Genomic DNA, 57,185 nt, shown 5'->3' on the forward strand with positions numbered 1-57,185 from the left:
GATCTCCGCGATCTCGCCGGGGGAGTACCCCCCGACGTCCCGCAGCAGCTGGTATGCCTCGCCGATAAGCTGCATGTCGGCATATTCGATCCCGTTATGCACCATCTTGACGTAGTGGCCTGCGCCATCGGGGCCGACGTGGGTGACGCAGGGAGCGTCGTCGTCGGCCTTGGCGGAGATCTTCTCGAGCATGGGGCCGAGCGAGTCGTACGACTCCGCGGAACCGCCCGGCATGATGCTGGGGCCGTTCAGCGCACCCTCCTCCCCGCCCGAGATGCCGGCGCCGACGAAGTGGACGCCGCGTCCGCGCAGCTCCTTCTCGCGGCGCCGGGTGTCCTCGAAGTGGGCGTTGCCGCCGTCGATGATGACATCGCCCTCGTCCAGCAGCGGGGCGAACTCCTGGATGACCGCGTCCGTCGGCTCGCCCGCCTTCACCATGACGACCAGACGGCGCGGCCGTTCCAGGGCCGCGACGAACTCCTCGGGTGTGCGCGCGGCGACGAAGGCCCCTTCGTCGCCGAACTCCTCGACCAGGGCGTCCGTCTTCGCCGTCGTGCGGTTGTGCACGGCGACCGTGTAGCCGTTCCGGGCGAAGTTGCGGGCCAGGTTCCGGCCCATCACCGCGAGCCCGGTGACGCCGATCTGGGCAGTGCCGCTCATCTGTCTGCTCCTGCAATCTGTCGGGAGGCCGGGGCCGTCCGCAGGCCGGGAAGCCGGGGCGGTGCCGGGAGGCTGCGATGTCCAGTATGGATACGGGACGGGTGGACGGCCTGTTCAGCGACCGGACGGCACCTGGCCCTCTCGCGCCGGACCCGGTCCACGCGGAGGGCGGGACCTGGCGGACATGTGCCGCAACCACGGCACCGATGCCTCGGTGGCGCCGTGCCCGTCAGCCGTGAGGCCGCAGGCCCTCCGGCCGACGACCGTGTTCCTCGTGCGAGCACCGACCGGCGGCTCGGCTGCCATTGTTCGTCAACTCTTGACACCTCCTGAGTGGCGGAGCAACACTGACAGGGCGTTCGGAGAGCGCTCTCCGAACGCTCGCGGGATGTAACGCGGCCGTCGGGAAAACGCTCTCCTCGAAAACTGCCCGCGCTGTCCCACTCCCCGCTGTCAGCGCGGTGCAACAGCCCGCGGTGCTCACGGCAATCCGTGGCCACCGCGGGCCGCCGGCTTTCCCGGCCGGGTGTCCGCCTGTGTATATTCCGAAGAAAGCCGAGGGGGTCAGGCAGTGCGCCGACGGGGGTGGGGATGGTTCGCGCGGGGCTCACGACCGATCGGGTCGTGGCGGCGGCTGCCGACCTGGCCGACTCGATCGGATTCGACAAGATCACCATTTCCGCGCTGGCCCGCGGCTTCGGCGTCAAGGACGCCAGCCTGTACTCCCACGTCAAGAACCTCCAGGACCTGCGTACCCGGGTGGCGCTGCTGGCCGCGGGGGAGTTCATCGACCGGATCGAGGCAGCCGTGGCCGGCCGGGCCGGGCGGGACGCCCTGATCGCCTTCGCCGACGCCTACCGGGCCTTCGCGCTGGAGTGCCCGGGCCGGTACGAGGCGACCCGGATGCGCGTCGATCCCGCCGTCGCCGCCGCGGCGCCCGCGTACCACAGGACCATCGCGACCACCTCCTCGATGCTGCGCGCCTACGGTCTGACCGAACCCGATCTCACGGACGCGGTACGGCTGCTGCGCAGCACGTTCCACGGGTTCACCGCCCTTGAGGCGGACGGCGGATTCGGTGCGCCTCGTGCCGTGCAGACGTCGTGGGAGCGTGCCGTCGAGGCGCTGCACTTCCTGCTGGCGAACTGGCCGTCGGCGACGGGCGGCGCCGCGCGCGGGGCGTGACTGCCGGGGACGTGAACGCGCCGCCTTCGTAAGGCGGTCGAATGCCGCACGATGCCGCCTCACCCTCCGAGGAGTTTCAGCACGCGGGGCCAGCCGTCGGTCTGCGCGTGGGCGTTCCCGGCCGCTGTCCCTCCGAGATCCATGTACCTGTTCGACAGCGCGTTCATGGCGTACCGGGCCGTGGGGCTGTAGGGGTACCAGCCGACTGCGTGGCCCGCGTTCTTGTAGACCAGGGACTCGCGCCGCCGGCCCGGTCGCGACGGCTCGTCCCCGATGCCGCGGGCGGCGTCGGCCGACTGCCAGAGCCGGTCGTCGTCACCCGCGATCGCCAGAACGCTGCCGTTCACGTGGTCGAGGGGAATGGGTGTGAGGTCGAGCGGCTTGTCGTCCCGGGTCCATGCGATGCCATGGGGGTAGCCCGGCGTGGTGTTCCGGGACGGGGCGTAGAGGACGAGATCGCTGACGAGACCGGGGTGGGTCTGCGCGAGAAGCTGGGCCGCCTCCGTCCCGCGGGAGACCCCGATCACGGCAGGTCTGCGATTCCTCGTGCCGTACTGCCGGTCCAGGAACCGGGCGGCCGTGGCGAAGTACTCCGTCCTGATGTTCTCCAGGTTCTCCGGACGCCCCGGGCAGCCGAAGTAGCACAGGGCGAGGACGGGGTGTCCGTGGGAGGCGAGCACCGCGGCGGCGAGGCGGTTGCTGGTTCCGCCCTCCGAGCCGCCGATGCTCAGGACCGGCGTCCGTCGTGGCGCGTGGGGCGGCGGGAGGTAGAGGGCTCCGTACAGGCCGTTCCTCTCTCCGCGCAGGGCCTGGTAGGTCGTGCCCTCGCTCATCCACCTGCGCGTCAGCGAACGCGTCGCTATCTGCTTGCCGCCCGCCCTCACGGCGAGCGTCACCTTGTACGCCGGCTGCTGTTCCGGAGCCTTGAAGCGGAACGTGTCCTTGCCCGCGCCCTTCCGCCGGGGCGTCATGGACCAGAACAGCCCCATGCCGTCGACGCCGCGGTAGGTGCCTGAACGGGAGCGTGCATGGTTGAGGTCCACCGTTCCGTCGCCGTCCGCGGTGACGACGGCCCGGCCTGTCCACGGAGCACCCTGATAGTCCGCTGCGCCTGCGGTGAGGGTGACCTCCTCGTGCGGGTGCAGGCCCGAGACCCGGACCCGGAGCGCGTCGTCCGCCAGGGATTCCGGCCGGTCCACCTGGATGTGCGCCCGGGTGCTGTGCCCGGGCCCCGACGAACACGCGCCCACACCTGACACGGACAGGCAGCATGCCACCGCGACGGCGCGCGTCCGCCACGCCGCCGCACCGCCGTTCACGCCCTTCGTACGCACGATGCGCCCCCTCAACTCGCTCCGCGGCTGTAGTTGTACAGAGAAACCAATCACGTGGACCGGGTTCCTCGCCGGGGATCGGGCGGCCGGAATCGAACTTTTCGAACTCTTGGTGGAACGAACCGCGAGCCGCGCACCAGGAAGCGCGAACCGGGAAGCGCCCGGCCGCGCACCGGGAGCCGGACGGCGAGTGCCGTGAAACGCGGAACCTCCGGCGGCGACGGTCATCCGTCGCGGCCGGAGGCTGCTGGGGTGGCTCCTGCGCTTCCGCGGGGAGGTCAGGCGGCCTTGCGCGTGCGGCCCGCCGCCGTCTCGCGGGCCAGCTCGGCGTACCTCCGGCCGCTGCTCTTGACGGTGCGGCGCTGCGTCGCGTAATCGACGTGGACCAGACCGAACCGCTTGTCGTAGCCGTACGCCCACTCGAAGTTGTCCAGCAGGGACCAGGCGAAGTAACCGGCGAGCGGCGCGCCCTTGCGGACGGCGCGGGCGCAGGCGGCGAGGTGCTCCTCCAGGTACTGGGTCCGCTCCGGGTCGTGCACCGAACCGTCGGCGAGGACGACGTCCTGGTACGCCGCGCCGTTCTCGGTGACGTAGAGGCGCTGGACGCCGTACTCCTCGGTCAGGCGCAGCAGGAGCTGCTCCAGGCCCTGCGCGTGGACCTCCCAGTCCATGTGGGTGTGGCGGGCACCGGGCAGGTAGACCTGCTTGGCGTGCGGGACGGGGCCCGTCGCGTCGGCGGTGACGACCTGGCGGAAGTAGTAGTTCACGCCCATCCAGTCGAGCGGCGCCGAGATGAGCTCCATGTCGCCCTCCTGGACCGGGAGTTCGACGCCGTACAGGTCGACCATGTCCTGTGGGTAGCCGCGCCCCAGGATCGGGTCGAGCCACCAGCGGTTGATGTGGCCGTCGCCGCGCACCGCGGCGGCCCGGTCGGCCTCGCGGTCGGTGGCGGCCTCCACCGGGCTGAGGTTGTTGACGATGCCGACGCGGGCGTCCGGGGACGCGGACCGGATCGCCTGCACCGCGAGGCCGTGGCCCAGGTGCAGATGGTACGAGGCCCGGACGGCCGCGGTCAGGTCGGTCAGACCCGGTGCCATGGTGCCTTCGAGATGTCCGATCCAGGCCGAGCAGAGGGGCTCGTTGAGCGTCGCCCAGTCCTTGACCCGGTCCCCGAGGCGGTCCACGACGACCGAGGTGTACGCGGCGAAGTGCTCCGCGGTCTCGCGGACCGTCCAGCCGCCCCGGTCCTGGAGCGCCTGCGGCAGGTCCCAGTGGTAGAGCGTGGCGAACGGCGTGATCCCGGCGTCCAGGAGACCGTCCACCAGCCGGTCGTAGAAGTCGAGTCCGGCTTCGTTGACGGGACCGTCGCCGCCCGGGACGATCCGGGGCCAGGCGAGCGAGAAGCGGTACGCGCCCGCCCCCACCTCCTTGATCAGGGCGATGTCCTCGGGCACGCGGTGGTAGTGGTCGCAGGCCACGTCCCCGGTGTCGCCACCGGCCACCTTGCCCGGGGTGTGGGAGAAGGTGTCCCAGATCGAGGGCGCGCGGCCGTCCTCGGCCACGGCTCCCTCGATCTGGTACGCGGCGGTGGCGACGCCCCACGTGAAGTCGGCCGGGAGGGCGCTGAGGTCGTTCACGGACTTCCTTTCCGAAGTGGTCACTTGACGGCTCCCGCCGTGAGGCCGGCGACGAGGTAGCGCTGGAGGAGCAGGAACCCGCCGACGATCGGCACGCTGACGACGAGCGAGGCCGCCATGACCTGGTTCCAGTAGACGTCGTTCTGCGTCGCGTAGCCCTGGAGGCCGACGGCGAGCGTGCGGGTGGTGTCGTTGGTCATGACGGAGGCGAAGAGGACCTCGCCCCAGGCCGTCATGAACGCGTACACGGCGACGGCGACGATGCCGGGCACCGCGGCCGGCACGACGACCCGGAACAGGGCGCCGAGCGGTCCGCAGCCGTCGACGAGGGCGGCCTCGTCCAGGTCCCTGGGAATCGAGTCGAAGTAGCCGATGAGCATCCAGATGGAGAACGGCAGCGAGAACGTCAGATACGTGAGGATCAGTCCGCCGCGCGAGCCGTACAGCGCGATGCCGGTGCTGTTCCCGATGTTGACGAAGATGAGGAACAGCGGGAGCAGGAAGAGGATGCCGGGGAACATCTGGGTGGAGAGCACCGTGACGGTGAAGACCCGCTTGCCGCGGAACTTGTAGCGGCTGACGGCGTACGCGGAGAACACCGCGATGATCACCGACAGGACCGTCGCCGAGCCCGCCACCACCAGTGAGTTGACGAAGTACCGGGCGAGCGGGACGGTGTCCCAGATGTCGAGGTACGGCTGGACGGTCAGCCCGGACGGGATCCAGTGGAACTTCCCCGAGACGTCCTGGAGCGGCTTGAGGGAGCTGCTGATCATCACGTACACGGGCAGCAGGACGAAGGCCGTGAGGAAGGCCAGGATGATGCGGCGGGTCCAGAGGAAGGACCGCGGCGCGGCCATCGGGGACCGGGAGCGCGATCGTGACCGGGCCGTTCTCGTCAGTGCGGCCGGCTGGGCATGGCTAGGCATCTGCACCCTTCCTTCCGCGTGAGGTGATGAGCAGGTAGACGGCCGTCACGACCAGCAGGAACAGCAGCAGGAGCACGGACATCGCGGATCCGGTGCCGAAGTTCCAGGTGACGAACGACGACTGGTAGATGTGGATCGAGATGAGGTCCGCGTTCTCCGGGGCTGCCTTGCCGAAGAGCACGTACGGGGTGTTGAAGTCGTTGAACGTCCAGAGGAACAGGACGAGCACCAGGACCTGGTTGACCGGGCGCAGCGACGGCAGGGTGATCTTGCGGATCTGCTGCCAGATACCGGCGCCGTCGATCGCGGAGGCTTCGTACAGCTCGCGCGGGATGTTCTGCAGCCCCGCCATCACGATGAGGAAGGCGAACGGCCAGCCCTTCCAGACCGAGACGACGATCAGTGCGTAGATGCTGTTGTCACCGATCAGCCAGAAGGACGGCTGGTCGGTCAGCCCGAGCTGGTCGTGGAGCACGTGGTTGACCAGCCCGTTGTCACGCTGGAACATGAACGCCCAGGTGATGACGGCCGCGTAGACCGGCAGGGCGTACGGGACGAGGAAGACGGCCCGCAGGAAGCCACGGCCGCGGAAGTTCTCCTGGAGCATGATCGCCGCCGTGACACCGAACAGCCAGGCAAGGCCGACGGCGAAGAACGTGAAGACGCAGGTGACGAAGAACGAGTGGAGCAGCGCCTCGCCGATCGGGGCGTTGAAGTCGACGGCGATGCTGTAGTTGTCGAGGCCGGTCCAGGGCGCTGCGCCCCAGTTGCCGATGAAGAACTGAGTGAGCTGGCGGAAGCTCATCACGATCCCGATGATCATCGGGATCACATGGATGAGAAGTTCGAGCAGGACGGCCGGCAGGAGCAGGAGATAGGGCAGTCCGCCCTGGCGGATCCGGTCGGGGATGCGCGGCAGTCTCCTGCGCGCACCCCCGGTGCCCCGGCTCGTCACCCTGTCCGACTTCTCGGTACGGCTGTCGGTGGTCACGGTGGCGGTCATGGAAGGTGCCTTACTGCTGCATCGTCTGCTGGGCCTTTTCGAGGCGCGCCTTGACGGATTCGGTGGTCACGGGGCGTCCGGCTGCGGCATCGGCCCACAGCTCCTTGACCGCGGTGCCGACGGCCGTCTCGAACTGCGACTCGTTGGGCACCTGCGGCAGCGGGGCCGCGCTCTTGGCCAGCGTGTCGCGCAGGACGGCGAGGTCGGGCGCCGAGAACGCGGCGTCGGCCTGGGCGGCCTTGACCGGCGGGATGGATCCGTACGTCTTGTTGAGCAGCTTCTGCTCGGCGTCGCTCGTCATGAACTTCACGAACTTCTTGGCGCCGTCGATGTTCTTGGTGTTCTTGAACACCGCCATGTTGATGCCGGCGACCATGGAGTTGATGTTCTTGCCCTGGCCGGGGGCGCCGGATGCGACGGGCACGGGAGCCGCGCCCCAGTCCTCGGGCTTCATGCCCTGGGAGGCGAACGTCGAGGCGGCCGCCTGCCACAGCACCATCGCGGTCTTGCCCTTGGCGAAGTCCGTCAGGGACTGGTTCTGGGCGTACTCGGCGTTGCCCGGCGCGACGATCTTGTCCTTGGCCATGAAGTCGATGTACTGCTTCACGGCCGCGACGGCACCGTCGGAGGTGAACGTCGGCTTTCCGGCGGCGTCGAAGAAGTCCGCGCCGTGCTGCTGGGCGAGGACGAAGGTCTGGTGGATGTTGTTGGAGAGGTTGGAGCCCTCCGCGCCCAGGCCCCACTTGCCGTTCTTGGAGAGCTTCTTGCCGTCCTCGACCAGCTCGTCCCAGGTGGCCGGGGGCTTGTCTATGCCCGCCTCGGCGAAGCTCTTCTTGTTGTAGTAGAGGGCGTACGCGAGGGAGTACAGCGGGACGGCGGCGGGGTCCTTGCCCTCCGCGCCGGCCGAGGCGACCGCCGAGTCGACGAAGCGGTCCCGGCCGCCGATCGCGTCGAAGTTCGCCTTGTCCCAGGGCAGCAGCGCTCCCGTCGCCTGGAGCGAGGCCGACCAGGTGTTGCCGATGTTCAGGACGTCCGGGCCCTGACCGGACGTGGTGGCCGCGAGGATCCGGTTGAGCAGGTCGGCCCAGGGGACGACCTCCAGCTTGACCTTGATGCCGGTCTGCTCCTCGAACTTCTTCAGCTCGGGGGTCAGGATCTTCTTGTCGGCCTCGATGCTGGGGCCCTGGTTGGAGGCCCAGTACGTGAGGGTCTTGGGCGAATCGTTGCTGCCGCCGCTCGACGACGTGCCGCCTCCGCAGCCGGTGACTCCGGCGGCGATGGAGATCGCGAGGGTGGCTGCTGCTGCGGCTCTGATGGTGCGCATGCGGGATGGCCCCTTTCCGGGGAGGAAGTCCGCGTTCGGGAACCGAACGGCCTTCAGGACTTAATTTATGACGTGATTTAAGAGGTGAGAGAATGTCGCGTCAAGTCCTGCGGTCGCGGTATGTTGCCGGAAGGGAAGGAGCCACATGGCTGAGCGCAACAGACGGACCGTGCGTGACCTGCGACGGGGCAACCGGGCGAGGGTATTGCAACGGTTGTATTTCGACGGCCCGCTGAGCCGCCAGGAGCTCGGCCCCGCGACGGGGCTGAGTTCAGGTTCCATCAGCAACGTCGTCGCGGAACTCTCCGCCGAGGGCCTCCTGGAGGAGGCCGGCGTCGTCGACTCCGACGGCGGCCGTCCCCGCACGCTGCTGCGCGTCGCCCCCGGCGGCGGCCTCCTCATCGGCATCGACATCGGGGAGACGCGGATCAGGGTCGAGCTCCTCGACCTCGCCCTCACCGAACTCGCCCGCACCGAAAGGCTGCTGGCCCAGCACGGCTACGACGTCGACCGCATCGTCGGACACGTCCGCAGCGGGGTCGCCGACGTACTGCGCGACGCCGGCGCCGATCCGGGCCGGCTGCTCGGCATCGGCATCGGCGTCCCCGGCATCATCGAACGCCACGCGCCGGACGGCGCGGTCGGTGACGTGGGGGCCGTCGTCCACGGTCAGACCATCGACTGGAGCGCCGTCCCCTTCGAACGGATGCTCCGCGACGCCGTCCGGATCCCGCCCGAGGTGCCGTTCTTCATCGACAACGGGGCCAAGACCCTCGGCCAGGCCGAGATGTGGTTCGGCGGCGGACGCGGGGCCGGGGTCTCGGCCGTCGCGCTCATCGGCTCCGGAGTCGGTGCCTGCGTCAACCACGGTGACCTGCTCGACGAGGACCGCGGCAGCATGGCCCTCGAATGGGGCCACACCACCGTGCAGTTGCGCGGCCGCCGCTGCCGCTGCGGCTCGATCGGCTGCCTGGAGGCGTACGCGGGCGCCGAGGCGATGCGCGAGCGCTGGCACGAGGCGGGCGGCCCCCTGCCCGCCGACGCCGACGACGAGACCGCGCTCGCCGCGCTGCTCGCCGCCGCCTACCCCGGTTCGGGCGCCGAACCCGACCCCCTGGCCGTCTCCCTGCTCGACGAGACGGCCGCATGCCTGGGGGCGGCCCTGGGAGACCTCATCAACCTCTTCCTGCCCGAGCGCATCCTGCTCGGCGGGTGGGCGGGCCTGCTGATCGGGCCCCATCTGCTGCCCGACATCCGCCGCTACGCGCAGGAGTACGCGCTCCGCCACGCCGCGGCCCGCACCACGATCGAACTGGGCCGCCTCGGCCCCGACGCCGTGACGGTGGGCGCCGCGACACTCCCGCTGTCCGACTTCCTGGCCCGGGGCGGCAGCCGCCCGTCCCCCGAGCCCCGGAACGGTCCGGCGGCGCCGGGGTTCCGGACGGCCGTGGACGCGGTACGGGAGAGAGGGCGCGCACGGACGGTGTCGGACGCGACGGGGTGAGGCCTCGGGCCGGGGGAGGGGGCGAGGAGCGGCGTTTGCCTCACGGCGAGGACGATGACCGGGACGTGGGGCGCCACGCGGCCGGCCAGGTCACGTCCCGAGCGACGGCTCCCGGCACGCCGAGGCTCGCCCGGGCGAGTTCCACGTAGCGGCTGCGCGCACTGCGGAACTCCTGGAACGCCTGGTCCCAGTTCTGTTCGACCTCCGTCGGGACGCCCCGGGCCAGGGTCTCCAGTCGCCACAGGCAGTGGTCCAGCGTCTTGGACGCCGTGTTCGCCTCGGTGTCGCCGAGGAGCCCGAGCGTCTCGGAGAGGGCAGAGCGGCGGGACTCCAGCTCGCCGAGTTCCGTCAGCACTTCGGGAGTCGGGTCGAGCTTCATCGGCCCCGACACCAGCCCCCGGGCCGCGGCGATCATGTGGTAGCGGGCCGCCAGCTCCTTCACGGCGTGGGCGTACTCCGCGTAGGCGTTGAGGCGATGCTCGTCCCACCGCACCGCCTGCTGTCTGCGCCACCTCGCCCGCTCGTTCAGACTGCTCACCAGGAACGACATGAGCGCGCCGAGAGCGACGCCCACCAGCGGCAGTATCCGGTCGGTCAGACTCACCATGGACCCCGATCAAGTAGCGCGGCATCCACCTGATCATTTCCGCTGCGGCCCGGCCTCGCAACACCCTCCAGGACAGCGGGCGACGGCCGCCGGACCGGTATCTGTCTACGCCGAGTCGCGTACCACCAGGGCGGGTTCGAAGATCACGGACGACGCCGTCCGGTCCGGGCCCGACAACTGGTCGATCAGCAGGCGGGCCATCTCGGCGGCCATGGCCTCGACCGGCTGGCGGATTGTGGTCAGCGGCGGCCGGCAGGCGGATGCCGCGCTGCTGTCGTCGAAACCGATCACCGCGACGTCCTCGGGCACCCGCCGCCCCTGTTCCCTCAGTACATGGCAGGCACCCGTCGCCATCAGGTCGTTGGCCGCGAACACCCCGTCCAGATCCGGGTGTTCGGCCAGCAGCCGCTCCATCGCGGCCTCGCCGCTCTCCTGGGTGAACTGGCCTTCCGCGATCGGGATGTACGGATGCCCGCGCTGTGCCATCGTGTCGCGGAAACCGGCCAGCCGCTCCTGCCCGGCCGGCACGTCGAGCGGACCCGTGATGGTCGCGAGGCGGCTGCGGCCGCGGGCCAGCAGGTGTTCGGCGGCCAGCCGCGCACCGTCCTGGTGGGCGAGGTCGACATAACTGATCCGTACCGGCCGCGCGGGCCGCGCGTACAGCACCGCGGGCAGCCCCGCGTCCGCGAGCATGCCGGGCAGCGGGTCCTCCGCGTGCGTCGAGACGACCAGGGCACCGTCGGCGCTGCCCTGGCGCAGGAACGAGACCACGTCCTCGCGGGCCCGCGACGTCTCGGCGAACATCAGGACCGGGTGCATGCCGCGCGGCCGGAGGTAGTTGACCACGCCGGTGACCACCCGGCCGAAGAACGGGTCGGCGAAGACCTGCGCGGTGAAGGACGCCCCGCTCTCCGGATCGGCCGTGTCCGCGGCCGGAGCGCCGTCGGCCGGTTCGGGCGGCTCGACCCCGGCGCCCGACACCACCAGGGCGATCGCGTCGGTGCGCCGGGTCACCAGGGAGCGCGCCGCGCGGTTGGGTGCGTAGCCGGTGAGGGAGACCGCTCGGCGCACGGCCTCCTGAATCACCGGGTCGACATTGCGTACGCCGTTGATCACCCGGGAGACGGTGGCGCGGGAGACACCGGCCGCCCTCGCCACGTCCTCAAGGGTGGGTGTACCGGCCGATCGTGGAGCATCCGTCATGAGCGCATTTATAGCATCAGCGGAGAGCGCTCTCCAGTGTGCTCCGGACCCTCGTCCGCGTCCGTTCCCGCCAGGGGCCGTGACGCGATCGCCGTCAGCGTCGTGCCGAGCGGCAGATCACCCGCCGAACGGCCGCCCAGCAGGGCGAATTCGCCCGCCTCCGTCTCCCATCCGTGCCGCGTGGCGGACCAGTGTGCCAGTGCGCGTCCGGCGACCCGGATCACGGCGACCGTGCTCTCCCCGGGCTCCGCCCCGACCGCCGCGTACCCGATCAGGCGCCGGGCCGGCCGCCGGACCGCGGAGCCGGCCCTGGCCACATAGAGCTGGACCACCTCACGGCCGCGCCGCCGCCCCGTGTTGCGGACCCGGACGCGTACGTCGAAGGCGTCCCCGGCCCGCACGGTCGCCGGGGCCGTCAGTTCCTCGTACTCCCAGCTCGTGTACCCCAGCCCGTGGCCGAACCAGTAGGCCGGAACGGCCCCGGACCGCAGCCAGGCCGCATAGCCGATGTGCGGACCCTCCTCGTAGTGCAGCCGCCCGTCGGGCGCGGGGGTGGTGCCGAGCACCGGTACGTCGTCCTGGGCGGCGCCCCAGGTGGTCGGCAGCCTGCCGCCCGGCTCGGTCCCGCCGAACAGTACGTCGGCGAGTCCGCCGCCGGCCTCCTGCCCGGGGAACCAGCTGAGGAGAAGGGCGGGCACCCTGGCGTGCCAGGGCAGAGCGACGGGACCGCCCGCGTTGACGACGACCACCGTGCGCGGATTGGCCCGCGCCACGGCCCGTACGAGAGCGTCCTGGCCGTCGGGCAGGTCCAGACTGTCGCGGTCGTGGCCCTCCGACTCGCTCTCCTCGGTCGTGCCCACGACCACCACGGCGACGTCCGCGGCGCGCGCCGCGGACACGGCCCCGGCGAGGGCGGAGGCCGCGTCGGCTGCGGGAGGGGCGGCGGCGAGGACCGTCGCCACACCCGAACCCGGGGCGAGCGAGCGCCGCGCCACGACCTCCACCTCCTCGCCCGCGACCAGTTCGGCCTGTGCGCGGTGCAGAGGCGGGGCGACGTGGACCCGGGTCGGATCGTCGCTGTCCACCGGGAACGTGCCGGACAGCACCACCTCGCCGCCGACGGACAGCGACATCACCCCCCAGCCCCCCACCGCCCAGGTCCAAGCGCCGCCCACGTCGGGCCGGACCAGGGCCCGTATCTCCACTGCCGCGGCACCGTCGACCACGAGCGAGGGCTCCACGATCCGGCCGGACAGCCGGTGCTCGGCATGGAGTTCGCCGCCGTCCGTGTCCAGCAGCCTGACGAGGACGCCCGGTTCTCCGGTGCGAGGATCGCGTGAGCCGTCGAGGGTGAGCGGGAGGGGGCGGCCGGACGGCGGCAGGCCCCGGTGGTAGGTCACCTCGGCCGATCCGCCGAGCGCCTCCTCGATCCCGGCCAGCGGCGTCACCACCGCCTCGGGGAACACCTCCGCGCTGCCCCCGCCCTGAATGCGCACCCCCGCGGCGTGCGGGCCGATGACCGCGACCGAGCGCAGTCCGGCACGGTCCAGCGGCAGCAGGCCCCCGTCGTTGCGGAGCAGCACCGAGCCCGCTGAGACGGCCCGCCGCAGCAGGGCGCGCTGCGCGCCGGGAGCGACGACGGGCCGCCGCACGGACCGGGGCGATCCGAGCGCGCCGGCCTGCGCGGCGAGCCTGAGCAGCCGCCTCACCTTGTCGTCGACGGCCGAGACGGAGACCAGCCCCTGTTCCAGCGCGGCAAGCAGGCCGTCCGCCCATGGTCCGTCCGGCCCCGGCATGGCCAGGTCCTGCGCGGAGCGTGCGGTGTCCAGGAGCGTGCGCACACCGCCCCAGTCCGAGACCACGGGCCCCGCGAATCGCCAGCCCTCCTTGAGCGGCTGCTCCAGCAGCGGGGAGGCGGACATGGTGACGCCGTCGACCTTGTTGTACGCGGACATGACGGCCTGTACGCCGGCGGTCACCGCAGCCTCGAAGGGGGCGAGATAGAGCTCGTGGAGCGTCTGTTCGTCCATACGGATGTCGACGGCCAGCCGGTCCGTCTCGGCGTCGTTGGCGACGAAGTGCTTGGCGGTGGCGGCGACCCCGCCGGACTGGATGCCCTTGATGAGCGCGGCGCCGGTCCGTCCGGTGAGGAGCGGGTCCTCGGAGAAGCACTCGAAGTGCCGGCCGCCCAGCGGGGACCGGTGCAGGTTCAGGGTGGGGGCGAGCAGTACGTCCACGCCCTTGCGCCGCGCCTCCGAGGCGAGCAGCGCACCGAGATCCGTCAGCAGGTCCTCGTCCCAGGCGGCGGCCAGCGCCGTCGGCGAGGGCAGGACGAGCGAGGTCTCGCGCTCGTCCCAGGTCTCACCGCGTACTCCGGCAGGTCCGTCGGAGAAGGTGAGGGCACGCAGTCCCACAGCTGGTTCGGCGTGTGTCCGCCAGGTGCTCGCACCGGTCAGCAGGCGCACCTTCTGTGCCAGGTCGAGCTTGTCCAGCAGTGGATCGATCTCTTCGTCCCTCATGGCGGTCATGCTCCTCCAGTCAGCGCGCCCCTTGATGGTTCGGAGAGCGCTCTCCCGCACGGTCGCGCCCAGCGTCGCTGGCCGACGCCGACCGTGTCAATGGGGAACGGCCCTGTGGGGGCCGTGTGCCGCCCGGCCTCCGACGGTGGCCGGAACTCGCTGTGCTCTTGTCATCACGCGCTGTCTGCACATAAGTTGACCGCTTGCGACGTGTCCTACTGCCTGTGGGGGAGCCAAGTCATGGCCGCGAACGGACGGCACCGCAGATACCAGCCGAGCCGCATCAACCGTGTCTCGCTCACGGTCACGGCGGGGGGCGCGGGCATTGCCCTCCCGCTGATCACCGCGGCGTCGGCGGGCGCCGCGTCGGGTGACGTGTGGGACAAGGTCGCCGCGTGCGAATCCACCAGCAACTGGGACATCAACACGGGCAACGGGTACTTCGGCGGGCTGCAGTTCACCCGGTCGACCTGGGCGGCCTACGGCGGTACGGAGTTCGCGCCGCGCGCGGACCTGGCCACCAGGGACCAGCAGATCGCCATCGCGGAGAAGGTTCTGGAGGGGCAGGGTCCGGGTGCGTGGCCGGTCTGTTCGGCGAAGGCGGGCCTGACCCGGGGCGGCGCAGGCCCCGACATCAGCCCGCAGACCGAGCGAACGGCCGGGATCGCGACGCCGAAGAAGGCCGAACCCCGTGGCGCGTCGCAGAGCGCCGGGACGAAGAAGGCCACCCCGACCACGGTGCCGGGCAAGCGTGACTCGTACACCGTGGCACGCGGGGACTCGCTCTCCGGGATCGCGGCCGAGCGACGTCTGGACGGTGGCTGGCAGCGGCTCTATTCGGCCAACCGCAAGGTGGTCGGCGATGACCCGGACCTGATCTTTCCGGGCCAGCGTCTGAGCCTCGACCTGGCGGGAACCCCGAGGACGGTCAGGAGCGCTGCTCCGAAGGCCGATCCCGCACCGCGGCCACGGGCCAAGGACGTCGAGGACGTCAGGGAAAACGCGGCGACCGCACAGAAGAGGACGGCGCAGCCGGAGCGCAAGGCAGCGGCCGGGCCCGCGCAGCAGGCGAAGCCGAAGCCGGTGGTCCAGCCGAAGCAGACGCAGCAGGCGAAGCCGAAACCCAAGAAGACGGAGACCCGCAAGACCGAGACCCGCAAGACAGGGACACGCGAGACCGGGCGGGCGGAGAAGCACTCCGGGCTCACCGCTCCGGTGGCGGCTCGTACCGGTACCCCGTACCACCAGGAAGGTTCCTGGTCCAGCGGCTACCACACGGGCGTCGACTTCCCCGTCCCCACCGGCACGTCGGTGAAGGCGGTCGGGCCCGGCACGGTCGTCTCGGCGGGCTGGGGCGGGGCGTACGGCTACCAGATAGTCATCCGGCACAGCGACGGCAAGTACAGCCAGTACGCGCACCTGTCGTCGCTCCTGGTGCGTTCCGGCCAGCACGTGGGCGGCGGACAGCGCATCGCCCGCTCCGGCTCCACCGGCAACGTCACGGGACCGCACCTGCACTTCGAGATCCGGACGGGCCCCGACTACGGCTCCGACATCGACCCGCTGAACTATCTCAGGGCGGGCGGCGTCAAGGTCTGAAGGCCGGGCCGGTCACCGGCCGCGGCGGCAGATGCGGTGGACTCCGTGGAGGACGCGCCTCTGTGCCCGCCGCCCGGCAGCCGCGGGTCCGGTCCGAACCCGGCCTGAACCACCCGGCGCTCCAGCGGCTTCCGCACCGTCCTGGGCAGCGATGCGGGAAACGTTTCCGCGGCCGCCACCGGCGGCATCGGTGCCACGGGCTCGGGAAAGGCCACCACGGTCGGCGTCGTCGACCGGCCCGGCGGGGGCACGGTGCCCGCCGGGCCGGTCGGTGCGCCCGCCGGGTCCGGCGAGCCGGCGGGCCCGGCGAAATCCGCCGCGTCCTCGCCGGAGGCGCCGACGGGCACGGTCCCTGGCGGAGGCGTGGCGACGGTGGCACCACCGGGTGCCCGGTCCACGCCGCGGGCAGCGCCCTGCGGCCGAGGGCCGCCCTCCGTCCTCCGGTCCGCGCGGTCAACGTCCTGCGGCCGCGGGCCGGCATCGGCGACTCGGTCCTCGACGTGTTGCGGACGCGGGCCGCTCCCGGTCCTCCGGTCCTCGACGTGTTGCGGACGCGCGCCGCCCTCCGTGCTTCGGCCCTCGCGGCGCTCCGCGCTCATCCGCTCGGTGGTGAGCATGATCAGCCCGCCGGCCGCCACGGCCCCGCAGGCGAGGGCGAGCAGCGTGCCGGCGGTGCCGTGCCGGAACTGCTCACCGAACAGCGTGATGCCGACCGCGGCGGCCACCACCGGGTTCACCACCGTCACCGTGGCGAGCGGTGCCGTCAGGCCCGCGCCGCGGTACGCGGCCTGGGACAGCAGCAGGCCGGCCCCCGCGAGGGCCGCGATCACGAGCAGCGTCGGAAGGCCCGCGCCCACCTCGCCCGAGGTCCACCGCATGGCCACGGTCTTCGTGAACACGGATGCGATGCCGAAGGCGACACCCGCCGCTCCGGCCAGTACCACGCTGCGTATCACCGGCCGGCGCATGGCCTTCGCGGCCAGCATCAGCGCGGCCACCGCGCCGAACGTCACGACGGCGAGCATCAGTTGCTCGGGCCCGCCGAGGGCCTGCGCGTCGGACCCCCCGGTCAGGGCCAGCAGCCCCGCGAGGCCCACCGTCGCCATGAGGGCGCCACGCCAGGCGGTCGCCCCGGCCTTGCGGCGTACGAAGAGGGCGGCCATCGGCAGGGCGAAGACGATGGTCAGGGCGCCCAGCGGCTGCACGAGGCTGAGCGGGCCGTAGGCCAGGGCCACCACGTGCAGGACGGCGCCCACGCCGTTCAGCGCGACCGCGGCCCACCAGACCCGGTTGCGCAGAGGTGCGAGTGAGCGGCCGTCCGAGGCCGTGGCCACGCGCTCCTGGACGATCGCCCCGGCCGCGTAGGCGACCGCGGAGACCAGTGACAGCAGCACGGACAGCGCGAGGGAACTCATGTACACCACGATCTCCCTTCAAAGCCGCCGCGTCGTCGTCCCTGAGACGGCGATTCGGCCTACTGCTTTGGTAGTACGGGAGTGGTCCCGGTGTCCTCCTCCCGACGGTAGTCCTCCTCGCGGCCGACGTCAGAACGATCATCCCGCACGGATACGGTGAACCGCGAGCCGCGGCACTGCCGGTGCCCGCGGTGTCACACCTGGTGGCCGGTGGATCGGAGGGCGGCAGCGCGATGGACGGGAACGAAGAGGCAGGTCCGGGCGGGTTCTTCGCGTTGCGGACGGCCCCGGTGCCCGAGGGCGGGCATCTGGCGCTGGCGCGGTTGTACGCGGGAGAGGACGCACCGCTCGCGGGCCGTATCGACACCGTCGCGGCGCGGCTCGGGACGGCCGAACGGCGCGTCGCCGCCTCCGTCGCGCATCTGGGGCTGGCCGCGCGGCTGTGGTCCACGGCGCTCGGGCCCGCGGTCCTTGCGGGAACCGTCCCCGCCCTGTGGGCCGAGGACATCCGCTGGGACCCCCGGCTGCCCGCCCCGGACGACCTCTGGCTCGACGGAGGAACCGTGCGGCCGGGCTCGGCCGCCACGATCCGGGACGTCGTCCAGTACGGCCATCTCGTCCCGCTCGGCGAGGCGGTGCGCCGCGACACCCCCGTGCCGCTCCGGCTGCTGTGGGGCAACGCCGGATCCGCGCTGGCGGGAGCCGTTCGCCAACTGATCGTGTGGGCACGCGCCCAGGGCAGGCCGGACGTCGCCGCGCGCACCCGCGCCCTGGCCGCCGAACTGTTCGACCACCCGGATCTGCGCGGCACGGGCACACCGCACGGACCGGCGTTCCGCAGGAGCACCTGCTGTCTCTACTACCGGGTGCCGGGCGCCGGGCTGTGCGGCGACTGTGTCTTCGACGAGGCACCCCGCCGCTCGCCCGGCCGCACCGGCTGAGGGGGCGGAGGCGGAAGCACGACAGAGCCTTTCGGGTCTCTCTCGTCAGCGGCTCGGCACGTACGAGGGCGGGCGGGCCGCCGAGGGGCTACGAAGTCGGCGGAGGACGGATTCATCTCGGGGACGAGGAGCTCGGGCATGCGGCACGGCACTGCGAGGATCACCGGTGCGGGGTGGTGTGCCTGCGCCGCGGCGGCGATGGGTGCGGGGTCGTGTGCCCGCGCCGCGGCGGCGATGGGTGCGGGGTCGTGTGCCTGCGCCGCGAGGGGCGTGGGTGCGGGGGGCTCTGCCCGCGCCGCGAGGATGAGCGGGGCCACGCATGGTTCTTGATCTCGTCATCATCGGGCTGGCCATCAACGTGGGGCCCCTGCACAACAGCGCGTTCATCCTGTTGCTGTCCACACCCCGTGGTGTACGCAAGGGGCTCGCGTTCGTCCTCGCCTGGCTCGGATGCCTGGTCCTCGTGCTGGCCGCGGTGATCCTGCTGACCGGCGGCAAGCCGCCGGCCCCTCGCAGCGCCCCCTCCACGGCGGCCCTGGCGCTCAAACTGGCCCTGGGCATCGGGATGGTGGTCTACGCGGAGCGGAAGCGGAGGCGGGGCAGCCGGCCGCGCCGGTCCCCGAAGTGGCTGTCCCGGCTGGACAACGCCTCGCCGTGGACCGCGGCCGGGCTGGGTGTCGTCCTCCAGCCGTGGGGCCTTGTCGCCGCGGGAGCCGCCACGGTGGTGCAGGCCCACCTGTCCTCCGTCGGCTCGTACGTCGCGCTCTTCGTCTTCTGCCTGCTGACGACTTCCGGCCTGTTGACGATGTTGCTGTACGCGACCTTCCGGCCCACGGAGGCCCGGGCGAGGCTGGGCGCGCTGCGGGACTGGACGGAAAGTCATCAGGACCAGGCCGTCGTGACGCTCTCCCTGCTGGCGGGTCTGTGGCTGGTCGCCAAGAGCCTCTACCAACTCGTCTGATCCAGCCCTCTGTCACGGTACCTCCGGGCATGCCGAAAGCCGGCGTGCCGATCCGGTCCGCGCCGCCGTTCGCAGGGCTCTGACGTGGGCTCTTCCGGTATTCCTCCGCTCCGCACCGAGGCTTGTCATGGACCTGGACAGTGCCGCGTTCGGCATGCTCTCATGCCAACTGCCCATCCTTCCAACGTTGTACATCCTGTTGCAACGAGCCGCCACCCTTCCTCACCAAGGAGGATCCGTGCGCATCGACAAGAGACTGACTCTGTTCCTGGCAGCCGTCGTGGGAGCCGCCGGCCTGTCTGCCGTACCCGCCGCTTCGGCGGCCGGCCATGACTCCGCAGATGCCTCCGCAGTGCAGGGGCTGAAGGGGGAGTACTACACCCAGTCCGCCCCGGGGGCCTTCGACTTCGGGACGCTCAAGGCCACCGGCTTCGACCCCTCCATCGACTTCCCGACCCTGGAGTCGCGGCTGACCTCGGCCACCGGGCAGGCCGACGACGCCAGCATCCGGTGGACCGGGAAGATCGTCCCGCAGAAATCCGGAGCCCATACGTTCTCCATGATCGGGGACAACGGCTTCCGTCTCTGGATCGACGGGAAGCCGGTCATCGACCACTGGGTCGACGACTGGGAGAAGGAGCAGACCTCCGAGCCGGTCGAATTGACCGCCGGGACGGCCTACGACTTCAAGGTGGAGTTCTTCGAGCACCAGGGAGGCTCCAACCTCCATCTCAAGTGGACCGAGCCGGGCGGTACCAAGGTGCCCGTGCCGCAGTCCGCCTTCCGGCTGCCGGACGACTTCGCGTACGACGGGGCCATCGGCGCCACCGTGCTCGCCGACGGCCGCACACTCAAGCTCGACTTCGCCCAGAAGCTCGGCACCCTTCCGGCCGGTCTGGTGAACCACCTCGACGCCGTGATCGGCGGGGCCGAGTGGCCGCTCGGGGCGGTCGAGGCGGACCCGGCCGACCCGCGCAGTCTGACCGTCGCCCTCAAGGAGCCGGTCGTCGGGAACAAGGCCGGTGACGCCAAGGGGCTGGCCGACATCCGCTACGACGGGGACGGCGCTCTTGCCGCCGAGGACGGCAAGCAGGTCGGAGCCTTCTGGTCCAGCGGGCCCAACCACTCCACGTACCAGCTCCGCACCGCCTGGGCGGATGAGGTCGGGCCGCAGAACGCTCTGCCCGAGTACCCGCGTCCGCAGCTCACCCGCGACCGCTGGCAAAACCTCAACGGTTCTTGGGAGTTCGCCGCGGCGAAGGCGGGCGAGCGGCCGCCGGTCGGCAGGAAGCTCGGCGAGAAGATCCTCGTTCCGTACCCGGTCGAGTCGCAGCTCTCCGGCATCGAACGGCACGAGGACCGCATGTGGTATCGCCGGACCTTCACCGTGCCGAAGGACTGGAAGGTCGGCTCCGCGCAGCGCCTCCAGCTGAACTTCGGCGCCGTGGACTGGCAGTCCGAGGTCTACGTCAACGGCCGCAAGGTCGCCGAACACAAGGGCGGCTACGACAAGTTCAGCGCCGACGTCACCAACGCGCTGAAGCCCGGCCGCACCCAGGAGCTGATCGTCGGCGTCTACGACCCGACCGATGCCGAGGACGGCGAGAACCCGCCGATGGGCAAGCAGCGTCTGGATCCGAGCGGCATCTGGTACACCCCGTCCTCCGGTATCTGGCAGACCGTCTGGATGGAGCCGGTCGCGGCCGACCACGCGGACTCGCTGAAGCTCACCCCGGACGTGGCGGGTGAGAGCGTCGCCGTCGAGGTGCGCGGGGTGCGCGACGGTGTGCCGGTCACGGCGACCGCGTACGACGGCAGGCGCAAGGTGGGTGCGGTCACCGGGCGGACCGGGTCGGCCCTGAAGGTGCCCGTTCCCGACCCGCACCTGTGGTCCGCGGACGATCCGCACCTGTACCGGCTCGAGGTCACGGTCGGATCCGACCGGGTCGGCAGCTACTTCGGCATGCGGTCCATCGCCGTCGAGAAGGTGAACGGCACCCCGCGCACCGTACTCAACGGCAAGCCGGTCTTCATGATGGCCACCCTCGACCAGGGGTTCTGGCCGGACGGGCTGCACACCGCTCCCACCGACGAGGCGCTCGCGTACGACCTGAAGATGCACAAGGCCATGGGCTTCAACTCGGTCCGCAAGCACATCAAGGTCGAGCCCGACCGCTGGTTCTACTGGGCGGACAAGCTGGGTCTGATGGTCTGGCAGGACATGCCGGCGATGAACACCGTCAACCCGTCGGCCGCCGCCCGCGCCGAGTACGAGCACGAGATGAAGGAGATGATCGACGAACACTCCAGTCACCCGTCCATCGTCATGTGGGTGACCTTCAACGAGGGCTGGGGCCAGTACGACGAGGCCCGCATCGCCGACCAGGCCAAGGCCTGGGACCCGACCCGGCTGATCAACAGCATGTCCGGGATCAACCTGGGCGTCGACGGCGGGACCGGGGACATCATCGACGAGCACGGCTACCCGAGCCCCGCGCTGCCGAAGCCGGACGGCCGTCGGGCTCTGATGAGCGGTGAGTACGGCGGACTCGGACTCGCGGTGCCCGGGCACGCCTGGGCCGTGCAGCAGTCGTACATCGCGGTCGACCCGGCCACGTACACCGACGACTACCTGGCCAAGCTCGACGAGGTGCACGCGCTTGCCTGCAAGGGCGGCAACGGCGCCGTGTACACACAGATCTCCGATGTGGAGGGTGAGCTCAACGGTCTGCTCACCTACGACCGCAAGGTCGTCAAGCCCGATGTGAAGCGGGTCCACGACGCCCAGCGGGCGCTGATCCGTGACGCGTCGAAGGACGTCGTCGCGGGCTGCCCGCAGGGCTGACCCTTCGAGGCCGTGGCGGTCCGTCCCTGCGAGGGACGGACCGCCGTGGCCCCGTCCGACCCCTTGACGCGGATCAACGGGGAACCAAGAATGATCGCGCTCTGACAACGTTGTCCAAAGGAGTATCCCCATGCACCGGATCCCACGGCCGCGCCTGCGCGGCCCGGCGGCCGCACTTGCCGCCGCCGCGCTCCTGGGCGGTGTCCTCACCACAGGGGCCACGGCCCAGGCCGCGCCCCGGACCGACGGCCGGCTGACCGACCTGGTCAACCCGTTCATCGGCACCCAGAACGAGGGCAACACCTACCCCGGCGCCTCCGTGCCGTTCGGCATGGTCCAGCTCTCCCCGGACACCGGCCACAACACCGGGTACGACTACGGCGAGAACCACATCCGCGGTTTCTCCTCGGTCCATCTCTCCGGCGTCGGCTGCGGGTTGGGCGGCGACCTGCCGATGCTGCCCACCACCGGGGACGTCACCGAGACCGACTACGCGAAGTACGCTGCCGAGTTCAGCCACGACGACGAGAAGGCGAGCCCCGGCTTCTACAAGGTCGGGCTCAAGACCGGCATCGACGCCGAGCTGACCGCGACACAGCGCACCGGCGTGCAGCGCTACACCTTCCCGGCCACCGACAAGGCCAACGTCCTGCTCAACGCGGGCCAGTCACTGCACAGGACGCTGTCCTCCAAGGTCGAGATCCTGGACAACCGCACGGTGCGGACCGCGATCACGGGCAGTGGCTTCTGCCAGGACACCAAGCCCTACACGGTCTACACCGTGACCCACTTCGACCGGCCGTTCACCACGTCCGGCACCTGGAATGGCGACACCGTCACCGAAGGCACGAAGAAGTCCTCGGCCACCGACGCCCGCAACGGCGCCTGGCTGCGTTTCGACACCACCAAGGACCGCACTGTCGAGGCCACCACCGCCCTGAGCTACGTCGATGCCAAGGGCGCCGCGCTCAACCTCCGCGCCGAGGGCGGCCACAGCTTCGACGACGTCGAGCGCGCCGCGCAGCGCAGCTGGGAGGACCGTCTCGAAGGCGTGAAGGCCCAGGGCGGCAGCGACGAACTGCGCCGCACCTTCTACTCCTCGCTCTACCGCTCCTTCCTCGCGCCCAACGTCGGCAGTGACGTCGACGGCCGCTACACCGGCTGGGACCAGAAGACCCACCGCGCTGTCGATTCGCATGGGACTTTCACCTACTACCAGAACTGGTCGCTCTGGGACACCTACCGCACCCAGGCCCAGCTCCTCTCGCTGCTCGCCCCGCGCGAGTCGCGCGACATGGCGATATCCGTCCTGCGCATCGACGCCGAGAGCGGCTGGCTGCCCAAGTGGGGCTACGGCACGGTCGAGACGAACATCATGACCGGTGACCCGGTCACCCCCTTCCTCACCAACGCCTACCAGCAGGGACTGCTGAAGGGGTACGAGGAGGAGGCGTTCCGCGCGCTGAAGAAGAACGCCGACGGCGTGCCGGCCACCGACTCCGCACCGGTGGGCCGCGAAGCCAACGTCGAGTACCTGAAGGACGGCTTCGCCCCGTACATCAAGGACCGTCCGCACGCGAAGCCCGGCGACTCCGACTACGACCACGGCGCCTCCGCCACCCTGGAGTACGCCCTGGCGGACGGGATGCTCGCCGAGATGGCCCGCGACCTCGGCCACGAAGCCGACGCGGCCCGCTACGACGCACGCGCGCAGAACTACCGGAAGATCTTCGACGCGTCGACCGGCTTCTTCCGGGCCCGTGACGCCTCCGGCGCGTTCACCGGCCCCGCGGACCCGGCGCAGAGCGAGGGCTTCCACGAGGGCACGTCCTGGCAGTACCAGTGGATGGTGCCGCAGGACATCCCCGGCATGGTCGACCTCATCGGCGGCAAGACCGCGGCCAACGCGCGCCTCGACTCCTTCTTCGCGTACGACAAGCTGCTCGCCGATCCCGCGAAGACGGCCCGCGAGGTGTGGGTCAACGGGCCCTACGCGTACTACAACGCGGACAAGTACAACCCGCAGAACGAGCCCGACCTCATCGCCCCGTACACCTACCTGTCCACCGGTCAGCCGTGGAAGACGACCGACGTGGTCCACGCCGCGCTGACCCTCTTCACCAACGGCCCGACCGGTATGACGGGCAACGACGACCTCGGCACCATGTCCGCCTGGATGGTGCTCTCCTCGATCGGTGTCTTCCCGGTCCAGCCGGGCACCGACACCTGGGGTCTGTCCACGCCGGCCTTCGAGCGCGTGGACATCAAGCTCGACCGCCGCTACTACCCGCGCGGATCGCTCACGGTGAGCGCGCCCGGAGCCACGGACACCGACCGCTACATCCAGTCCGCGCGGCTCGACGGCGCGCGGCAGTCGCGCACCTACCTCACGACGGACGACATCCGCTCGGCCCGCTCGCTCACCTTCACGGTGGGAAGCGAGCCGTCGGCCTGGGGCACCTCGCCCGAGGACGCTCCGCCCGCGCTGGGCTGACCCGACGCACGCCGAGCGCCCTTCCCCCCGTCCGACGGGGGGAAGGGCGCTCGGCGTTCTCGCGGGCTCAGGAGGGCGGCGAGGGATCGATGGCCTCGGCGACGGTCGGGAGGACCGGAAGCGCGCTGTCGAGGCCCAGCACCCCGATGAGCCGCTCCATGAACGGCGACGGTGCGGCGAGCCTCAGCCGGGGGCCGAGCAGCGTCTGGCCCTGAAGAAGCACGTTCACCGTCGTCGAGTCCGCGAAACTCACGTCCGAGAGGTCGACGACGACGGGTCCCTCGCCGTCACGGGCCGCGCTCTCCAGCGCGGCGCCGAGCGGGGCGACGTTGTCGATGTCGAGGTCACCGGTCACGGCGAGCACCAGCGCTCCGCGGTGCTGCCGTGGGACGATTCTCATGGCTCTGCCGGCGCTGGGGGATGGGAGCACGGTCACCTCGTGATGCACTGGATGGCGGGGGAAAGCCGGCTGGTGGTGACGGTCCGGTGCAAGTCCGTCCCTGCTCGCGGCGGGTGCGGACCAACGATAGAAGTAACAGTTGTCATTTGACAACATTCTTCATTGGGTAACAATCTGTACCCTCGATGATCAACGAGCGCACCCCTCGGGGAGTGCCTCATACGCGGAAGCAGGGGCTGGATGGAACTAGGCGCTGTCCGCAATACCGTCGCCAAGCCGGCCGACCGGGCTCCGGCCACCGGTGAGCCGCTGCGACGCGGCCGAGCGGAAGGCGGCCAGCCCTTCGGCGAGCGCCGCCACCTCGGCGGGCTGCATTCGCTCGAGCACGGCGGAGAGCTCGCGGGTACGGATCTCCCGGCACTCCTCCAGCAGGGCCCGGCCCCGTCCGGTCAGCCGGAGCTCCACCTCGCGGCGGCTCGTCGGGCTCGGATCGCGCTGGATGAGGCCCATGGCCTCCATCCGGTCGCAGAGCCTGCTCACCGACGGAGCCCGCGAACCGAGCGCCTCACCGAGCGAGCGGAGGTTGCTGCCCTCCTGCTTCTCGATCACGAGCAGGGCTCGCAGCTGCGACGGCGAGACCGCTCCCGACGGTGCGGCCTCCTGGCCGCGGCCCCACAGCACCTCCAGCAGTTCGGAGGCCGCGCAGACGTCCCCGGACACCCGCTCGAGGCGGTGAGGAGGACCGGGGCGGTGGGGCATCCGTCCACTCTGTCACCCGGGACGCCTTTCTGTCAGCCCGGCCCCGTCCCTGTCACCCGACGGAGAATGAGCGGAAGACCGTGAACGCCCGTAGCGACATCGAGACAGCCGTACGCGCCGCCGCGCCGCACGCCCTGGTGGAGACGGTGCGCAACGCACTCGTCACCGCGTACGACGCCCGCTCCGTCCAGCTGCTGCTGGCGGACTACGGGATGACCGTGCTCAAGCCGGTCGGTCCCGCGGCGGGGAGCGAACGCACGCTGTCGATGAACAACAGACCGCAGGGCCGTACCTTCGGCAGCCAGCGCCCGCACGAGGAGCCGGCAGGCAACGGCGACCAGATCGACCACCACTTTCCCGTGACGGTAAGGGGTGAGCGCCTCGGGGTGCTCAGCGTCCGTCTCCCGGCCGCATCGTCCACCCCGCAGACCATGGAGGAGCTCGCGCACGTGGCCGACCTCCTGGGTCACGAGATCATCGTCGCGGAACGGGCCACCGACCACTACCAGCGGGCCCGCCGCATCACCCGGCTCACCCTCGCCGCCGAGATGCAGTGGCAACTGCTGCCCGCCCGGGCGTTCACCGCGGCGGAGTACGCCATCGGCGCTCAGCTGGAACCCGCGTACGCCATCCACGGGGACAATTTCGACTGGGCCGCGGACGGCGACCAGCTGACCGTATCCGTGACCAACGGGATGGGCGAGGGCATCCAGGCCTCCCTGCTCACCAACCTCGCCGTGAACGCGTTGCGCAACGCCAGAAGGGCGGGGATCGGCATCGCGGACCAGGCCGCCCTCGCCGACCAGGCGCTCTACGATCAGCACCGCGGCAGCGCCCACGTGTCCACCCTGCTGCTCCGCTTCGACCTCGCGACCGGAACGGTCGACGTGGTGGACGCGGGCTCCCCGCAACTGTGGAGGCTGCGCGGCAGAACGGTCTCACGCGTGGACCTGGACGCCCAGCTGCCGCTCGGCATGTTCGAGGAGTCGCAGTACATGGTCCAGAGTCTCCAGGTGCTCCCCGGCGACCGGCTCCTGCTCGTCAGCGACGGGGTGTACGACGCCGTGTCACCCCGGGGCGAGGCCTACGTGGAGCGGGGGCTGGCCAGGGTGATCCTCGCGACGCGGCTGCTCCCCGCCGCATCGGTTCCGGGCGCAGTCCTGCGCGAACTCGCCGACTATCGCGACGCGGACACCCTCGATGACGCGCTGGTCGTCTGCATCGACTGGTTCGGCAGACAGGGAAGCGGCGGCTGAGGCCTCGGCCCGGGCACTACCGGGGCGGGTCAGCCGGTGAGCGTGAACTCGGCACGTATGCGCTTGCCGACCGGCACCCGCTCGGCAGTCAGGCGGTCGCACAGGGCCACGACGATCTCCATGCCGTGGCCGCCGAGCCGGCTCGGGTCGGGGGAGTAGAAGACCGGGAGCGCGCTGCTGCTGTCGTACACCGTGACGCTGATGCGCTCGGCGGTGCCCTCCAGTTCCAGCATGTAGGGACCGTGGCTGTAGCGGTCGGCGTTGGTGACCAGCTCGCTCACGGCCAGCATCAGGTCGTTGCGCGTGTGCGGGCCGAGCACGGCCGACCACTCGGACACGAGCCGCGCGAGAAACCGGTCGGCCAGGGCGCGCGCCTGGGAGATGCACCCCGGTTCGCCGTCGAAGACCTCGGCGCTGTGCAGTGCCTCCGTGGGCGGACAGCTCCTCGGGGAGTCGTCCGGCCGGGAGATGGCCTGTTCTTTCATGTGCTCCAGCCAAAGCGCAGCGGGGAGGTGATGACCTCTCTTCCAGCTGTTCGTGTACCCGCGTCGGGAGATCCCATTCCCGGGCGATGGCAGCAGATATTACGCACGCCCGGGAAGACGCACCACTGTCACGAAGAACTCGTCGATCTGGCGGACCGCCGCGATGAACTGGTCGAGGTCGACCGGCTTCGTGACGTAGGCGTTGGCGTGCAGCTTGTAGCTGCGCAGGATGTCCTCCTCGGCGGAGGACGTCGTCAGCACGACCACGGGAATGAGCGAGAGCTCCGGGTCCTGCTTGATCTGTTCCAGCACCTGGCGCCCGTCGTACTTGGGCAGGTTCAGGTCGAGCAGGATCAGGTCGGGTCGCGGCGCGTCGCCGTACCCGCCGCGGCGGTAGAGGAAGTCCAGCGCCTCCTGTCCGTCGCGGACCACATGGAGGGTGTTGCGGATCTTGTTGTCCTCGAACGCCTCGCGCGTCATGAGCTCGTCGCCGGGGTCGTCCTCGACGAGAAGGACCTCGATGGGCTGTACGGGGTTGGTCACGAGGCATCTCCGGAGATCTCGGCGGGGTCGGCCGCTTCCTCGCCCGCGGCGGGGGAGGAGTCGGCGTCGACGGGGAGGCAGAAGTGTATGCGGGTGCCAGGGCGGGGTTCGGGGTCCAGCCAGATCCGGCCGCCGTGGAACTCGATGATCTTGCGGCAGAGGGCGAGCCCGATCCCCGTGCCGTCGTACTCGTCGCGGGCGTGCAGGCGCTGGAAGATGACGAAGACCTTCTCGGCGAACTCGGGGGCGATTCCGATGCCGTTGTCCGTCACGGTGAGGTGCCAGTAGTCGTCCTCGCGGACACAGCCGATCGTGATCACGCAGGGCTCGTCCGGGCGGCGGAACTTCACCGCGTTCCCGATCAGGTTCTGCCAGATCATCGCGAGCGTCGTCGCGTCGCCGTTCACCCCGGGAAGCGGGTCCGCACGCACGATCGTGGTTCCCGACTCCTCGATGACCAGGGCCAGATTGGCGAGGCCCCGGTCCAGTGAGTCCTCGAGTTCGACGAGGGTCCAGCTGTCGTGGACCCGGCCCACCCGGGAGAACGTGAGCAGGTCGTTGATGAGCACCTGCATGCGCTTGGCGCCGTCGACCGCGAAGTCGATGTACTGCTTGCCGCGTGCGTCCAGCTCGGTCCCGTACCGCTTGTCCAGCAGCTGGCAGAACGACGCGACCTTCCGCAGCGGCTCCTGGAGATCGTGCGAGGCGACGTAGGCGAACTGCTCCAGCTCCGAGTTGGAGCGGCGGAGCTCCTCCGTCTGCTGCGCCAGCAGGTCCTCGCGTTCCTGGGAGGCGTCGAGCTCCTCGACCAGCCGGCAGCGCATGTCCTCGACGGCGGCGGACACCGCCCGTACATCGGACGGCCCGCGCACGTCGATCCGCCGGCGGAAGGTGCCCGACCGCACCTGACGGGAGGCCTCGGCCAGGGCGCTGAGCGGCTGTCCCACCACCCGGTGCAGCAGCAGGCTGAGAGCGATCACGCACACGAGGAAGCAGGCCACCAACGCGATCAGCGCCCTGTCGCGCGTGCCGCGCGCGTCGTTGAGCTGGGCCCGCGCATGGTCGCGGGCGGTGTCGAGGTGGGCCTGCTGCGTGGTGTAGAGCTGCCGCAGCGTGTCGAAGGCGGCCTTGCTCCGGGCGGTCGTGGCGGACGACCGGCCCTCCGGGCCGTCGCGCCGGACGGAGGCGATCAGCGGTTCGGCGTGCACCTTGCGCCATTGCGCCGAGGCGGCGGCGATCCGGTCCAGATCGCGGTCGTACGGGCCGTCGGCCCCCATGGCGTCGCGGACCCGTGCCAGGCGCCGCTGCTCGTCGCGCCGGCCGCTCGCGTACGGCTGCAGGAAGGAGGGGTCGCCGGTGAGGGCGTAGCCGCGGACCCCGGTCTCCTGGTCGAGCAGCGCGTTCTGCAGCTGGAAGGAGGCAGAGCGGGCCGGCTGGATGCGGTCGACGAGTTCGGTGGTCCGGTCGGATATCTGGGCCAGGACGAGGCCGCCGACCACCAGGCAGCCGCATACGACCAGGACGAAACAGCCCAGGATCAGGTGGACCCAGTTCTGGACCGACAGCCGCGCCAGCCGTCCCGGCCGCTGCGGGGTGTCGTCCGTCGAGTCACTGCTCATGAGGTGTCCGTTTCCAGGCTAGATGCAGCACGGCGACGTCATCGGCGAGGCCGCCGTAGGGAGCCGCGCCCTCGGCGGCGCCGGCGACCAGTGCGTCGACGAACGGCCGGGCGGGCAGTGCGGACCGGTCCCGGGCCATGGCCAGCAGTCCTTCCTCGCCGAGCCGGGTGTCCTTTCCGGTGCGGCCCTCGAACAGGCCGTCGGTGAAGAGTACGAGACCGGCGCCGGGTGCCAGCGCGTGCTCGGTCGAGACCCACTGGCCGTGGCCGGGCAGCAGGCCGAGCGCGATGCCGCCCTCGGGCTCCACCCACTCGATGTCGGTTCCGTCGCGCAGCAGGAGTCCCGGGTGTCCCGCCCTGACGATGACGACGTGGTCCCTGCCGGGGGGCAGGACGAGCGAGGTGACGGTCGCGAAGACATGGGGGTCGGAACGCTCCGCTACGAGGATCTCCTCGAGCAGCGCGAGTTGTTCGAGCTGGGCGGTGCCGCACAGGACCGCGGTGCGCCAGGCCACCCGCAGGCAGACCCCGAGCGCGGCCTCCGCGGCACCGTGTCCGGACACGTCGCCGATCACCGCGTGGACGGTGCCGTCGGGTCTCTGGACCACGTCGTAGAAGTCGCCGCTGAGCAGGCCGTGGGCGCGGCCCGGCTCGTAACGGGCGACGGCCTCGAACACGTCGTCGTGCAACAGCGGGACGGGCAGTAGCCCGCGTTCGAGGCGCGCGTTCTCCTGAGCCATCAGCTGGGTGGCGCGCAGGGCCGCCGCCGCCCGCTCGACCTGCTTGCGCTGGAGGGCGTAGCGGACCGCGCGCGACAGGGCCTGCGGGTCGATCCGTCCCTTGACGAGATAGTCCTGCGCGCCGGCGGCCACCGCGTCGAGCCCCGCCTCGGCCTCCGCCAGGCCGGTCAGGACCACGATGGCGGCGTCCGGGGTGGTCTCCAGGATCCGGTTCACCGCACTCAGTCCGTGCACATCCGGAAGGTGCAGATCCAGCAGGACGCAGACGGGTGTCCGGTGGCCCTGCAGGAAGGTGAGCGCCTCGGTCAGGGTCTTGCACCAGGTGAGCGCGGAGTCCAGCTCGCCGTCGGCGAGCATCTCCTCGACGAGCAGCGCGTCGCCGGCGTCGTCCTCGACCAGGAGGATCGCGGCACTGAGGTCCCAGACGGAAGGCCGTTCGGCCGGTACGGAGCCGGCCTGCACCGGAAACGCCGCCGCAACCGGGTACCGGGAGTGGGAACTGGTGCGCATGTCAGCCACGGTCTACCCTCTCGTCGCGCCCGAGCGGGCCGTCCGTCGTCGCCCCGCAGCATATGTGAACGACGCCCGTGGCCGTGCGGTCGGGCGTCGTTCACTGCTGAGCGGGGTTCGGGCCCGGGTGGTTCAGCCCGGAGGGATGTCGCCGGTGAGCTTCTCCAGCCTGAGCAGATCGTGCGGGGTGATGCCGGCGACCCCGGACACCGCCTCGACGTCGGCGCCCGCGCGGACGGCGAGCACGGCTTCCAGTTCGACGTCCGCGCGGGACGCGTCGGCTGCCGCCTCGGCGTCCCGAAGCCGGTGCACGGCCAGTTGCAGTGGGGAGAGATCCATGGAACGGGATGCTCTCACGCGCCGGCGTCACACCTCGACGGACATACCTGCCCGCAACTGCTTGACGATGCGCGCGAGCAGCCGGGACACGTGCATCTGGGACACACCGAGCTCGGCACCGATCTGGGACTGTGTCAGCTCCTGGCCGAAGCGCATCTGCACGATCCTGCGCTCCCGGTCGCTGAGCTGTTCCAGGAGCGGAGCCAGCGTGTGGAGGTTCTCCACGGTCTCCATCCCGGGATCGTCCTCGCCGATCACGTCGGCGCACGACCGCTGGTCCTTGCCGGAGTCGGTTTCCGCCGAGGGGGTGTCCAGGGACCCCGCCGAGTAGCCGTTGGCCGCGACGAGCCCCTCTATGACCTCTTCCTCGGACAGGTCGAGGAAGGCGGCGAGCTCCTTGACCGTCGGATCGCGGTCCAGCTCCGCGGAGAGCTGCTCCTTGGCCTTGGCGAGATCCACCCGCAGCTCCTGGAGCCGCCGCGGCACGTGCACCGCCCAGGTGGTGTCCCGGAAGAAGCGCTTGATCTCCCCGACGATGTAGGGGACGGCGAAGGTCGCGAACTCGACGTCACGGGAGAGGTCGAACCGGTCGATGGCCTTGATCAGCCCGATGGTGCCCACCTGGATGATGTCCTCGGTGTCGTCGCCGCCGCGGTTGCGGAAGCGCGAGGCGGCGTACCGCACCAGCGAGAGATTCATCTCGATGAGGGTGTTGCGCGCGTACTGGTGCTCGCGCGTGCCCTCTTCCAGGACCTGGAGACGGTCGAGGAACAGCTTCGACAGAGCACGCGCGTCCTTCGGGGCCACCTTGCCGGTGTCCTCGATCCACGGCAGATCCGAAGCTCCCGCGCTGTCCTGTCCGGACAGCGTGTGAGCCGGGCTGCCCAGGATGGTGCCGGTCCGCTCCGTCGTGCTCGTCGTCATGTCGCCCCTCCACGTTGCCAAGTGCGTCGCAGGGCGTGTGCCCCGCAATGGCGAGGTCATGCCTGCCGTGTGCGATTTCTTTTCCCGGTCGTGGCGGCGCAGGGCCGGCCGCCTGGTGAAGCCCCCGTGGTACTCGAATGGAGCAGCGCCCGGAGCATGGCAAACTTGACGAGGGCGTTCGGCCCGCAGTGCGGCGGCTTTGCGCAGAAGCCCGCGGCCGGACCTCAGACCCGTGGATGCCAGTCCTCGTGAGCCCGGCACGGCGGCCACGGCCCGCCGAGAGAATCCGGCGGCACAAGCAACAGAGGAACGGCAATGACGGTGACAGAGGACAGCCCGGAGACCGAGCCCGGAATCGAGGAGTTCGGTCCCGGTATCGACCCGCAGCGGCTGGCCGTCTGCCTGAGCGTGCTCGACGAGCTCGACTCCATCGACGTCGACCACCCGGACGCCATCACGGTGCGCCGTGCCACCGCCGGCATCTACCGCACCGTGAAGCAGCGCCGCCGCCAGGAGCGCCGCGCCGCGAAGACCGCGCACGACAAGGCGGTGACCGAGGCGACCGCGACGGGTTCGGCCGAGCGCATCGACGACGAGACCCAGGGCGTGCTGCCCTCGTCCTCCGCCGCCTCCGAGATCGCCGGAGTCCTCCAGCGGCCGAGGTCCTGCTACATCTGCAAGACGCGGTACGTCGAGGTCGACGCGTTCTACCACCAGCTCTGCCAGGACTGTGCCCGCGAGAACCGCGCCCGGCGCGACGCGCGCACCGACCTCACCGGTCGCCGGGCGCTGCTCACCGGTGGCCGCGCCAAGATCGGCATGTACATCGCGCTGCGGCTGCTCCGCGACGGTGCGCACACGACGATCACCACCCGCTTCCCCAACGACGCGATCCGCCGCTTCAAGGCGATGCCGGACAGCGACGAGTGGATCCACCGGCTGAAGATCGTCGGCATCGACCTGCGCGACCCGGCCCAGGTCGTCGCGCTCGCCGACTCGGTGGCCGCCGAGGGTCCGCTGGACATCCTGATCAACAACGCCGCGCAGACGGTCCGCCGCTCCCCGCAGGCGTACAGCGAACTGCTCGGTGCCGAGTCGGCCCCGCTGCCCGCGGGCGAGCTCCCGGCGTCCGAGGTGATCGGCACCTTCGGCAGCGGCACCGTCGACCGCGTGGCCGCGCTGCCCGCCGCCCGCAAGGAGGGGCTGAGCGCACAGGACGTCACCGAGCTCGCCCTGGTGACCGGGTCGGCGTCGCCGGCGCGCATCGCCGCGGGCACGGCCATCGACGCGGGCGGGCTCGTCCCGGACCTGCACCACACCAACAGCTGGATCCAGACAGTCGACGAGGTCGAACCGATCGAGCTGCTGGAAGTCCAGCTCTGCAACTCCACCGCGCCGTTCATCCTGATCAGCAGGCTCCGCCCGGCGATGGCCGCGACCGCCGCCCAGCACTCCTACGTGGTCAACGTCTCCGCGATGGAAGGCGTGTTCGGCCGCGGCTACAAGGGTGCGGGCCACCCGCACACCAACATGGCCAAGGCCGCGCTGAACATGCTGACCCGCACCAGCGCCCAGGAGATGTTCGAGAAGGACGGCATCCTGATGACCGCCGTCGACACCGGCTGGATCACCGACGAGCGGCCGCACCCCGACAAGATGCGCCTCGCCGAGGAGGGCTTCCACGCCCCGCTGGACCTGGTCGACGGCGCCGCGCGCGTCTACGACCCGATCGTGCGCGGCGAAGCCGGCGAGGCGATGTACGGCTGCTTCCTCAAGGACTACGCCCCCGCCAACTGGTAGCACTGCGCAGCGCAGGCGCCGCGTTCGGCCGCAGACCCGGCCCGGGAACTCCTCCGGGCCGGGTCTTTTCCCTGCATGATGGCTGAAAGTGACCCAGGGCACACGTTCCATCGAGCACGGGCGCGCTCATTTGGTTACTCTGAGGGGAACGGACGCCACCAAGGGATCCACGAAGGTTCCTCGGCCGTCCTGGGACAGGCTCGTCAACCGGGCCGCCGTCCCGTCCCGTACCCGGCGCCACCGCGACCGAACAGATCCTGCCCTGCCCCGCACCACGGGCGGTCCACCACCGGTTATGCGCCGGAACGTCGGATACGCCGGGGGCTACGCGACACAAAGGAGTGCGCGGTGACGACACCAGAACTGACGAAGCACGAGCAGCGGCCTGCCGAACGGCACGGAGAGCGGGCCCGCAGGCCCGAGAAGCTCCGGAACCTCGAGGTCTGGGCCAGGTCCGCACCGATCAGGCTGGCCGGCTACGAGGACGACCTCGCCGAGCCGCATATCCTGCCCGGCATCGACTGAGTGCTTCCCGCCCGGGTTCCGGCCCGTACCCCGAACGGGGTACGGGCCGGAACCCGGGCGTGCCGTCGCGCTCGGGGCGGTCAGAAGACCGCGTTCGCCACAGCGGCCCCGGCGAACGAGAGTCCCACGCCCGCGCAGACGGTGAGGAGCAGGTATCCCGCCGCCAGACCCACCCGGCGGGCGGAGGTCAGGGTGAGCAGCTCGTAGGAGAACGTCGACCACGTCGACAGGGCTCCGCAGAACCCCGTGGCGAGGAGCAGGTTCAGCCGGGTTCCCAGTTCGCCGTCGGTCGCCGCCTCCGCGACGAAGCCCAGGATCAGCGCGGCTGAGGCGTTGGCCGCGAAGGTGCCCCACGGGAAGGCGGTGTGGAGGCGGAACTTCGCGTCCACACCGAGCAGATAGCGCAGCGGTGCGCCCACCAGCCCGCCGGCGAGCACGAGCAGCCAGTCGGTCATCGGGTGTCGCTCCCCGTGCGGTAGGAGCGCCGGAAGGCGGCATGGGTGAGGAACGCGCCCGCGGTCACGGCGGCCAGTGCGGCCACCACGGTCAGCAGCAGGCACCCGACCGCGTAGCCGGGCTGATGGTTCTCGAACAGCTCCCGCACGTTGTCCGTGTAGTGCGAGAACGAGGTGAACCCACCCAGCACGCCGGTGCCCAGCAGCGGACTGATCAGTCGGGGAGCGCCGGGGAAGCGCAGCTTCAGGGTGACCATCAGGACCCCCATCAAGAAGCATCCCACCGTGTTGACCAGCAGGATCGTCCACGGGAAGGCCGAGGTGCCGGTCGGCCAGAGGCGCTCGGCACCGTACCGGGCAGCCGCTCCCGCGGCGCCGCCGACCGCGACGGCACCCACGACCGACAACTGCACTCCGGGGTGGTGGTCGGGGTGGGTGTGGCGGTGCAACTCCATCTTGATCGACATCCCGTGAATCTACGGAGCCCGTCGCAGCCGCACGGCCGGAGCGCGCGGGCGGCAGCGGCTCCCGTACCTGACCGGACCAATCCGACGGCCACACAGCGCGACATCGTGGTGACCCTGTGTCTTGATGGTGGAGATTCGGTTCTTCCGGTCCACAGCCCGGAAGGACCTCCGCCGCCGAGTCGCAGGAGCCAGCCGTGTCCCTTGCCGAGCCGGAAATCGTCCGGCGGCTGGAGAAGCGTCAGCCGTCCGCGTATGTCCTCGCCTCCCTGCGGGGCGTCGGGCAGGTCGACCTCCAGCCCGGACTGCTGACCGGCGCTGCGATCCTCATCGCGCTGTGGGTCTCCGGCTGGGAGACCGGTCTCTTCGCCACCCTCGGCACGCTGATCGCCACCGCGACCGCCTACGCCCTCGCGGTCGACCGGGCCGGGATCGCGCTCGGACTCCAGGGATACGCGGGCTGCCTCACGGGCATCGCCCTCGTCTCCTCGCTGGGCAACCATCCGGCCACCTACGTGCTGACCGTCGTCGGCGCCATCATGTGCACGATTCTGATGGCCGCGCTGGGCACCTTCCTCACTCCTTACGGGCTCACGCCCCTGACCGCGCCGTTCTGCCTGGTCTCCGGAGTGATGGTGGTGGGCGCCCCGTCGTTCGAGCGGGTCTGGCACGGCGCCCCGTCCTCCGTCTCCAGCACCACGAGCGGCGACACCGCGATGTCGTGGGACGCCCTGTGGCACGCGTTCTTCAACAACGTCTCGCAGATCTTCCTGGTCGAGAGCTGGTACGTCGGTCTGATCATGCTCGTCGGACTGGCCTTCGCCGGCCTGCGCGTCGTCCTCTACGCGGCGGCCGGCAGCGTGATCGGGATCATCGCGGCGTGGCTGCTGGGCGCACCCACGGAACTGATCGCCAACGGCATCTACGGATACAACGCGGTGCTCGTCGCCATCGCCGTCGGCGCTGTCTTCATGGCCGACACGGTCTGGACCGGCGCCTACGCCCTGTTCGGCGCTGCGGCCACCACCGGGCTCACCGCGTCACTGACGTCCTTCTTCAAACCGTTCGGCGGCCACACCTTCACGTGGCCCTTCATCCTCACCACCTGGGTGCTGATGGCGGCCGTACCCCTGCTGCCACGCCTGCGCCGGAGCGAGTGACCGCTCCGTCCGCCCCCACCGGACCTCCCGCCCTCATCCCGTACATCACCGAGGAAGGCACTGACGATGAACCTCGCACCCCGCGAGATCGACAAACTGCTGGTCTACGTGGTGGCCGATCTGGCCCGCAAGCGCCAGGACCGCGGCCTCAAGCTCAATTACAGCGAGTCGGTCGCGCTGATCACCGAGGCGATCCTCGAAGCGGCCCGCGACGGCAAGAGCGTCGCGGACTGCATGGAGCTGGGCCGCCATGTCGTGGGTGAGGCCGACACCATGGACGGAGTACGGGAGATGCTCGGCCTGCTGCAGGTCGAGGCGTCCTTCGTGGACGGGACCAAGCTCGTGTCCTGCCACGACCCCATCGGCGGCTGACCCGTGGCCGAGCCCGTTGCCGTCATCGCCGTGTGCGGTCACGAAGCCGCCTACGGGCGGGCACTGGACGGCGTCGTGGACGCCGGGATCAGCGTCGTGTCGAGCGGGCGCGAACTCTTCCGGAGCATCGCCGCGCACGGGCGCCGGAACACGGAGACCGTCGTCGTTCCCATGACGCTGGGCCGTAACCCCGAACTCGTCGCGGACACCGCCCGGACGCTGCGCGCCGTACCCGCCGGCGAGCGCGGCACCACGATGCTCGCCGAGCCGTTCGGTACCGCCCAGCACCTGGTCGCGTGGCTGCGGGCGGCGGCGGGCCGGGTCCCCGAGACCTCCGCGCTGCTGGTCACCGCACCGTCCGGCGACCCGTTCGAGGACGCCGAGCTCTACCGGATCGCCGCGCTCGTACGGCGCTACGGCCGCAGCGGCCTCGTGGAGGTGGCGTTCACCGGGGGAGACCCGGACCCCGCCGACGGTGTCCGGCGGTGCGGGCTGCTCGGTGCGCAGCGGGTGGCGCTGCTCCCGGCGGCGTTCGCGCTGCCGGATCTGCCCGAGGCGCAGACGGTTCCCGTCGACGGGGCGGGTCCGCTCATCCCGGCGTCGGCGCTGCGACGCGTCCTCGGCGAGCGGGTCGCCGACGCCCGACGGCGTTGGCGCGAGCACGGCGACGACGGTGTCGCGGCCGGCCTGACCGCGGCGGCGAACCACGGCCACTCCCACACGCACCCGCCCGGCGAGGGACACGACCACTCCCACGACCCGGGCCATCGGCACGAGCACGGCCACTCCCACGACCCGGGACGCGACCGCCGGCACGGCCACCCCCACGATCCGGACCATCGGCAGGAGCACGGTCCCGGACCCCTGCACACGCACCACCACCCGTCCGCCCCTGGCGCGGACCGAGTCATCGGGAGCATCGCATGACGTTCCGTCAGAAGTATTTGTACGGCAAGGGCCCCATCGAACTCAACGCGGGCCGACGCACGGTGAAGCTCACCGTGAGCAATACCGGTGACCGTGCCGTTCAGGTCGGTTCCCATTACCACTTCTTCGAGGTCAACTCGGCCTTGTCGTTCGACCGTCAGAAAGCGCTCGGGATGCACCTCAACATCCCCGCCGGCACCTCCGTGCGGATCGAGCCCGGCGGCTCGCGCGAGGTGGAGCTGTGCGCGTACGGCGGCACCGGGCGTCTGGTCGGCTTCAGCGGACTGCTCAACGGCAGCCTCGCCTCCCACCCCGCCCGCGTCGAGGCCGTCCGCAGGGCCATCGAGCAGGGATTCGAAGGAGCGCAGGGCGCCCCGGACGCCAAACCCCAGCGCGCCACCAAGGAATCCAAGGGCTCCAAGGCCACCGACGAAAAGAAGAAGGGTTCGCGCTGATGCCCATCCTGCCCCGCAAGCAGTACACCGACATGTTCGGCCCGACGGTCGGCGACCGGTTCCACCTCGCCGACACCAACCTCGTCGTCGAGGTCGAGAAGGACTACAGCGAGGGCCAGTACGGCGACGAGGTCCTCTACGGCGGCGGCAAGACCATGCGCGACGGCATGGCCTCCGACCCGCAGGCCACCGCCGCCCAGGGCGCACTCGACACCGTCATCACCAACGTGGTCGTCATCGACCCGATGGTCGGCGTCGTCAAGTGCGACATCGGCATCAAGGACGGCTTCATCGTCGGCATCGGCAAGTCCGGCAACCCGCAGACGCAGAACAGCGTCGACCCGGACCTGGTCATCGGGCCGGGCACGGAGGCCATCGCGGGCGAGCACCTCATCGCCACGGCCGGCGCCATCGACACCCACGTCCACCTGATCGCCCCGCAACAGGCCGAGCAGGCCCTGACCAACGGCATCACCACGCTGATCGGCGGCGGCACCGGCCCTTCGGACGGGTCCAACGGCACCACCTGCACCCCCGGCCCGTACAACATCGGCAAGCTGCTCCAGGCCGCCGAGACCATGCCGGTCAACCTCGGCATCATGGGCAAGGGCAACGGCAGCCTCCCGGAGGCGCTCAACGAGCAGGTCGTCGCCGGGGCCTGCGGGCTCAAGGTGCACGAGGACTGGGGCGCGACCCCGGCGGTCATCGACAACGCGCTGAACGTCGCCGACCGGTACGACGTCCAGGTCTCCATCCACACCGACAGCCTGAACGAGGGCGGTTTCTTCGAGGACACCCGCTCCGCGATCGACGGCCGCGCCATCCACACCTTCCACAGCGAGGGCGCGGGCGGCGGTCACGCGCCCGACATCCTGCGCATCGCCGGCGAGCCGAACGTCCTGCCGTCCTCCACCAACCCGACGCTGCCGTACACCGTGAACTCGGTGGACGAGCTCCTCGACATGGTCATGGTCTGTCACCACCTCAGCCACGACATCCCCGAGGACGTGTCCTTTGCCGACAGCCGGGTCCGGGCCGAGACGATCGCCGCCGAGTCGGTGCTGCACGACCTCGGCGTGATCAGCATCTTCTCCTCCGACTCCCAGGCCATGGGCCGTATCGGCGAGTCCGTCACCCGCGCGTTCCAGACCGCGCACCACTGCAAGGACAAGCTCGGCACGCTGGAGGGCGACTCGTCCCGCAACGACAACCAGCGGGTGCTGCGCTACCTCGCCAAGGTCACCATCAACCCGGCGATCGCCTCCGGTATCTCCGAGCACGTGGGATCGATCGAGAAGGGCAAGCTCGCCGACATCGTGCTCTGGCCCATCCACTCCTTCGGCGCCAAGCCGAAGATGGTGATCAAGGGCGGCATCATCTCGTGGGCACAGATGGGCGACCCCAACGCCTCGCTCCCGACGCCGCAGCCCGTCATCTACCGGCCGATGTTCGGCCAGTACGGCAGGGCGATGCAGGCGACCCACGCCACCTTCATGTCCCAGGCGGCCATCGCCGCCGGGGTCCCGGCCGAACTCGGGCTGAACCGCACGGTCCTGCCGGTGCGCCGCACCCGCACCATCGGCAAGCACAACATGGTCCGCAACGACGCCCTGCCCGACATCAAGGTCGACCCGGAGACGTTCAAGGTCACGCTCAACGGCAAGGTCGCCACCATCGACCCGGCCGAGAAGCTGCCCCTCAACCACCTCTACTTCCTGGTCTAGGGCCGATGTACCGCGATGAGGGCGACACCGTCAAGGACACCGTGGCCGCGGTGAACGGGACCGGCACGGCAACGGGGCTGGAACCGCTGCTGGTCAGCCTCCAGCTGACGGACTCCGCGTTCCCCAGCGGCTTCTACACGCTGTCGCACAGCCTGGAGGGCTTCGCGCAGGCCGGGGCCGTCGACCCCGGCAGCCTGCCGCTCCTGCTGGAGGACCTGCTGCTGCACGGTGTCGGCCCGGCCGACGCCACCGCGCTCGCCCTCGCCCACCGTGCGACGGCCGCCGGTGATCCGGCGGCCGTCGTCCGGATCGACGAGCATCTCCTGGCCACCAAACTGGGCCGGGAGATGCGCCAGGCCGCCACCCGGACCGGACGTCAGCTGCTGGACCTGGGCCAGGAGGTCTTCGGCCGGCCGGAGATCGGCGACTACTTCGACCGGGTCGTACGGCGTGAGGCCCCCGGAACGCAGGCGGTGGCCGCAGGAGTCATCTACGCGGCGACGGGCGTTCCGGTCCGGCAGGCCGTCGCCGCGGACCTGTTCGCCTTCTGCGTCAGCTTCGCGGGCGCCGCCCTGCGGCTGCGGCTGACCGATCACCGTACGACGCAGACCCTGATCAGGGGCGCCGCACCCGTCATCGAGAAGACCGTCGAGGCCGCGCTGCGGCGCGAGCTCGACGACGTCGGCGCCACCGTCTTCGCCTCGGACATCATGTCGGGCCGTCATGAGCGTGCCGAGGCACGGCTCTTCGCCAGCTGAAACCCACCCGAACCACACAGGGAGCACCATGGACGACAACGTACTGCGGGTCGGCATCGGCGGACCGGTCGGATCCGGCAAGACCGCGCTCATCGAGGCGCTGGTCCCGATGCTGATCGAACGCGGTCACCGCCCCGCCGTCATCACCAACGACATCTACACGCAGGAGGACGCCCAGCACGTCCGCCGCACACTGGCCGGGGTCCTGGAGCCCGAGCGGGTCGTCGGTGTCGAGACGGGGGCCTGCCCGCACACCGCCGTGCGCGACGACCCCACGATGAACCTGGCGGCCGGCGCGGAGATGCTGGAGCGCTTCCCGGACACCGACACGCTGCTCTACGAGTCCGGCGGCGACAACCTGACCCTGACCTTCAGCCCCGCGCTCGTGGACCTCTTCATCTTCGTCCTGGACACGGCGGAGGGCGAGAAGATGCCCCGTAAGCGCGGCCCCGGCATCACCGACTCCGACCTCCTGGTCATCAACAAGATCGACATCGCGAAGTACGTGCGCACGGACATCAACGTGATGGAGTCCGACGCGCACCGGGTACGCGACAACCGCCCCGTCGTCCTCACCGACTGCCTCACCGGCCAGGGCATCGACGCCATCGCGGTGTACCTCGAATCGCGCCGCAAGGTGCTGATCTGACATGCAGCTCGCCCCGTACCGGCCCCGTGCCGACCGGCTCGCCGAGAAGTACTACACCGCGGTCCGCGTCCCGCCGGACGTGGCGGCCCTGGCCTCCGTGCCGGACACGCTCGCCCCGGGCTCCCCGGCCAAGGTCGGCATTCTCGACCTGGCCTTCGCGGTACGGGGCGAGCGCACCGAACTCGTCGAGCGCTACCAGAAGACCCCCCTGCAGATCATGCGGCCGCTGTGGATCGACCCCGGACTGCCGGGCATGAGCTACGTCTACATGATGGCGACCGGCGGCGGAATCGCCCAGGCCGACCGCTACCGCATGGACTTCCGCTGCGGCCCGGACACCCAGGTCCACCTGACCACCCAGGCCGCCACCAAGGTCTTCCGGATGGAACACGACTACGCCAGCCAGCGGGTGCATCTGACGGCGGAGACCGGGAGCTACGTCGAGTACCTGCCCGACCCGCTGATCCCGTTCAAGGACGCCCGCTTCTACCAGCGGACCGAGGTCGTCGTCGCCCCGGGCGCCACTGTCGTCGTCGGTGACACGCTCACCGCGGGACGGCTCGCCCGCGGTGAACGGCACGCCTACCGGGTGCTCGCCACCGACCTCCGCATCAGCCGGCCCGACGGCACGCTGCTCGCCCTGGACACCTTGCGCCTGGCTCCCGGACGAAGCGGCGAGGGAGTTCTGGGGCCGGGCGTGTTCGCCGGTCACGACCACGTGGCCTCACTGTTCGCCGTGACCGACCGGGTCCCCGCCACCGAACTCGCCGACGCCCTGCACGACGCGCTCACGGGGCTCGGCGTCCTGTACGGGGTCAGTGTCCTGCCCCGGGACTGCGGGGCGTGGGTGCGGGTGCTCGACGACAGCCCGATCCGGACCGCCGCCGCCCACGAGGCCGTCCGTCAGGCAGTCCGCCGCCTGCTCACCGGCGGTCCGGCCCCCGACCTGCGCAAGCCCTGACCCCCCACCGACCCACACGAGGATCCGCCGATGAACACCGCTCCCGCGCCGATGCCGGCCGCGTACGACTCCGGGGACACCGCCTGGCTCCTCGCCGCCACCGCCATGGTGCTGTTGATGACGCCGGGCCTCGCCTTCTTCTACGGCGGCATGGTGCGCACCCGCCATGTGCTCATGATGATCAAGATGAGCTTCGCCGCGCTGGCGTTCGGCACCCTCGTCTGGTGGGTCATCGGATACACACTGGCGTTCGGCCCCGATGTCGGCGGCGCCGGAATCATCGGGAACCTCGACCACGTGTTCATGCACGACATCGAGCTGAACACGCTGACCGGGGCCATCCCCACCTACATCTACAGCACCTTCCAGATGGGCTTCGCCATCATCACGGTGGCGCTGGTCAGCGGATCGATCGCGGACCGCGCCACGATGAAGGGGTGGCTCGTCTTCGTCGTGCTGTGGCTGCTCATCGTCTACATCCCCATCGCGCACTGGGTGTTCGACACCGACGGCTGGATCGTGAAGCATCTCGGCGCCCTCGACTTCGCCGGCGGTCTGCCGGTGGAACTCAACTCCGGCGTCGCCGGTCTGGCCGTCGCACTCGTCCTGCGCGCACCGCGCGACTTCGCCCGCCGCGAGGAGCGCCCCAACAACATTCCGCTCGTGGTCATCGGCGTCGGCCTCCTCTGGTTCGGCTGGTTCGGCTTCAACTCCGGTTCCGCGCTGACCGACCAGGGCACCGCCGCCGCGGCCTTCATCAACACCCAGCTCGGGGCCGCCGGAGCCATGGTCACCTGGCCGCTGGTGGAGAAGTGGCGCACCGGCAAGGTCACCACCATGGGCGTCGTCTCGTCCGCCGTCGCGGGCATGGTCGCCATCACCCCGGCCTGCGGTGAGATCGACACGCTCGGCGCGGTCATCACCGGACTCGTCGTCGGCGCGGTCTGCGCGTTCGCGGTCACGCTCAAGTTCCGCTTCAACGTGGACGACACGCTCGACGTGGTGGGCGTGCACGGCGTCGGCGGGCTGATCGGCCTGATCATGGTCGGCCTCTTCGCCACCGCACGCATCAGCGGCAAGGAGGGGCTCTTCTACGGAGGCGGCTGGGGGCTGCTCGGCAAGCAGCTCGTCGCCATCGTCTCCGTGATCGCCTTCTCGTTCATCCTCACCTGGCTCATCGCCAAGGCCGTGGACCTGACCGTCGGGTTCCGCGCCAAGGAGGAGTACGCCACCGTCCCGGGCGAGGAGGAGGAGCGGGCGTACGACTTCCAGACCGCCGAGCGGCTCGGCGCCCTGGTCTCCGGCAAGCCGGCCTCCGAGGACGACGAACTCGTCCAGCGGATCAGCTCGTTGCTGCGGTCCCGCGAGAGCGGCCGGTAGCGGGCCCCGGCGGGGTCGGGCGCAGGAACTCCCGTACGTAGGTGCGGTGCCACCAGCACCCGGTGGCCCGCAGTTCGCGCCAGGTCGTGTACCGGTAGCGGTACACCCTGGCGCGGACGTGCGCCGGCGGCTCATCCGGGAACGGGTTGGACCGCAGCAGTCGCAGCGTGTCCCGGTCGTTCTCCAGCAGCCGCTCCACGAAAGGACCGAACCAGGGACGGGCGTACGCGGGCGAGAGCGCCGCGAACCACATCATCCAGTCGAGCCGCAGATGGTACGGGGCGAACTGGCGCGGCAGCCGCCGTGGATCGCCCGGCTTGCCCCGGAAGCCGTACTCCCGCCACACCGTGCCCGGCCGGACCACCGGTTCGTCGGTGCCCTCGACCACCACCTCCGTCCGGACGCGGCTGATGCTTCCGAAGGCGCCGTACGTGTTGACCAGGTGCAGCGGGTCGAAGGAACGGTTCATGACCTGCCGGCGCGAGAGGAGGTTGCGGGCCGGACGATAACTGAGGACCACGACCAGGCCCGTGACGGCGATGACCACGACCGCGTACCAGAGCGGCGCACCGGACTGCGGGGGCGGCTCGGCGACCGGGGACCAGTCCACGGCCGATAGGGCCAGCGTGATCGTCAGCCAGTTGAGCCAGGCGAAGTTGCCCGACAGCACCAGCCACAGCTGCGTGACGATCATCAGACCCGCCGCCGCGCTCGCCACCGGCTGCGGGGTGAACAGCAGCACCGGCACAAGGAGCTGGGTCACATGGTTGGCCGCCACCTCGGCCCGGTGCAGGGGCCGGGGGAGCCGGTGGAAGAACCAGCTCAGCGGCCCCGGCATCGGCTGGGTCTCGTGGTGGAAGTACAGGCACGTCAGCTTGCGCCAGCACGCGTCACCGCGGATCTTGATCAGCCCGGCACCGAACTCCACCCGGAACAGCACCCAGCGCAGCAGCCACAGCACGAGAACCGGCGGTGCCGTGTGCGCGTTGCCGAGGAAGACGGCGAGGAACCCGGTCTCCAGGAGCAGCGACTCCCAGCCGAAGCCGTACCACGTACCGCCGACCTGCACGATCGACAGGTACAGCGCCCAGGGCAGGGCCCACAGGACCATGGCTCCCCACAGGGGGACGAATCGGTCCGCGCCCGCGAGCAGCGCGACGGCGAGCACACAGCCGGACCAGGCGACCACGGCGAAGAACCGGTCGGAGTAGTGCAGGCGGAAAAGGCCCGGGGCGGTGCGCCAGTCCGTACGGCGCAGGAGCTCGGGGGCGGGCAGCATGCCGCGCTCGCCGATCAGCGCACGGAACTGGAGCGCGGCGGTGAGGAAGGCGGTCAGATAGATGACGGCCAGGGCCTTCTGGAAGAGGAGCCGGCCGAGCCAGTACCCGTCTGCGGTGAACCAGTCCATCGCTTCCAGTATCGGCCCGCCGCTCCCCGGTGTCCCGGTCGCCGGCCCCTGTCCACGTGTCCCCGTCCGCGTCGCCTGTTCACCGGGCGAACCGCGCCCCGGCGTCACCCGAACGGAGTACCGGATTCGGTGCGGAAGCCCGGCGCACGCCCTGCGGCTCCGGCTTGCGCGAACGGGGGAACTGCGGCAGACATGAGGGACCACCCGGGACCGGTGACCAGGCAGGAGACCCTTCGTGCACGCACCGATACGCATGCGCCGCGCCGTCCTCGCCGTACTGTCCGCCGGCATCCTCGTCACCGCGGGCTGCGCCCGGCAGTCCGGGGACAGCGGCGGACAGGGCACCGAAGGAACGGCCGACGCCGATGAGGTCCTGCTCCAGCCGGCCGCCGCGCAGGGCCCCGACCCCTTCACCCCGTCCACGGTGGAACCGGCCGGCGCCGCCCCGGCCGCACCCCGCACCGCTCCACCGCGTACGCCCGCGCCCGGCGAGGAAGGCCCGCGCACGCTTCCCGGAACGACCCCCGGCCTCTACGGCGCCACCCGCTCCGTCGCCTCCTGCGACGTCGGACAGCAGATCCGCCTCCTGGCCGCCGACCCGGCCAGGGAAGAAGCCTTCGCGCAGGCCGCCGGAGTGGACCGGGCGGGCGTCCCCGAATTCCTGAACGGTCTGACGCCCGTGGTCCTGCGCGCCGACACCCGGGTGGGCAACCACGGCTTCCGCGCCGGCTCCGCCACCGCCTTCCAGTCCGTGCTCCAGGCCGGCACCGCCGTTCTGGTGGACGGCCGTGGTCTCCCGCGCGTCCGATGCGCCTGCGGCAACCCGCTGAGCCGGCCCGCCGGTGCGGGCCGGGCGCAGGGCGGCGGCCAGGACGAGCCGTGGGCGGGCTACGACCCGACGCGGACCGTCGTCGTCGCACCCGCGGCCGAGGCCGTCACGGACCTGCTCGTCGTCGACGCGGACCACAACAGCTGGATGGAGCGCCGGGTCGGGGACGAGGGCGCCCGTGACCGCACCCCCGAGGTGCCGCCGCCCTACGCCCCCGGCACCGATATCACCGGCCCGCTGCCCGACGAGCCTCCGGCGAGGACGAAGGAACCGAAGGCGCCGAAGAAGTCCGCCGCACCGACGCCGTCGCGCTCCGCCCCCGGGGACTGCCCGACACCCGGAGGGCCGACACCGCCCGGCGAGGCGGTCGCGGCGACGGAGGAGCCGACCGGTGCGCCGACGGACTGCCCGACGCCGACCGGCGCGCCCTCGGACGGTGCCACCGACGGATACCCCGAACCGCTGCCCGGGCTTCCCACGGACGAGCCGTCCGACGCCCCCGCCGACCCGGACGAGCCACCGGGCCTGGTGCCGTCCATGACGGACGAACCGCAGACATCCATCGAACTGCCCTGGCAGGAGGATTCCGCGGGCATCGCCGAGACCGTCGAGGGATAGCGGCCGCACCGCGGAAGCCGGTGGCGCCGACACCTCATTCCTGCGTCGGCAGCCAGTTCCCGTGCAGACCGAGCGGGACCCGCACCGGGATCCGCACCCGGGCGACCGGGCCGGACGCGGGGTCCTCGGCGGGGATGACGAGCAGCCAGCTGGAGTTGTCGGTCCGGTCGGTGGCGTACGTCATCCAGTGGCCGCCCTCGCCCGGCGCGGTGCCGGGTGAGGGCGCGAAGACCGGCTCGCCGACGGACAGGTCACCGGCCGGCCACACCACGCTCGTGCCCGACCCGTCCGCGCCGTCGTACCAGCGCAGTGCGTCGAACTCGCCCGGGAGCAGATCCGGGTTCCCGGAATCGGCCGCCACGGCCAGCTGCCGGTGCCGTCGGCCGATCAGGCGGTCGTCCGTGCGGGGGAGCTCCATCCTGGCTTCGTCCAGCACCGTCCGGCGCATCGTGCCGGCGACGGGATCGATGACCGCGCGAACCAGGCCGGCGGTGTTGGGGGCCTGCGCGGGGTCCGGCGCGCCCAGGGAGAGGCGGGACCACTGCACGTAGTCCAGCACCACATCTCCGCCCTCGGCCTCGGTGTCGTACGCGTTGACCGTGTGCCACAGCCAGAAGGCATCGTCCGCGGCCCACCGCACCGGGCCGCCGTCGCGGGGGACCAGCGCCACCCGGGTGCCGCGCTCCGGCCGCCAGTCGATCATGGATCCACCGCTCATCGCGGCGGCGATGTCGAAGAAGACCGGCGCCAGCACGATGACCAGGAACCTGGCGGTGAGTGCCATGTCGTGGATCATCATCGGTTCGTCGAGCCCGTCGATCACCGTGGGACCGCGGGCGACGGAGCCGCCGGGGTCGATGGCCGACCACGTGAGGTAGGGCGGTTCCAGGCCGTAGCAGAAGACGAGCATCTCGCCGGTGAGCGGGTCGGTCTTCGGGTGTGCGGTGATGCCGGCAGGCAGCGCCCCGCCGAACGTCTCCTTCCCGGCCGTCTCCAGTTCCGGCGTGATCCGGAAGGGGCAGTCCGCCTCGGCGAGGGCCAGCAGCCGTCCCGCGTGACGGACCACGTTGATGTCCGGGAGGTCGCGGAAGGTGCCCGCCAACTCCGGTTCGACATCGGGGACCTGAGGCATGATCATCGACTCGATTCCGCCCCACAGCGCCCGCCCCGCCCGTTCCTCGGCCAGCACGGCGGGCGTGCGGACGAAACGGTTGCGGTACCGGGCCTGCCCGCCGGAGATCCACACCCCGTGCAGCATCCCGTCCCCGTCGATCGGGTAGAGGAACGAACCGATCGGGCTGAAGCGGGGGTTGGGCCCGTTGCGCAGGAACAGTCCGTCGAGTTCGTCCGGCAGTTCGCCCATCACCTGGAGTCCGGTCTCGTCGACCTCTTCGGTCACCGGCGCGAATCGGCCGGACAGATGGACGACGCGGGCCGGGTCGAAGGCCTGCTGGGCATGTGCGGCCATGGCGGCCTCCCTTGGGGCTGACCCGCAATTCCTGGCGGGCGCACGACGACAGCTACGGCACCTCGCGGCGTTGTCGGAACGCCCGAATACATCCAGTATGCGGGCACCCCTCCGCCTTGCGATGCACCGCATCTGACGCCGCGCGCTGATCCACCAGGAATTGCGTGACAGCCCTTTGCCGGACGTGTGCGCCTCCGCATGTGTGCCGTACCGGTACTTCATTGAATCTCCGGCCCGCGGCCGCTGCAACGCGGGCCGCAGGAAGCGGAGATGCTGTGGCGAAGATGCGCGGGCAGGGTCCCGGCTTCACCATGGAGGAAGCGGCAGATTGCCGCGGGACATGCCCCGGAGGTGTCCGGTGGCCCAAGCCAGTTCCGGGCGGCGGACCGGGAATCTGTTCTTCGCGTTCGCCCCGTGGATCATCTTCGCTGTCATCGCGTCGCCCAGCACCTGGGAGTACGCGGCGCTTGCCGGTCTCGTCGCAGCCGTCGTGTTCAACCTCCCGGACCTGCGCCGCGGTTCGTTCAAGGTGCTGGAGGTCACCGGCATCGTCTTCTTCGCCGTGCTCAGCGTTCTCGCGCTCTTCCTGGACCGTCAGGACCTCGACTGGGTGGAGCGGTACGCGCAGGTGCTGTCCAGCTCGGTGGTCGCCGTGGTGGCGCTCGGTTCGCTGGCGTTCGTCCCGTTCACCGAGCAGTACGCGCGGGAGACCACACCCCGTGAGGTGTGGGGCTCGCCCGTGTTCCGGCGGGTGAACCGGGTGCTGACGCTGGTCTGGGGCGGGGTCTTCGCCGCCACCGCGCTGCTGGGGCTGGTCGCGGTGCACACGTCGTCCGGTGCCGACTGGTTCAACTGGATCATCCCCGTCGTCCTGCTGGTCCTGGCGGTCCGGTTCACGGAGCGCTATCCGGACCGGGTGCGCGAGCGGACCCGGGGCGCGGACGTCTGACGAGCCCGGAACGGGGACGGTTCCAAGGGCCGGACTTCGGCGACGACGTCAAGGTGCTGCAGGGCCGCTGGGGCCCGCGGTGAGCACGAAGGCCCCGGAACGCTCCGAGCGGAGCGTTCCGGGGCCTTCGCCGTCGTGTCAGTTGCCGGGCTCCGAGGCGTCCAGCATGGCCTCGCGCTCCACGACCTTCACCCGCTCGCGGCCCTGGGCCTCGCCCAGGGCGCGCTCGTGCGCGTCCAGGCGGTACCAGCCCTCACGCGTGGTGTAACGGACGCCGCGCGACTCCAGGAACTCGGTCACGGCCGCCGGCTCGGGCTGTGCCGGGGCGGGCAGCCGGCCGGTGGTGTGGTCCTCCAGCAGGCAGGCGACCGTTTCGTTGGCGTCGCCCTTGGTGTGACCGATCAGGCCGACCGGGCCCCGCTTGATCCAGCCGGTGACGTACACCGACTCCATCGGCTCGCCGCCGGCGAGAACCCGTCCGGCGGCGTGCGGAACCGTGCCCGACGCGATGTCGAAGGGGAGCTTGGGCAGCTCCTGCGAGTAGTAGCCGACCGCACGGTAGACGCTCTGCACGTCCCAGTCCTTGAACCGGCCGGTGCCCTTCACGTTGCCGGTGCCGTCCAGCTCGGTGCGCTCGGTCCGCAGGCCGACGACGCTGCCGTCCTCGCCGAGGATCTCCACGGGGGACTCGAAGAAGTGCAGGAAGAGCTTGTGCGGCCGGTCGCCGACATCGCGGATCGCCCAGTTCTCCAGCGTGGAGGCGACCATGTTGGCCTGCTTGTTGCCTCGCCGGGTCTCGATCGAGCCCGCGTCGTAGTCGATGTCCTCGGGGTTGACGATGACCTCGATGTTCGGCGAGTGGTCCAGCTCCCGAAGCTCCATCGGGCTGAACTTGGCCTGGGCGGGACCGCGCCGTCCGAAGACGTGCACCTCCAGCGCCTTGTTGGCCTTCAGGCCGTCGTAGACGTTGGCGGGGATCTCGGTCGGCAGCAGCTCGTCGGCGGTCTTGGCGAGGACGCGGGCGACGTCCAGGGCCACGTTGCCGACGCCCAGGACGGCGACCTTCTCGGCCTCCAGCGGCCAGGTGCGCGCCACGTCCGGGTGGCCGTCGTACCAGGAGACGAACTCGGCGGCACCGTGCGAGCCGTCCAGGTCGCTCCCCGGTATGTCGAGGGCACGGTCGGCGTCGGCGCCGGTGGAGAAGATCACCGCGTCGTAGAAGCTCCGCAGCTCGTCCAGCCCGATGTCGTTCGGGTAGTCGACGTTCCCGAAGAGCCGGATCTGGGGCTTGTCCAGGACCTGGTGCAGCGCCTGCACGATGCCCTTGATGCGCGGGTGGTCGGGGGCCACGCCGTAACGGATCAGGCCGAAGGGGGCGGGCATCCGCTCGAACAGGTCGATGGAGACGCCCGGGTCGGCGGCGGCATCGGATTTGAGCAGCGCGTCCGCTGCGTAGATTCCGGCGGGGCCGGCTCCGACGATGGCTACGCGGACGGGGCGTGTCATGGCGAGCTGTTCCTTAGGACGAACGAGCAGGAGCGGGGCGGGCCGTGGTAAGGCTTGGCTTACTCCGCCCCGACGCACACGTTAGCCGCTGGCCGTGCCCGCTTTCGGGGCGGGTCGGTGTTCTGCGGCGATATCCGGCGCCCCGCACCATTGCCGTACGGGGGAATCCCGCGGAATCTCCGGGGAATCGGCCCTTTCGAGCGTCTCGGAAATGTGTTCCATCGCACGTTCACCTGGTGGACGGCTCACTCGAAGAATCGGACAAATAGTGGCAGAGTGACCGACATGGATGATCGGGTAGCGGGTGCCCTGTCACTCCCGGAAGACTGGCCCGCCCACCCGGACCTCAGTCTCGCCCTGAACCGTATGGGCAGCTTCGACTGGGACCTGGACAGCGGCCTCATGCACATGGAGCAGGCGGCCCTCGACGTGTTCGACCTGAGGGCCGACGAGTACGACGACAAACCGACCACGCTCGGGACACGCGTGCCGCCGGACGAAGGCGTACGTCTCGACGCCATGGTCACCCAGGCGCTCAAATCCGGCCGGAGCAACTACGGCGCCTACTTCCGCATCGCCCGGCGCGACGGCACCCTCCAGTGGACGCACACCCAGGGCTTCGTCCAGCGCGACTCCACCGGGCGGCCGCGCCGCATCATCGGGATCGTCCGCGACGCCACGCAGGAGCTGGCCGATGCCGCGGCCCGCCACGAGCTGGACGAGGAGCGGCGGCGGCGGACCAGCCTGGTGGAGGCCACCACGGCCGCGCTGGCCCACGCCCGTACCGTCCAGGACGTCATCGACGTGCTCAAGAACTCCCAGGGGCTGGCTCACCTGGGAGCGACCAGCCTGGTCATGGGGCTGATCGAGGCCGGACGCATCCACCTGGTGGCCGACGGGCCCGAAGGCGCCTTCGTGCCGGGCACCCGGTACACGCGGACGGATGAGCAGTACCCGATGAGCGAGGTGGTGCGCACGCTCGCCCCCCGCTTCATCGAGTCCGCCGAGGACTTCGCGGTCTCGTATCCGGTCCTGTGGCCCCACATCAGTCACCTGGGCATCACCTCGGCCGCCTATCTGCCGCTGATCGCCCAGGCCCGCCCCATCGGCGCCCTCGGGCTGCTGTACAGCGACAAGAACGGCTTCACCGCCGACGAACGCAATCTGCTGGTCGCCCTCGGCAGCTCCATCGCCCAGAGCCTCCAGCGCGCCATGCTGTACGAGCAGGAGCACGACCTCGCCGAGGGGCTCCAGCAGGCGATGCTCCCGCGCCGCATCCCCGATGTGCCCGGGGCGCAGATCGCCGTGCGCTACCGCTCGGCCAGGCTGGGCCGGGACATCGGCGGCGACTGGTACGACGTGATCCCGCTGCCCGGCGGCCGCGTCGGTACGGTCATCGGGGACGTCCAGGGCCACGACACCCATGCCGCCGCCGTCATGGGCCAGCTGCGCATCGTGCTGCGCGCGTACGCGGCCGAGGGGCACAGTCCCGCCACGGTCATGGCGCGGGCCTCCGTCTTCCTGCACGAGCTGGACACCGACCGCTTCGCGACCTGCACCTACGCCGAGGCCGATCTGACCACCGGGGTGGTGCAGGTGGTCCGGGCGGGGCATGTCGACCCCCTGGTGCGCGATGCCGACGGGAGCTGCCGCAAGGTGCTCGTGGACGGTGGACTGCCGCTGGGGCTCTCCGCGGAGTTCGGGAGGCTGGAGTACCCGGTCAGCACGGTCGAGCTGGACCCCGGGCAGACGATGGTGCTGTTCACCGACGGCCTGGTGGAACTTCCGGGAGCCGACCTCGACGAGGGCACGCAACTGCTCACCGCCATGATCAGGAACGGTCCCGAGGATCTCCAGAAGCTGGCCGACCGGCTCTGTGAATCGGTCGACGAACGCGGCGGCGAGGACGATGTGGCGGTGCTGCTGCTGCGCCGCAAGGCCGCTCATGCCCCGCAGCCGGGCGGCCGCCTCCAGCAGCACGTGGGGCAGAACGACCCGGAGGCGCTCAGCTCGGCGCGGCACATGATCCGTGCGGCGGTGCGGGCGTGGGGGGCGAAGGAGCGGGCCGACGAGGTGGAGCTGGCCGCCGACGAGCTGACGACCAATGCCCTGATGCACACCGACGGCGGAGCGATCGTCACGATCCGGGTGCTCACCGGGCCCGAACGCCGCCTGCGCGTCGATGTCGAGGACCGGTCCAGCGCGCTGCCGCGCCGCCGGGACGCGGGTGACTCGGGGGTGTCGGGCCGTGGGCTGATGCTCGTCGACCGGCTGGCGGACGCCTGGGGCGTCGAATCCCGGGGCACCGGCAAGTGCGTCTGGTGCGAATTCGTCATTCCACCACGCGGCTGACCCGTCAGGGGCGCCGCCGCTCCCCGGAATCGCGCACTACCGGCAAGTAACAGAACGTAACATGTCAGTGCTTGACCGTAACCGACCGAGCGGGATTGACTTCTGCTTTGTCCGTCTTCGTCTTCCATGACATGAGGATCCGTTGGGCACTGAGCTACTGGCACCTCTCGATCTCGCCTTCTGGCACCTCGAGTCCGATGCGCACCCCATGCACCTCGGCGCGCTCGCCGTCTTCGCGCCGGACGGCGACCGGCCCCCGGCTCCCGACGCCCTCCTCGAACTGCTCGGCACCCGGGCCGCCGCCATTCCCCGGCTGCGGATGCGGGTGCGTGACGTGCTGCTGCCCGTCGGCGGAGCGGCCTGGTCGGCGGACAAGGACTTCGACGTCCACCGGCACGTCAAGCGGGTGCGGCTGCCCGAGGCGGCGACGGCCGGCGAGGGCGGGGCCGGATTCATGGGGGCGGCCACCCTGCTCGCGGGCGAACTGATGGAGCAGCCGCTGCGCCGAGGGCTGCCGCCCTGGCAGATGTACCTCATCGAAGGCGCCCCGGACGGCCCGTTCGCCGTGCTCGTCAAGCTTCACCACGCGCTCGCCGACGGAATGCGTGCGGTCGCCATCGGGGCCGGGATCTTCGACGAGATCGCCTCGGCCGCGGGCCGGCCGGTCCCCTCGGCCGCCCGCATGCGTACCGTGCCGCCGCGCTCCTGGATGCCCGGGCCCCGGCAGGTCGCCGGCCTCGCCCTCGGCCGGATCGAGGACCTCGGCCGCGCCTTCGGCGTCGGGGCCTCGCTCGTACGGGCCAGCCGCCTCGACCTGCGCGGCGCGCCGGCCCTCAGTGCCAGCTCCTCGGGTACCCGGCGCCTCGTCACGGCCGATCTCGACCTCGAAGCCGTGCGGCGGATCCGCCGGGCGGCGGGCGGCACCGGCAACGACGTGCTGCTCGCGGTCGTGGCGGGTGCGCTGCGCCGCTGGATGCTGGAGCGCGGCGAACCGCTGCCCGGTTCCGATCCGCGCGCCCTGGTCCCCGTCTCCCGGCGCCGCCCGGGCCGGGCGGCGCCGGGAGACGGCAACCGGCTCTCCGCCTATCTGCTGGGCCTGCCCGTCTCCGAGCCCGACGCCTGGGAGCGGCTGAGGTCCGTCCGCCACTCCATGGACCGCAACAAGTCCGCCGGGCCGCTGCGCGGGGCCGGAGCCGTCGCGGTCCTCGCCGACCAACTGCCTTCCCTGGCCCATCGCTTCGGTGCGCCGCTGGCCGGGAACGCCGCCCGGATGCTCTTCGACGTGCTGGTCACCAGTGTGCCGTTGCCGCGATCGGCGCTTTCGCTGGGCGGCTGCCCGCTGCGCGCGCTCTACCCGATGGCCCCACTCGCCCGCGGTCAGTCGCTGGCCGTCGCGCTGACCACGTACGGGAGCACCGTGCAGATCGGCCTGGTGGCCGACGGAAAGGCGTTGCCCGATCTGGAGCGGCTGGGGCGCTGCGCCGAGGAGGAGGTGGCCGAACTGCTGACGCTGCTGCCCGTGAGTACCGCTCCATAGATCGGACAGATCGATGGGCAATTGCCGCCGCCGATGTCCTCCGGGGTGTTGACGCGCCCAAGTGATCCGATGAATATTCGCTGTGTGCAGGAAGCGATCTTCGGAGAGGGCGGCGGGAACATGCGGCGCAACAGGCTGGGAGACAGCGCGGTCGAGATCACCGAGCTGTCCTTCGGAGCGGCCGCCATCGGCAATCTCTTCACCGCCGTGGAGCCCGCGCAGGCCGCGGCAGCCGTCGATGCCGCCTGGGACGAGGGCGTGCGCCACTTCGACACGGCGCCGCACTACGGGCTCGGTCTTTCGGAGCGCCGGCTCGGCGAGGCGCTGCGCGGCCGGCCCCGCGACGCTTACGTGCTGTCCACCAAAGTGGGGCGGGTGCTCGACCCGCTGCCCGACGGCGGGGCCGCCGCGTCCGCATCACTCTCCGAGGGCTTCGCCGTCCGCGCGACGCACCGCAGGCGCTGGGACTTCAGCGCCGCCGGCGTCCGCCGGAGCATCGAGGACAGCCTGGAACGCCTCGGCCTCGACCGCATCGACGTCGCCTATCTGCACGACCCGGACGACCACGCGGAAGCGGCCTTCGGCGAGGCCTACCCGGAACTGGAGAAGCTGCGGGCCGAAGGGCTGATCGGGGCCATCGGGGCCGGGATGAACCAGACGGCGATGCTCACCCGCTTCGTCGTCGAGACCGACATCGACGTGGTGCTCTGCGCCGGCCGCTACACGCTCCTGGACCAGTCGGCCCTCGGTGACCTGCTGCCCGCGGCCGCCGCCCGCGGCCGCAGTGTCGTCGTCGGCGGCGTCTTCAACTCCGGCCTCCTCGCCGACCCGCGCCCCGGCGCGACGTACGACTACGCCGCCGCGCCGCTGAACCTCCTGGACCGGGCCCTTCGCCTGAAGGCCGTCACCGAGGGATACGGCGTGCCGCTGCGCGCCGCCGCCCTGCACTACCCGCTCAGCCACCCGGCCGTCGCCGGCGTGCTCGTCGGCACCCGGTCCCCGGACGAGGTGCGGGACGCCGCCGCGCTCCTGCGCCAGGAAATACCCGACGCCCTCTGGGACGACCTGCGGGCCGAGGGCCTGCTGACCGAGAACGGACACTGACATGCGGATCGCCCTGCACACCAAGGTCCGCGCGGACCGCATCGCCGCGTACGAGGCCGCACATCGCGAGGTCCCGGCCGAACTGACCCGGGCGATCCGGGCGGCGGGAGCCACCTCCTGGACGATCTGGCGCAGCGGAACCGACCTGTTCCACGTCATCGAGTGCGACGACTACGCCCGGCTCCTCGCCGAACTGGAACAGCTCCCCGTCAACGTCGCCTGGCAGGCCAGGATGGACGAACTCCTCGACGTCTCGCACGACTACTCGGCGGACGGCGCCGAAGCGGGTCTCCCCGTCGCCTGGGAGCTGTGAGATGACCGGCCGCCCCCGCATCGTCGACGCCCACCACCATGTGTGGGACCTCTCGGTACGCGACCAGGAATGGATCACCGGCGAGGAACTGGCGCCCCTTCGGCGCACCTTCACCCTCGCCGACCTGGAGCCGGAAGCCCGGGCCAACGGCGTGTCCGCGACCGTGCTCGTCCAGACCGTCACCGTCCCGGAGGAGACCCCGGAGTTCCTCGCGCTCGCCCATGGCAGCGACCTGGTCGCCGGTGTCGTGGGCTGGACCGACCTCACCGCCCCGGACATCGCCGACACCCTGGCCGCCCTGCGCGAGCTCCCCGGCGGCGACCGGCTCGTCTCGCTCCGCCACCAGGTGCAGGGCGAACCCGACCCCCGCTGGCTGCTGCGCCCGGACGTGCAGCGCGGACTGACCGCCGTGGCCGACGCCGGACTCGTCTACGACCTCGTGGTCCAGCCCCACCAGCTGCCCGCCGCCGTCCGGGCCGCCGAACTCCTGCCCGCTCTCACCTTCGTACTCGACCACGCCGGAAAGCCGCAGATCGCCGCCGGGCAGCGGCACCCCTGGGCCGACGACCTGCGGGCGCTCGCCGCCCTCCCCAACACCGCGTGCAAACTCTCCGGCCTCGTCACCGAGGCGGACCCGCACGACTGGACCGTCCGGGACCTGCGCCCGTACGCCGACACCGTCATCGACGCCTTCGGGCCCGGCCGGCTGATGTTCGGCTCGGACTGGCCCGTGTGCCGGCTCGCCGCGACGTACACCGAGGTCGTCGAGAGCGCGCTCGTGCTCCTCGACGGTCTCGCGCACGACGAGCGGGACGCCGTCCTCGCGACCACGGCCGAGCGCGTGTACGGCCTCCGGTAGGCGCCGGGGCGCAGGCTGCGGCAGGCTGGGAAACATGCCCGAACTGCCGGAAGTCGAAGCCCTGCGGGTCTTCCTCGACGACCACTTGGTCGGCAGGGAGATCGACCGTGTCCTGCCGCTCGCCATCAGCGTCCTGAAGACGTACGACCCACCGCTCACCGCCCTGCAGGGCGGTACGGTCACCGGCGTCCGGCGGCACGGCAAGTTCCTCGACATCGCCGTGGGCCCGCTGCACCTGGTGACCCACCTCGCCCGGGCCGGCTGGCTGCACTGGAAGGACAGCTTCCCCGCCACCCCGCCGCGCCCCGGGAAGGGCCCCCTGGCGCTGCGTACCGTCCTCACCGGCGGCGACGGCTTCGACCTGACCGAGGCCGGAACCACCAAACGCCTCGCCGTGTACCTGGTGCACGATCCGGCCGCCGTCCCCGGAATCGCCCGCCTGGGCCCCGACCCGCTCGGCCCGTCCTTCGACCGGGACGCGTTCGCCGCGCTGCTCGAAGGCGAACGCCGCCAGATCAAGGGCGCCCTGCGCGACCAGTCCCTCATCGCCGGCATCGGCAACGCCTACAGCGACGAGATCCTGCACGTCGCGAAGATGTCCCCGTTCAAACCGACCGCGCGCCTCACCGACGACGAGATCACCACGCTCCACACCGCACTGCGCACCACACTGAACGACGCCGTCGCCCGCTCCAGCGGACTGGCGGCCGGACGGCTCAAGGCCGAGAAGAAGAGCGGCATGCGCGTCCACGGCCGCACCGGACAGGCCTGCCCGGTCTGCGGGGACACCATCCGCGAGGTGTCCTTCAGCGACTCCTCGCTCCAGTACTGCCCGACCTGTCAGACCGGCGGCAAGCCGCTGGCCGACCGGCGGCTCT

Annotated in this window: 49 protein-coding genes and 1 pseudogene (2 of these 50 cut by a window edge); 27 read left to right on the forward strand and 23 right to left on the reverse strand. The window is 71.0% G+C overall.

Annotated elements, in window-relative coordinates; translation table 11 throughout:
- Window positions 1-660: the start of an NADP-dependent phosphogluconate dehydrogenase gene (gene gndA, locus ACIQMX_RS27550; RefSeq protein ID WP_402481983.1), read on the reverse strand. It extends 780 nt beyond the left edge of the window; the window shows 660 of its 1,440 coding nt (coding positions 1-660); its start codon is at window positions 658-660; its stop codon lies off the left edge, out of view.
- A 591-nt stretch (window positions 661-1,251) separates the two neighbouring features.
- On the opposite strand from gndA, the gene ACIQMX_RS27555 reads away from it, so the two are divergent.
- Entirely contained in the window at window positions 1,252-1,845 is a 594-nt protein-coding gene (locus ACIQMX_RS27555; protein WP_402481986.1) for a TetR-like C-terminal domain-containing protein, read from the forward strand.
- Between the two features lie 59 nt (window positions 1,846-1,904).
- On the opposite strand, the gene ACIQMX_RS27560 is transcribed toward ACIQMX_RS27555, so the two are convergent.
- The 5 genes from ACIQMX_RS27560 to ACIQMX_RS27580 form a co-directional block, all read right to left on the reverse strand.
- Window positions 1,905-3,179 (reverse strand): acyl-CoA thioesterase/bile acid-CoA:amino acid N-acyltransferase family protein, encoded by a 1,275-nt coding sequence (locus ACIQMX_RS27560; protein WP_402481988.1) that lies wholly within the window; start codon window positions 3,177-3,179, stop codon window positions 1,905-1,907.
- A gap of 278 nt (window positions 3,180-3,457) precedes the next feature.
- Complete coding sequence (locus ACIQMX_RS27565; RefSeq protein WP_402481991.1) at window positions 3,458-4,816, reverse strand: GH1 family beta-glucosidase; 1,359 nt, start codon at window positions 4,814-4,816, stop codon at window positions 3,458-3,460.
- Window positions 4,817-4,836: 20 nt separating this feature from the next.
- Entirely contained in the window at window positions 4,837-5,745 is a 909-nt protein-coding gene (locus ACIQMX_RS27570; RefSeq protein ID WP_363077805.1) for a carbohydrate ABC transporter permease, read from the reverse strand.
- Window positions 5,738-6,748, reverse strand: coding sequence for a sugar ABC transporter permease (locus ACIQMX_RS27575; protein WP_363077807.1), 1,011 nt, complete (start codon window positions 6,746-6,748; stop codon window positions 5,738-5,740). The genes ACIQMX_RS27570 and ACIQMX_RS27575 overlap by 8 nt, the downstream gene beginning before the upstream one ends.
- A gap of 10 nt (window positions 6,749-6,758) precedes the next feature.
- On the reverse strand, window positions 6,759-8,072 hold the full coding sequence (locus ACIQMX_RS27580) for a sugar ABC transporter substrate-binding protein (RefSeq protein ID WP_363077809.1): 1,314 nt from the start codon (window positions 8,070-8,072) through the stop codon (window positions 6,759-6,761).
- Between the two features lie 145 nt (window positions 8,073-8,217).
- Between ACIQMX_RS27580 and ACIQMX_RS27585 the strand changes: the two genes are divergently transcribed.
- The gene (locus ACIQMX_RS27585; protein WP_363077811.1) at window positions 8,218-9,576 is read left to right on the forward strand and encodes an ROK family transcriptional regulator; all 1,359 of its coding nucleotides are present in this window, start codon (window positions 8,218-8,220) and stop codon (window positions 9,574-9,576) included.
- Between the two features lie 40 nt (window positions 9,577-9,616).
- Here ACIQMX_RS27585 and ACIQMX_RS27590 read toward each other — a convergent pair whose 3' ends face one another.
- The 3 genes from ACIQMX_RS27590 to ACIQMX_RS27600 form a co-directional block, all read right to left on the reverse strand.
- Window positions 9,617-10,183 carry a hypothetical protein gene (locus ACIQMX_RS27590; RefSeq protein ID WP_363077813.1) on the reverse strand — a complete coding sequence of 189 codons (567 nt, stop codon included), beginning with the start codon at window positions 10,181-10,183 and terminating at the stop codon, window positions 9,617-9,619.
- A 105-nt stretch (window positions 10,184-10,288) separates the two neighbouring features.
- Window positions 10,289-11,386, reverse strand: coding sequence for a LacI family DNA-binding transcriptional regulator (locus ACIQMX_RS27595; RefSeq protein WP_363077815.1), 1,098 nt, complete (start codon window positions 11,384-11,386; stop codon window positions 10,289-10,291).
- A gap of 8 nt (window positions 11,387-11,394) precedes the next feature.
- Complete coding sequence (locus ACIQMX_RS27600; RefSeq protein WP_402481996.1) at window positions 11,395-13,914, reverse strand: beta-glucosidase; 2,520 nt, start codon at window positions 13,912-13,914, stop codon at window positions 11,395-11,397.
- 231 nt (window positions 13,915-14,145) lie between these two features.
- Between ACIQMX_RS27600 and ACIQMX_RS27605 the strand changes: the two genes are divergently transcribed.
- Window positions 14,146-15,504, forward strand: coding sequence for a transglycosylase family protein (locus tag ACIQMX_RS27605; protein ID WP_402481999.1), 1,359 nt, complete (start codon window positions 14,146-14,148; stop codon window positions 15,502-15,504).
- Window positions 15,505-16,085: 581 nt separating this feature from the next.
- On the opposite strand, the pseudogene ACIQMX_RS27610 reads toward ACIQMX_RS27605, so the two are convergent.
- A pseudogene (locus ACIQMX_RS27610) lies at window positions 16,086-16,919 on the reverse strand (DMT family transporter); the annotation flags it as partial.
- A 233-nt stretch (window positions 16,920-17,152) separates the two neighbouring features.
- Between ACIQMX_RS27610 and ACIQMX_RS27615 the strand changes: the two are divergent.
- The 4 genes from ACIQMX_RS27615 (at window position 17,153) to ACIQMX_RS27630 (ending at window position 24,160) form a co-directional block, all read left to right on the forward strand.
- Window positions 17,153-17,860: a (2Fe-2S)-binding protein gene (locus ACIQMX_RS27615; RefSeq protein ID WP_402482002.1), complete on the forward strand. Its 708-nt coding sequence runs from the start codon at window positions 17,153-17,155 to the stop codon at window positions 17,858-17,860.
- Window positions 17,861-18,179: 319 nt separating this feature from the next.
- Window positions 18,180-18,821, forward strand: a complete 642-nt coding sequence (locus ACIQMX_RS27620) for a GAP family protein (protein WP_363077825.1) — start codon at window positions 18,180-18,182, stop codon at window positions 18,819-18,821.
- A 238-nt stretch (window positions 18,822-19,059) separates the two neighbouring features.
- A complete protein-coding gene (locus tag ACIQMX_RS27625) occupies window positions 19,060-21,666 on the forward strand; it encodes a PA14 domain-containing protein (protein ID WP_402482005.1) in 2,607 nt (868 codons plus the stop codon).
- A 130-nt stretch (window positions 21,667-21,796) separates the two neighbouring features.
- The gene (locus ACIQMX_RS27630; protein ID WP_402482008.1) at window positions 21,797-24,160 is read left to right on the forward strand and encodes a GH92 family glycosyl hydrolase; all 2,364 of its coding nucleotides are present in this window, start codon (window positions 21,797-21,799) and stop codon (window positions 24,158-24,160) included.
- A gap of 67 nt (window positions 24,161-24,227) precedes the next feature.
- Here the strand turns inward: ACIQMX_RS27630 and ACIQMX_RS27635 are convergent, their stop codons facing one another.
- The gene (locus ACIQMX_RS27635) at window positions 24,228-24,560 is read right to left on the reverse strand and encodes an STAS domain-containing protein (RefSeq protein ID WP_363077830.1); all 333 of its coding nucleotides are present in this window, start codon (window positions 24,558-24,560) and stop codon (window positions 24,228-24,230) included.
- Between the two features lie 246 nt (window positions 24,561-24,806).
- Window positions 24,807-25,319: a MarR family winged helix-turn-helix transcriptional regulator gene (locus ACIQMX_RS27640; RefSeq protein ID WP_402482011.1), complete on the reverse strand. Its 513-nt coding sequence runs from the start codon at window positions 25,317-25,319 to the stop codon at window positions 24,807-24,809.
- 80 nt (window positions 25,320-25,399) lie between these two features.
- Between ACIQMX_RS27640 and ACIQMX_RS27645 the strand changes: the two genes are divergently transcribed.
- Complete coding sequence (locus ACIQMX_RS27645) at window positions 25,400-26,575, forward strand: PP2C family protein-serine/threonine phosphatase (RefSeq protein WP_402482013.1); 1,176 nt, start codon at window positions 25,400-25,402, stop codon at window positions 26,573-26,575.
- Window positions 26,576-26,604: 29 nt separating this feature from the next.
- On the opposite strand, the gene ACIQMX_RS27650 is transcribed toward ACIQMX_RS27645, so the two are convergent.
- From ACIQMX_RS27650 to ACIQMX_RS27675, 6 genes are all read right to left on the reverse strand, one after another.
- The gene (locus ACIQMX_RS27650; RefSeq protein WP_402482016.1) at window positions 26,605-27,060 is read right to left on the reverse strand and encodes an ATP-binding protein; all 456 of its coding nucleotides are present in this window, start codon (window positions 27,058-27,060) and stop codon (window positions 26,605-26,607) included.
- A gap of 99 nt (window positions 27,061-27,159) precedes the next feature.
- Window positions 27,160-27,603, reverse strand: a complete 444-nt coding sequence (locus ACIQMX_RS27655; RefSeq protein ID WP_219571675.1) for a response regulator — start codon at window positions 27,601-27,603, stop codon at window positions 27,160-27,162.
- Window positions 27,600-29,222 (reverse strand): CHASE3 domain-containing protein, encoded by a 1,623-nt coding sequence (locus ACIQMX_RS27660; protein WP_402482019.1) that lies wholly within the window; start codon window positions 29,220-29,222, stop codon window positions 27,600-27,602. The genes ACIQMX_RS27655 and ACIQMX_RS27660 overlap by 4 nt, the downstream gene beginning before the upstream one ends.
- Window positions 29,212-30,471, reverse strand: coding sequence for a SpoIIE family protein phosphatase (locus ACIQMX_RS27665; protein ID WP_363077840.1), 1,260 nt, complete (start codon window positions 30,469-30,471; stop codon window positions 29,212-29,214). Before ACIQMX_RS27665 ends, ACIQMX_RS27660 begins: the two co-directional genes overlap by 11 nt.
- 132 nt (window positions 30,472-30,603) lie before the next feature.
- Window positions 30,604-30,810: a hypothetical protein gene (locus ACIQMX_RS27670; RefSeq protein ID WP_363077842.1), complete on the reverse strand. Its 207-nt coding sequence runs from the start codon at window positions 30,808-30,810 to the stop codon at window positions 30,604-30,606.
- A 27-nt stretch (window positions 30,811-30,837) separates the two neighbouring features.
- Entirely contained in the window at window positions 30,838-31,734 is an 897-nt protein-coding gene (locus ACIQMX_RS27675) for an RNA polymerase sigma factor SigF (protein ID WP_363077844.1), read from the reverse strand.
- A gap of 315 nt (window positions 31,735-32,049) precedes the next feature.
- On the opposite strand from ACIQMX_RS27675, the gene ACIQMX_RS27680 reads away from it, so the two are divergent.
- Both ACIQMX_RS27680 and ACIQMX_RS27685 read left to right on the forward strand, forming a co-directional pair.
- Window positions 32,050-33,534 (forward strand): SDR family NAD(P)-dependent oxidoreductase, encoded by a 1,485-nt coding sequence (locus tag ACIQMX_RS27680; RefSeq protein WP_363077846.1) that lies wholly within the window; start codon window positions 32,050-32,052, stop codon window positions 33,532-33,534.
- A 348-nt stretch (window positions 33,535-33,882) separates the two neighbouring features.
- The gene (locus tag ACIQMX_RS27685) at window positions 33,883-34,059 is read left to right on the forward strand and encodes a hypothetical protein (protein WP_363077848.1); all 177 of its coding nucleotides are present in this window, start codon (window positions 33,883-33,885) and stop codon (window positions 34,057-34,059) included.
- A gap of 80 nt (window positions 34,060-34,139) precedes the next feature.
- On the opposite strand, the gene ACIQMX_RS27690 is transcribed toward ACIQMX_RS27685, so the two are convergent.
- Together ACIQMX_RS27690 and ACIQMX_RS27695 are read right to left on the reverse strand one after the other, a co-directional pair.
- Window positions 34,140-34,514, reverse strand: coding sequence for a fluoride efflux transporter FluC (locus ACIQMX_RS27690; protein ID WP_402482024.1), 375 nt, complete (start codon window positions 34,512-34,514; stop codon window positions 34,140-34,142).
- Complete coding sequence (locus ACIQMX_RS27695) at window positions 34,511-34,981, reverse strand: CrcB family protein (RefSeq protein ID WP_363078876.1); 471 nt, start codon at window positions 34,979-34,981, stop codon at window positions 34,511-34,513. The genes ACIQMX_RS27690 and ACIQMX_RS27695 overlap by 4 nt, the downstream gene beginning before the upstream one ends.
- A gap of 194 nt (window positions 34,982-35,175) precedes the next feature.
- Here ACIQMX_RS27695 and ACIQMX_RS27700 point away from each other — a divergent pair, with 194 nt between their 5' ends.
- The 9 genes from ACIQMX_RS27700 to ACIQMX_RS27740 all read left to right on the forward strand — a co-directional run bounded on the left by ACIQMX_RS27700 (window position 35,176) and on the right by ACIQMX_RS27740 (window position 43,364).
- A complete protein-coding gene (locus tag ACIQMX_RS27700; RefSeq protein ID WP_402482027.1) occupies window positions 35,176-36,138 on the forward strand; it encodes an urea transporter in 963 nt (320 codons plus the stop codon).
- A gap of 66 nt (window positions 36,139-36,204) precedes the next feature.
- Window positions 36,205-36,510 (forward strand): urease subunit gamma, encoded by a 306-nt coding sequence (locus ACIQMX_RS27705; protein ID WP_136315684.1) that lies wholly within the window; start codon window positions 36,205-36,207, stop codon window positions 36,508-36,510.
- A 3-nt stretch (window positions 36,511-36,513) separates the two neighbouring features.
- A complete protein-coding gene (locus ACIQMX_RS27710; protein ID WP_402482030.1) occupies window positions 36,514-37,437 on the forward strand; it encodes a cobalamin biosynthesis protein CbiX in 924 nt (307 codons plus the stop codon).
- Entirely contained in the window at window positions 37,434-37,892 is a 459-nt protein-coding gene (locus tag ACIQMX_RS27715; RefSeq protein WP_402482033.1) for an urease subunit beta, read from the forward strand. Before ACIQMX_RS27710 ends, ACIQMX_RS27715 begins: the two co-directional genes overlap by 4 nt.
- Complete coding sequence (gene ureC / locus ACIQMX_RS27720; protein ID WP_363078872.1) at window positions 37,892-39,616, forward strand: urease subunit alpha; 1,725 nt, start codon at window positions 37,892-37,894, stop codon at window positions 39,614-39,616. The genes ACIQMX_RS27715 and ureC overlap by 1 nt, the downstream gene beginning before the upstream one ends.
- A gap of 5 nt (window positions 39,617-39,621) precedes the next feature.
- Window positions 39,622-40,374, forward strand: coding sequence for an urease accessory UreF family protein (locus ACIQMX_RS27725; protein ID WP_363078871.1), 753 nt, complete (start codon window positions 39,622-39,624; stop codon window positions 40,372-40,374).
- A gap of 28 nt (window positions 40,375-40,402) precedes the next feature.
- On the forward strand, window positions 40,403-41,023 hold the full coding sequence (gene ureG / locus ACIQMX_RS27730; protein WP_402482037.1) for an urease accessory protein UreG: 621 nt from the start codon (window positions 40,403-40,405) through the stop codon (window positions 41,021-41,023).
- A gap of 1 nt (window position 41,024) precedes the next feature.
- A complete protein-coding gene (locus ACIQMX_RS27735; RefSeq protein WP_363078869.1) occupies window positions 41,025-41,984 on the forward strand; it encodes an urease accessory protein UreD in 960 nt (319 codons plus the stop codon).
- A gap of 30 nt (window positions 41,985-42,014) precedes the next feature.
- The gene (locus ACIQMX_RS27740) at window positions 42,015-43,364 is read left to right on the forward strand and encodes an ammonium transporter (RefSeq protein WP_363078868.1); all 1,350 of its coding nucleotides are present in this window, start codon (window positions 42,015-42,017) and stop codon (window positions 43,362-43,364) included.
- Here ACIQMX_RS27740 and ACIQMX_RS27745 read toward each other — a convergent pair.
- Entirely contained in the window at window positions 43,327-44,772 is a 1,446-nt protein-coding gene (locus ACIQMX_RS27745) for a lipase maturation factor family protein (RefSeq protein WP_402482040.1), read from the reverse strand. The genes ACIQMX_RS27740 and ACIQMX_RS27745 overlap by 38 nt on opposite strands.
- Before the next feature lie 235 nt (window positions 44,773-45,007).
- Between ACIQMX_RS27745 and ACIQMX_RS27750 the strand changes: the two genes are divergently transcribed.
- On the forward strand, window positions 45,008-46,219 hold the full coding sequence (locus tag ACIQMX_RS27750) for a DUF6777 domain-containing protein (RefSeq protein ID WP_402482043.1): 1,212 nt from the start codon (window positions 45,008-45,010) through the stop codon (window positions 46,217-46,219).
- A 34-nt stretch (window positions 46,220-46,253) separates the two neighbouring features.
- On the opposite strand, the gene ACIQMX_RS27755 is transcribed toward ACIQMX_RS27750, so the two are convergent.
- Window positions 46,254-47,687, reverse strand: a complete 1,434-nt coding sequence (locus ACIQMX_RS27755) for a carotenoid oxygenase family protein (RefSeq protein ID WP_402482046.1) — start codon at window positions 47,685-47,687, stop codon at window positions 46,254-46,256.
- A 358-nt stretch (window positions 47,688-48,045) separates the two neighbouring features.
- Here ACIQMX_RS27755 and ACIQMX_RS27760 point away from each other — a divergent pair, with 358 nt between their 5' ends.
- Entirely contained in the window at window positions 48,046-48,636 is a 591-nt protein-coding gene (locus ACIQMX_RS27760) for a hypothetical protein (protein WP_402482048.1), read from the forward strand.
- A gap of 138 nt (window positions 48,637-48,774) precedes the next feature.
- On the opposite strand, the gene ACIQMX_RS27765 is transcribed toward ACIQMX_RS27760, so the two are convergent.
- Window positions 48,775-50,142: an FAD-dependent oxidoreductase gene (locus ACIQMX_RS27765; RefSeq protein ID WP_363077596.1), complete on the reverse strand. Its 1,368-nt coding sequence runs from the start codon at window positions 50,140-50,142 to the stop codon at window positions 48,775-48,777.
- A gap of 285 nt (window positions 50,143-50,427) precedes the next feature.
- Here ACIQMX_RS27765 and ACIQMX_RS27770 point away from each other — a divergent pair, with 285 nt between their 5' ends.
- The 6 genes from ACIQMX_RS27770 to ACIQMX_RS27795 all read left to right on the forward strand — a co-directional run.
- Window positions 50,428-52,494 (forward strand): SpoIIE family protein phosphatase, encoded by a 2,067-nt coding sequence (locus ACIQMX_RS27770; protein ID WP_363077598.1) that lies wholly within the window; start codon window positions 50,428-50,430, stop codon window positions 52,492-52,494.
- A gap of 142 nt (window positions 52,495-52,636) precedes the next feature.
- Complete coding sequence (locus ACIQMX_RS27775; protein ID WP_402482050.1) at window positions 52,637-54,031, forward strand: wax ester/triacylglycerol synthase family O-acyltransferase; 1,395 nt, start codon at window positions 52,637-52,639, stop codon at window positions 54,029-54,031.
- Window positions 54,032-54,151: 120 nt separating this feature from the next.
- Window positions 54,152-55,135 carry an aldo/keto reductase gene (locus ACIQMX_RS27780; protein ID WP_363077699.1) on the forward strand — a complete coding sequence of 328 codons (984 nt, stop codon included), beginning with the start codon at window positions 54,152-54,154 and terminating at the stop codon, window positions 55,133-55,135.
- 1 nt (window position 55,136) lies between these two features.
- Window positions 55,137-55,448 carry an L-rhamnose mutarotase gene (locus ACIQMX_RS27785; protein ID WP_363077600.1) on the forward strand — a complete coding sequence of 104 codons (312 nt, stop codon included), beginning with the start codon at window positions 55,137-55,139 and terminating at the stop codon, window positions 55,446-55,448.
- A gap of 1 nt (window position 55,449) precedes the next feature.
- Entirely contained in the window at window positions 55,450-56,307 is an 858-nt protein-coding gene (locus ACIQMX_RS27790; protein ID WP_363077602.1) for an amidohydrolase family protein, read from the forward strand.
- Between the two features lie 34 nt (window positions 56,308-56,341).
- Window positions 56,342-57,185 carry the 5' portion of a DNA-formamidopyrimidine glycosylase family protein gene (locus tag ACIQMX_RS27795; RefSeq protein ID WP_363077604.1) on the forward strand. The gene runs 17 nt beyond the window's last position, so the window shows 844 of its 861 coding nt (coding positions 1-844); its start codon is at window positions 56,342-56,344; its stop codon lies beyond the right edge, outside the window.

The sequence above is a fragment of the Streptomyces sp. NPDC091416 genome (genome assembly GCF_044756845.1).
Classification (GTDB): Bacteria; Actinomycetota; Actinomycetes; order Streptomycetales; family Streptomycetaceae; genus Streptomyces.

Coding starts and splice junctions, on each gene's coding strand:
- ACIQMX_RS27770 (WP_363077598.1), top strand. CDS start 50,428: ATGGATGATCGGGTAGCGGGTGCCCTGTCACTCCCGGAAGACTGGCCC.
- ACIQMX_RS27670 (WP_363077842.1), bottom strand. CDS start 30,810: ATGGATCTCTCCCCACTGCAACTGGCCGTGCACCGGCTTCGGGACGCC.
- ACIQMX_RS27740 (WP_363078868.1), top strand. CDS start 42,015: ATGAACACCGCTCCCGCGCCGATGCCGGCCGCGTACGACTCCGGGGAC.
- ACIQMX_RS27575 (WP_363077807.1), bottom strand. CDS start 6,748: ATGACCGCCACCGTGACCACCGACAGCCGTACCGAGAAGTCGGACAGG.
- ACIQMX_RS27570 (WP_363077805.1), bottom strand. CDS start 5,745: ATGCCTAGCCATGCCCAGCCGGCCGCACTGACGAGAACGGCCCGGTCA.
- ACIQMX_RS27675 (WP_363077844.1), bottom strand. CDS start 31,734: ATGACGACGAGCACGACGGAGCGGACCGGCACCATCCTGGGCAGCCCG.
- ACIQMX_RS27780 (WP_363077699.1), top strand. CDS start 54,152: ATGCGGCGCAACAGGCTGGGAGACAGCGCGGTCGAGATCACCGAGCTG.
- ACIQMX_RS27665 (WP_363077840.1), bottom strand. CDS start 30,471: ATGCGCACCAGTTCCCACTCCCGGTACCCGGTTGCGGCGGCGTTTCCG.
- ACIQMX_RS27580 (WP_363077809.1), bottom strand. CDS start 8,072: ATGCGCACCATCAGAGCCGCAGCAGCAGCCACCCTCGCGATCTCCATC.
- ACIQMX_RS27715 (WP_402482033.1), top strand. CDS start 37,434: ATGACGTTCCGTCAGAAGTATTTGTACGGCAAGGGCCCCATCGAACTC.
- ACIQMX_RS27600 (WP_402481996.1), bottom strand. CDS start 13,914: ATGACCGCCATGAGGGACGAAGAGATCGATCCACTGCTGGACAAGCTC.
- ACIQMX_RS27725 (WP_363078871.1), top strand. CDS start 39,622: ATGTACCGCGATGAGGGCGACACCGTCAAGGACACCGTGGCCGCGGTG.
- ACIQMX_RS27735 (WP_363078869.1), top strand. CDS start 41,025: ATGCAGCTCGCCCCGTACCGGCCCCGTGCCGACCGGCTCGCCGAGAAG.
- ACIQMX_RS27615 (WP_402482002.1), top strand. CDS start 17,153: ATGGACGGGAACGAAGAGGCAGGTCCGGGCGGGTTCTTCGCGTTGCGG.
- ACIQMX_RS27590 (WP_363077813.1), bottom strand. CDS start 10,183: ATGGTGAGTCTGACCGACCGGATACTGCCGCTGGTGGGCGTCGCTCTC.
- ACIQMX_RS27660 (WP_402482019.1), bottom strand. CDS start 29,222: ATGAGCAGTGACTCGACGGACGACACCCCGCAGCGGCCGGGACGGCTG.
- ACIQMX_RS27690 (WP_402482024.1), bottom strand. CDS start 34,514: ATGACCGACTGGCTGCTCGTGCTCGCCGGCGGGCTGGTGGGCGCACCG.
- ureG (WP_402482037.1), top strand. CDS start 40,403: ATGGACGACAACGTACTGCGGGTCGGCATCGGCGGACCGGTCGGATCC.
- ACIQMX_RS27680 (WP_363077846.1), top strand. CDS start 32,050: ATGACGGTGACAGAGGACAGCCCGGAGACCGAGCCCGGAATCGAGGAG.
- ACIQMX_RS27555 (WP_402481986.1), top strand. CDS start 1,252: ATGGTTCGCGCGGGGCTCACGACCGATCGGGTCGTGGCGGCGGCTGCC.
- ACIQMX_RS27755 (WP_402482046.1), bottom strand. CDS start 47,687: ATGGCCGCACATGCCCAGCAGGCCTTCGACCCGGCCCGCGTCGTCCAT.
- ACIQMX_RS27630 (WP_402482008.1), top strand. CDS start 21,797: ATGCACCGGATCCCACGGCCGCGCCTGCGCGGCCCGGCGGCCGCACTT.
- ACIQMX_RS27790 (WP_363077602.1), top strand. CDS start 55,450: ATGACCGGCCGCCCCCGCATCGTCGACGCCCACCACCATGTGTGGGAC.
- ACIQMX_RS27695 (WP_363078876.1), bottom strand. CDS start 34,981: ATGTCGATCAAGATGGAGTTGCACCGCCACACCCACCCCGACCACCAC.
- ACIQMX_RS27585 (WP_363077811.1), top strand. CDS start 8,218: ATGGCTGAGCGCAACAGACGGACCGTGCGTGACCTGCGACGGGGCAAC.
- ACIQMX_RS27595 (WP_363077815.1), bottom strand. CDS start 11,386: ATGACGGATGCTCCACGATCGGCCGGTACACCCACCCTTGAGGACGTG.
- ACIQMX_RS27640 (WP_402482011.1), bottom strand. CDS start 25,319: ATGCCCCACCGCCCCGGTCCTCCTCACCGCCTCGAGCGGGTGTCCGGG.
- ACIQMX_RS27620 (WP_363077825.1), top strand. CDS start 18,180: ATGGTTCTTGATCTCGTCATCATCGGGCTGGCCATCAACGTGGGGCCC.
- ACIQMX_RS27650 (WP_402482016.1), bottom strand. CDS start 27,060: ATGAAAGAACAGGCCATCTCCCGGCCGGACGACTCCCCGAGGAGCTGT.
- ACIQMX_RS27765 (WP_363077596.1), bottom strand. CDS start 50,142: ATGACACGCCCCGTCCGCGTAGCCATCGTCGGAGCCGGCCCCGCCGGA.
- ACIQMX_RS27605 (WP_402481999.1), top strand. CDS start 14,146: ATGGCCGCGAACGGACGGCACCGCAGATACCAGCCGAGCCGCATCAAC.
- ACIQMX_RS27705 (WP_136315684.1), top strand. CDS start 36,205: ATGAACCTCGCACCCCGCGAGATCGACAAACTGCTGGTCTACGTGGTG.
- ACIQMX_RS27745 (WP_402482040.1), bottom strand. CDS start 44,772: ATGGACTGGTTCACCGCAGACGGGTACTGGCTCGGCCGGCTCCTCTTC.
- ACIQMX_RS27635 (WP_363077830.1), bottom strand. CDS start 24,560: ATGAGAATCGTCCCACGGCAGCACCGCGGAGCGCTGGTGCTCGCCGTG.
- ureC (WP_363078872.1), top strand. CDS start 37,892: ATGCCCATCCTGCCCCGCAAGCAGTACACCGACATGTTCGGCCCGACG.
- ACIQMX_RS27785 (WP_363077600.1), top strand. CDS start 55,137: ATGCGGATCGCCCTGCACACCAAGGTCCGCGCGGACCGCATCGCCGCG.